General features: G+C 53.4%; 61 protein-coding genes, 1 pseudogene and 1 riboswitch (2 of these 63 cut by a window edge). Of the genes and pseudogenes, 31 read left to right on the top strand and 31 right to left on the bottom strand.

All coding sequences use genetic code 11. The features are described 5' to 3' along the window. Positions 1 to 496, bottom strand: partial view of an efflux RND transporter periplasmic adaptor subunit gene (locus tag V7028_RS02490; RefSeq protein ID WP_334118523.1) — the beginning only. The gene continues 1,163 nt to the left of window position 1, outside the view; the window shows 496 of its 1,659 coding nt (coding positions 1-496); the start codon lies at positions 494 to 496; its stop codon lies off the left edge, out of view. Further along, a complete protein-coding gene (locus tag V7028_RS02485; protein WP_334118522.1) occupies positions 493 to 1,818 on the bottom strand; it encodes a TolC family protein in 1,326 nt (441 codons plus the stop codon). The genes V7028_RS02490 and V7028_RS02485 overlap by 4 nt, the downstream gene beginning before the upstream one ends. 612 nt (positions 1,819 to 2,430) lie before the next feature. On the opposite strand from V7028_RS02485, the gene V7028_RS02480 reads away from it, so the two are divergent. Beyond that, positions 2,431 to 2,739 (top strand): hypothetical protein, encoded by a 309-nt coding sequence (locus V7028_RS02480; protein WP_334118521.1) that lies wholly within the window; start codon positions 2,431 to 2,433, stop codon positions 2,737 to 2,739. A 56-nt stretch (positions 2,740 to 2,795) separates the two neighbouring features. On the opposite strand, the gene V7028_RS02475 is transcribed toward V7028_RS02480, so the two are convergent. From V7028_RS02475 to V7028_RS02440, 8 genes are all read right to left on the bottom strand, one after another. Then, complete coding sequence (locus V7028_RS02475; protein ID WP_334118520.1) at positions 2,796 to 3,788, bottom strand: patatin-like phospholipase family protein; 993 nt, start codon at positions 3,786 to 3,788, stop codon at positions 2,796 to 2,798. 15 nt (positions 3,789 to 3,803) lie between these two features. After that, the gene (locus V7028_RS02470) at positions 3,804 to 4,172 is read right to left on the bottom strand and encodes a copper-binding protein (RefSeq protein WP_334118519.1); all 369 of its coding nucleotides are present in this window, start codon (positions 4,170 to 4,172) and stop codon (positions 3,804 to 3,806) included. Between the two features lie 35 nt (positions 4,173 to 4,207). Further along, a complete protein-coding gene (locus tag V7028_RS02465; protein WP_334118518.1) occupies positions 4,208 to 4,717 on the bottom strand; it encodes a cupredoxin domain-containing protein in 510 nt (169 codons plus the stop codon). A gap of 10 nt (positions 4,718 to 4,727) precedes the next feature. Then, positions 4,728 to 6,143 (bottom strand): multicopper oxidase family protein, encoded by a 1,416-nt coding sequence (locus V7028_RS02460; RefSeq protein ID WP_334118517.1) that lies wholly within the window; start codon positions 6,141 to 6,143, stop codon positions 4,728 to 4,730. Between the two features lie 19 nt (positions 6,144 to 6,162). Beyond that, positions 6,163 to 7,578 (bottom strand): TolC family protein, encoded by a 1,416-nt coding sequence (locus tag V7028_RS02455; RefSeq protein WP_334118516.1) that lies wholly within the window; start codon positions 7,576 to 7,578, stop codon positions 6,163 to 6,165. Beyond that, positions 7,575 to 7,904, bottom strand: a complete 330-nt coding sequence (locus V7028_RS02450; protein WP_334118515.1) for a hypothetical protein — start codon at positions 7,902 to 7,904, stop codon at positions 7,575 to 7,577. The genes V7028_RS02455 and V7028_RS02450 overlap by 4 nt, the downstream gene beginning before the upstream one ends. Before the next feature lie 53 nt (positions 7,905 to 7,957). After that, entirely contained in the window at positions 7,958 to 8,338 is a 381-nt protein-coding gene (locus V7028_RS02445; protein ID WP_334118514.1) for a hypothetical protein, read from the bottom strand. Between the two features lie 65 nt (positions 8,339 to 8,403). Further along, a complete protein-coding gene (locus V7028_RS02440) occupies positions 8,404 to 8,733 on the bottom strand; it encodes a hypothetical protein (protein WP_334118513.1) in 330 nt (109 codons plus the stop codon). Positions 8,734 to 8,900: 167 nt separating this feature from the next. Between V7028_RS02440 and V7028_RS02435 the strand changes: the two genes are divergently transcribed. The 10 genes from V7028_RS02435 to V7028_RS02390 all read left to right on the top strand — a co-directional run bounded on the left by V7028_RS02435 (position 8,901) and on the right by V7028_RS02390 (position 21,162). Then, positions 8,901 to 9,596, top strand: a complete 696-nt coding sequence (locus V7028_RS02435) for a heavy metal response regulator transcription factor (protein WP_334118512.1) — start codon at positions 8,901 to 8,903, stop codon at positions 9,594 to 9,596. Between the two features lie 2 nt (positions 9,597 to 9,598). Then, positions 9,599 to 10,942, top strand: a complete 1,344-nt coding sequence (locus tag V7028_RS02430) for an ATP-binding protein (protein WP_334118511.1) — start codon at positions 9,599 to 9,601, stop codon at positions 10,940 to 10,942. 105 nt (positions 10,943 to 11,047) lie between these two features. Next, positions 11,048 to 11,314, top strand: a complete 267-nt coding sequence (locus V7028_RS02425; RefSeq protein ID WP_334118510.1) for a hypothetical protein — start codon at positions 11,048 to 11,050, stop codon at positions 11,312 to 11,314. 91 nt (positions 11,315 to 11,405) lie between these two features. Beyond that, complete coding sequence (locus V7028_RS02420; RefSeq protein ID WP_334118509.1) at positions 11,406 to 12,695, top strand: TolC family protein; 1,290 nt, start codon at positions 11,406 to 11,408, stop codon at positions 12,693 to 12,695. 12 nt (positions 12,696 to 12,707) lie between these two features. Then, positions 12,708 to 14,201 carry an efflux RND transporter periplasmic adaptor subunit gene (locus V7028_RS02415; protein WP_334118508.1) on the top strand — a complete coding sequence of 498 codons (1,494 nt, stop codon included), beginning with the start codon at positions 12,708 to 12,710 and terminating at the stop codon, positions 14,199 to 14,201. Positions 14,202 to 14,266: 65 nt separating this feature from the next. After that, positions 14,267 to 17,440, top strand: a complete 3,174-nt coding sequence (locus V7028_RS02410) for an efflux RND transporter permease subunit (protein WP_291771663.1) — start codon at positions 14,267 to 14,269, stop codon at positions 17,438 to 17,440. Positions 17,441 to 17,449: 9 nt separating this feature from the next. Continuing rightward, entirely contained in the window at positions 17,450 to 17,806 is a 357-nt protein-coding gene (locus tag V7028_RS02405) for a DUF3147 family protein (protein ID WP_334118507.1), read from the top strand. 12 nt (positions 17,807 to 17,818) lie between these two features. Then, the gene (locus tag V7028_RS02400) at positions 17,819 to 18,751 is read left to right on the top strand and encodes a cation diffusion facilitator family transporter (RefSeq protein WP_334118506.1); all 933 of its coding nucleotides are present in this window, start codon (positions 17,819 to 17,821) and stop codon (positions 18,749 to 18,751) included. Between the two features lie 61 nt (positions 18,752 to 18,812). Then, positions 18,813 to 19,592 (top strand): COG4705 family protein, encoded by a 780-nt coding sequence (locus tag V7028_RS02395; protein WP_334118505.1) that lies wholly within the window; start codon positions 18,813 to 18,815, stop codon positions 19,590 to 19,592. Between the two features lie 103 nt (positions 19,593 to 19,695). Continuing rightward, positions 19,696 to 21,162, top strand: coding sequence for a Do family serine endopeptidase (locus tag V7028_RS02390; RefSeq protein WP_334118504.1), 1,467 nt, complete (start codon positions 19,696 to 19,698; stop codon positions 21,160 to 21,162). A gap of 11 nt (positions 21,163 to 21,173) precedes the next feature. Here the strand turns inward: V7028_RS02390 and V7028_RS02385 are convergent, their stop codons facing one another. The 4 genes from V7028_RS02385 to V7028_RS02370 form a co-directional block, all read right to left on the bottom strand. Then, positions 21,174 to 22,499 carry a sensor histidine kinase gene (locus tag V7028_RS02385; protein WP_334118503.1) on the bottom strand — a complete coding sequence of 442 codons (1,326 nt, stop codon included), beginning with the start codon at positions 22,497 to 22,499 and terminating at the stop codon, positions 21,174 to 21,176. After that, complete coding sequence (locus V7028_RS02380) at positions 22,475 to 23,140, bottom strand: response regulator transcription factor (RefSeq protein WP_334118502.1); 666 nt, start codon at positions 23,138 to 23,140, stop codon at positions 22,475 to 22,477. The genes V7028_RS02385 and V7028_RS02380 overlap by 25 nt, the downstream gene beginning before the upstream one ends. Beyond that, positions 23,121 to 24,323: an MFS transporter gene (locus V7028_RS02375; protein WP_334118501.1), complete on the bottom strand. Its 1,203-nt coding sequence runs from the start codon at positions 24,321 to 24,323 to the stop codon at positions 23,121 to 23,123. Before V7028_RS02375 ends, V7028_RS02380 begins: the two co-directional genes overlap by 20 nt. Positions 24,324 to 24,416: 93 nt before the next feature. Then, positions 24,417 to 24,758 carry a PepSY domain-containing protein gene (locus V7028_RS02370; RefSeq protein WP_040512442.1) on the bottom strand — a complete coding sequence of 114 codons (342 nt, stop codon included), beginning with the start codon at positions 24,756 to 24,758 and terminating at the stop codon, positions 24,417 to 24,419. A gap of 102 nt (positions 24,759 to 24,860) precedes the next feature. Here V7028_RS02370 and V7028_RS02365 point away from each other — a divergent pair, with 102 nt between their 5' ends. Further along, positions 24,861 to 25,904 carry an AI-2E family transporter gene (locus V7028_RS02365; protein WP_291745896.1) on the top strand — a complete coding sequence of 348 codons (1,044 nt, stop codon included), beginning with the start codon at positions 24,861 to 24,863 and terminating at the stop codon, positions 25,902 to 25,904. Positions 25,905 to 25,934: 30 nt separating this feature from the next. Here the strand turns inward: V7028_RS02365 and V7028_RS02360 are convergent, their stop codons facing one another. Continuing rightward, positions 25,935 to 26,693 carry a COG4705 family protein gene (locus V7028_RS02360; protein WP_040512544.1) on the bottom strand — a complete coding sequence of 253 codons (759 nt, stop codon included), beginning with the start codon at positions 26,691 to 26,693 and terminating at the stop codon, positions 25,935 to 25,937. A gap of 117 nt (positions 26,694 to 26,810) precedes the next feature. Next, a riboswitch (yybP-ykoY riboswitch) is annotated at positions 26,811 to 26,983 on the top strand. Positions 26,984 to 26,986: 3 nt separating this feature from the next. Here V7028_RS02360 and V7028_RS02355 point away from each other — a divergent pair. Next, positions 26,987 to 27,565, top strand: a complete 579-nt coding sequence (locus V7028_RS02355) for a TMEM165/GDT1 family protein (RefSeq protein WP_008249274.1) — start codon at positions 26,987 to 26,989, stop codon at positions 27,563 to 27,565. After that, on the top strand, positions 27,555 to 28,283 hold the full coding sequence (locus V7028_RS02350) for a phosphatase PAP2 family protein (protein ID WP_156799563.1): 729 nt from the start codon (positions 27,555 to 27,557) through the stop codon (positions 28,281 to 28,283). The genes V7028_RS02355 and V7028_RS02350 overlap by 11 nt, the downstream gene beginning before the upstream one ends. Here the strand turns inward: V7028_RS02350 and V7028_RS02345 are convergent. From V7028_RS02345 to merR (V7028_RS02335), 3 genes are all read right to left on the bottom strand, one after another. Continuing rightward, a complete protein-coding gene (locus V7028_RS02345; protein ID WP_291771677.1) occupies positions 28,192 to 29,817 on the bottom strand; it encodes a phosphoethanolamine transferase in 1,626 nt (541 codons plus the stop codon). The two genes, V7028_RS02350 and V7028_RS02345, sit on opposite strands and share 92 nt — an antisense overlap. 68 nt (positions 29,818 to 29,885) lie before the next feature. Beyond that, positions 29,886 to 30,215 carry a YnfA family protein gene (locus tag V7028_RS02340; protein WP_008249281.1) on the bottom strand — a complete coding sequence of 110 codons (330 nt, stop codon included), beginning with the start codon at positions 30,213 to 30,215 and terminating at the stop codon, positions 29,886 to 29,888. A gap of 354 nt (positions 30,216 to 30,569) precedes the next feature. Further along, on the bottom strand, positions 30,570 to 31,016 hold the full coding sequence (merR, locus tag V7028_RS02335; RefSeq protein ID WP_334118500.1) for an Hg(II)-responsive transcriptional regulator: 447 nt from the start codon (positions 31,014 to 31,016) through the stop codon (positions 30,570 to 30,572). A gap of 71 nt (positions 31,017 to 31,087) precedes the next feature. Here merR (V7028_RS02335) and merT point away from each other — a divergent pair, with 71 nt between their 5' ends. Genes merT through merA form a run of 4 tightly spaced genes read left to right on the top strand, consistent with a single transcriptional unit; the run spans position 31,088 to position 33,644 of the window. Then, positions 31,088 to 31,438: a mercuric ion transporter MerT gene (merT, locus tag V7028_RS02330; RefSeq protein WP_334118499.1), complete on the top strand. Its 351-nt coding sequence runs from the start codon at positions 31,088 to 31,090 to the stop codon at positions 31,436 to 31,438. A 15-nt stretch (positions 31,439 to 31,453) separates the two neighbouring features. Continuing rightward, the gene (merP, locus tag V7028_RS02325) at positions 31,454 to 31,753 is read left to right on the top strand and encodes a mercury resistance system periplasmic binding protein MerP (protein WP_334118498.1); all 300 of its coding nucleotides are present in this window, start codon (positions 31,454 to 31,456) and stop codon (positions 31,751 to 31,753) included. A 2-nt stretch (positions 31,754 to 31,755) separates the two neighbouring features. Next, positions 31,756 to 32,001, top strand: a complete 246-nt coding sequence (gene merF, locus V7028_RS02320) for a mercury resistance system transport protein MerF (protein ID WP_334118497.1) — start codon at positions 31,756 to 31,758, stop codon at positions 31,999 to 32,001. Next, positions 31,965 to 33,644, top strand: a complete 1,680-nt coding sequence (gene merA / locus V7028_RS02315; RefSeq protein ID WP_442918669.1) for a mercury(II) reductase — start codon at positions 31,965 to 31,967, stop codon at positions 33,642 to 33,644. Before merF ends, merA begins: the two co-directional genes overlap by 37 nt. Before the next feature lie 284 nt (positions 33,645 to 33,928). On the opposite strand, the gene V7028_RS02310 is transcribed toward merA, so the two are convergent. The 3 genes from V7028_RS02310 to V7028_RS02300 all read right to left on the bottom strand — a co-directional run bounded on the left by V7028_RS02310 (position 33,929) and on the right by V7028_RS02300 (position 36,821). Next, positions 33,929 to 34,603: a YoaK family protein gene (locus tag V7028_RS02310; protein WP_334118495.1), complete on the bottom strand. Its 675-nt coding sequence runs from the start codon at positions 34,601 to 34,603 to the stop codon at positions 33,929 to 33,931. Between the two features lie 167 nt (positions 34,604 to 34,770). After that, positions 34,771 to 36,123 (bottom strand): ATP-binding protein, encoded by a 1,353-nt coding sequence (locus tag V7028_RS02305; RefSeq protein WP_334118494.1) that lies wholly within the window; start codon positions 36,121 to 36,123, stop codon positions 34,771 to 34,773. Beyond that, positions 36,120 to 36,821, bottom strand: a complete 702-nt coding sequence (locus V7028_RS02300; protein WP_334118493.1) for a heavy metal response regulator transcription factor — start codon at positions 36,819 to 36,821, stop codon at positions 36,120 to 36,122. The genes V7028_RS02305 and V7028_RS02300 overlap by 4 nt, the downstream gene beginning before the upstream one ends. 185 nt (positions 36,822 to 37,006) lie before the next feature. On the opposite strand from V7028_RS02300, the gene V7028_RS02295 reads away from it, so the two are divergent. From V7028_RS02295 to V7028_RS02255, 9 genes are all read left to right on the top strand, one after another. Further along, positions 37,007 to 37,207, top strand: coding sequence for a hypothetical protein (locus V7028_RS02295; RefSeq protein ID WP_334118492.1), 201 nt, complete (start codon positions 37,007 to 37,009; stop codon positions 37,205 to 37,207). A gap of 119 nt (positions 37,208 to 37,326) precedes the next feature. Further along, positions 37,327 to 38,676, top strand: coding sequence for an ABC1 kinase family protein (locus tag V7028_RS02290; RefSeq protein ID WP_334118491.1), 1,350 nt, complete (start codon positions 37,327 to 37,329; stop codon positions 38,674 to 38,676). Between the two features lie 35 nt (positions 38,677 to 38,711). Further along, entirely contained in the window at positions 38,712 to 39,074 is a 363-nt protein-coding gene (locus V7028_RS02285; RefSeq protein WP_334118490.1) for a hypothetical protein, read from the top strand. Between the two features lie 69 nt (positions 39,075 to 39,143). Further along, the gene (locus V7028_RS02280; protein ID WP_334118489.1) at positions 39,144 to 40,403 is read left to right on the top strand and encodes a TolC family protein; all 1,260 of its coding nucleotides are present in this window, start codon (positions 39,144 to 39,146) and stop codon (positions 40,401 to 40,403) included. Beyond that, a complete protein-coding gene (locus V7028_RS02275; RefSeq protein ID WP_334118488.1) occupies positions 40,400 to 41,002 on the top strand; it encodes a hypothetical protein in 603 nt (200 codons plus the stop codon). Before V7028_RS02280 ends, V7028_RS02275 begins: the two co-directional genes overlap by 4 nt. Next, complete coding sequence (locus V7028_RS02270) at positions 40,999 to 42,132, top strand: efflux RND transporter periplasmic adaptor subunit (RefSeq protein ID WP_334118487.1); 1,134 nt, start codon at positions 40,999 to 41,001, stop codon at positions 42,130 to 42,132. The genes V7028_RS02275 and V7028_RS02270 overlap by 4 nt, the downstream gene beginning before the upstream one ends. An 11-nt stretch (positions 42,133 to 42,143) precedes the next feature. Next, positions 42,144 to 45,248, top strand: a complete 3,105-nt coding sequence (locus V7028_RS02265) for an efflux RND transporter permease subunit (RefSeq protein ID WP_334118486.1) — start codon at positions 42,144 to 42,146, stop codon at positions 45,246 to 45,248. Positions 45,249 to 45,316: 68 nt separating this feature from the next. Further along, positions 45,317 to 45,667 carry a DUF3147 family protein gene (locus tag V7028_RS02260; protein WP_334118485.1) on the top strand — a complete coding sequence of 117 codons (351 nt, stop codon included), beginning with the start codon at positions 45,317 to 45,319 and terminating at the stop codon, positions 45,665 to 45,667. Positions 45,668 to 45,725: 58 nt separating this feature from the next. Next, a complete protein-coding gene (locus V7028_RS02255; protein WP_334118484.1) occupies positions 45,726 to 46,505 on the top strand; it encodes a sterol desaturase family protein in 780 nt (259 codons plus the stop codon). A 10-nt stretch (positions 46,506 to 46,515) separates the two neighbouring features. On the opposite strand, the gene V7028_RS02250 is transcribed toward V7028_RS02255, so the two are convergent. From V7028_RS02250 to merR (V7028_RS02240), 3 genes are all read right to left on the bottom strand, one after another. Continuing rightward, complete coding sequence (locus tag V7028_RS02250) at positions 46,516 to 46,785, bottom strand: thioredoxin family protein (RefSeq protein ID WP_334118483.1); 270 nt, start codon at positions 46,783 to 46,785, stop codon at positions 46,516 to 46,518. A gap of 5 nt (positions 46,786 to 46,790) precedes the next feature. After that, entirely contained in the window at positions 46,791 to 47,411 is a 621-nt protein-coding gene (locus V7028_RS02245; protein WP_334118482.1) for a cation transporter, read from the bottom strand. Between the two features lie 80 nt (positions 47,412 to 47,491). After that, positions 47,492 to 47,899 (bottom strand): Hg(II)-responsive transcriptional regulator, encoded by a 408-nt coding sequence (merR, locus tag V7028_RS02240; RefSeq protein WP_334118481.1) that lies wholly within the window; start codon positions 47,897 to 47,899, stop codon positions 47,492 to 47,494. Between the two features lie 69 nt (positions 47,900 to 47,968). Between merR (V7028_RS02240) and V7028_RS02235 the strand changes: the two genes are divergently transcribed. Next, positions 47,969 to 48,283, top strand: a complete 315-nt coding sequence (locus V7028_RS02235; protein WP_334118480.1) for a mercuric transporter MerT family protein — start codon at positions 47,969 to 47,971, stop codon at positions 48,281 to 48,283. A gap of 18 nt (positions 48,284 to 48,301) precedes the next feature. Beyond that, entirely contained in the window at positions 48,302 to 48,511 is a 210-nt protein-coding gene (locus V7028_RS02230) for a GDCCVxC domain-containing (seleno)protein (RefSeq protein ID WP_334118479.1), read from the top strand. Positions 48,512 to 48,740: 229 nt separating this feature from the next. Here V7028_RS02230 and V7028_RS02225 read toward each other — a convergent pair whose 3' ends face one another. The 3 genes from V7028_RS02225 to V7028_RS02215 are packed head-to-tail and all read right to left on the bottom strand — an operon-like array spanning position 48,741 to position 52,482. After that, a complete protein-coding gene (locus tag V7028_RS02225) occupies positions 48,741 to 49,208 on the bottom strand; it encodes a MerR family transcriptional regulator (RefSeq protein WP_334118478.1) in 468 nt (155 codons plus the stop codon). A gap of 60 nt (positions 49,209 to 49,268) precedes the next feature. Then, positions 49,269 to 50,573 (bottom strand): DsbA family protein, encoded by a 1,305-nt coding sequence (locus V7028_RS02220; RefSeq protein WP_334118477.1) that lies wholly within the window; start codon positions 50,571 to 50,573, stop codon positions 49,269 to 49,271. Positions 50,574 to 50,607: 34 nt separating this feature from the next. Further along, positions 50,608 to 52,482 (bottom strand): B12-binding domain-containing radical SAM protein, encoded by a 1,875-nt coding sequence (locus V7028_RS02215; protein WP_334118600.1) that lies wholly within the window; start codon positions 52,480 to 52,482, stop codon positions 50,608 to 50,610. 143 nt (positions 52,483 to 52,625) lie between these two features. Between V7028_RS02215 and V7028_RS02210 the strand changes: the two genes are divergently transcribed. Then, positions 52,626 to 53,270, top strand: coding sequence for a trimeric intracellular cation channel family protein (locus V7028_RS02210; RefSeq protein ID WP_334118476.1), 645 nt, complete (start codon positions 52,626 to 52,628; stop codon positions 53,268 to 53,270). Between the two features lie 12 nt (positions 53,271 to 53,282). On the opposite strand, the pseudogene V7028_RS02205 reads toward V7028_RS02210, so the two are convergent. The 4 genes and pseudogenes from V7028_RS02205 to V7028_RS02190 all read right to left on the bottom strand — a co-directional run. Continuing rightward, positions 53,283 to 53,422, bottom strand: a pseudogene (locus V7028_RS02205) (flavodoxin family protein); the annotation flags it as partial. Further along, positions 53,410 to 54,753, bottom strand: a complete 1,344-nt coding sequence (locus V7028_RS02200) for a type II toxin-antitoxin system HipA family toxin (protein WP_334118475.1) — start codon at positions 54,751 to 54,753, stop codon at positions 53,410 to 53,412. The gene V7028_RS02200 and the pseudogene V7028_RS02205, both read right to left, overlap by 13 nt. Before the next feature lies 1 nt (position 54,754). After that, positions 54,755 to 55,012 carry an XRE family transcriptional regulator gene (locus V7028_RS02195; protein ID WP_334118474.1) on the bottom strand — a complete coding sequence of 86 codons (258 nt, stop codon included), beginning with the start codon at positions 55,010 to 55,012 and terminating at the stop codon, positions 54,755 to 54,757. Positions 55,013 to 55,085: 73 nt separating this feature from the next. Next, a complete protein-coding gene (locus tag V7028_RS02190) occupies positions 55,086 to 55,913 on the bottom strand; it encodes a type 1 glutamine amidotransferase domain-containing protein (RefSeq protein ID WP_334118473.1) in 828 nt (275 codons plus the stop codon). 117 nt (positions 55,914 to 56,030) lie between these two features. Between V7028_RS02190 and V7028_RS02185 the strand changes: the two genes are divergently transcribed. After that, a protein-coding gene (locus V7028_RS02185) for a DUF1302 domain-containing protein (protein WP_334118472.1) crosses the window boundary here: on the top strand, positions 56,031 to 56,426 show its 5' end (the start). The gene runs 1,554 nt beyond the window's last position; 396 of the gene's 1,950 nt are visible here — the first part of the coding sequence; its start codon is at positions 56,031 to 56,033; its stop codon lies off the right edge, out of view.

Below are 56,426 nucleotides of genomic sequence, written 5' to 3'. Positions count from 1 at the left end.
CATTCCACTGCACGGAACCGCTTGCACTGATCTCGGGGGCCAGCATGCCCTTGCTTACCGCCGCGGTGCGAATGCCCAGATTTTGCTGGATTCGCGGGCTGACCCTCACGCTGCTGCTGTCGGCAGAATCCGCGCCCGAATAGGCGGGCACCAGCATCATGTCCATGAAGGGGCTTTTGCCGGGTGAATCGAATTTGCGACCCGGCACCATGGGGTCGTGATAATACTGCACAGTCAACCCGGTTTCAGGATCGACGTCCCCGGCCTTGATGCCGCTTTCCATGTGCCTGCGCGTGGCAGCTTCGCCCTGCGGGATATTCCAGGTGGATGGGTCTTGCTGCCCACCACCTTCATTTGTACCGCCCTCATTTGCACCGCCAATGGGGGCCGACATCATTTCCATGCCCTGGTTCATGCCCAGCGCCCACAAACCGTAACCACCGCCGGAAATCGCGACCAGCGCAACACCAGCCAGTGCAATGTGTATTTTTTTCATGGTTGTACCTCGGAAGGAATCAGGTATTCCAGTTGTGCCCACAAGCGGGCGGTGTCCATTTGAATGCGCAGTTTTTCCAGGCGCATGTCAATTTCCATTCGGCGTGCGGCCAGCACATCGGTCAGGGCTCCTGTGGCGCCTTGGTAAGCCGCCAGCGCGGCCTGGGTGCGCTGTTGTGTCAACGGGATCAGGCTGCGATCAAAATCATTGATGCGCTTCAGGTTGCTTTGCCAGGTTTGTTGCCAACGCCGTGTTTGTGCCAGGTGTTCGCGGTGCAGTTCAACGCGTTCTGCCTTGGCTTTAGCGGCCAGGGCATTGGCAGCGGCCAGTGCCTGATCCTGTCGATTGTCTTGATCAACAAACAGGGGGCGCGATGCGCCGAACGACAGCATTTCTGAAAACTGTGGCCCCCGCCCCGCATACATCACCGACAAGGTCCAGTCTGCCGACCTTTCCTGCTGCTTGACTTCGGCTTCGGCCAGCGCCATGGATTCAGCCTTGTCCAAAGCAAGCACGTCCGGGTGCTGGTGAAGCTGCTCAAACAGGTCTGCTGTGTTCAAGCGGGATTGCGTCAAGTCCACGGCACCCGCCAGCGGTGCATCGGCTTGTTCGCCCACCCAACGCTGAAGTTCTGCTTGTGCATTGTCCAGCGAGGCCTGGGTGTCCTGAATTTTCAAGTCCATCAAACCCAGTTCAGTGCGTGCGGCAAACACATCGGTTTGTGGCGCCTTGCCTGCGCGGTACTGGGCATCGGCTGCTTCAATTTGCAACTCCAGCTCCGTGCGCTGCGATTGAAGCAATGCCAGAATTTCCTGCGAGTAAAAGCGGTCCAGATACGCCTGCGCGGTGGCAGTGCGAAGTTTGCTCAAGGCCTGGAGCTTCCCGGCTTGCGCAAACTCGGCGTTTTTGTTGAACACATTGGCCTGGGCTTCGCGTTTGTCTTTGCGGGCAAACGTTTGAGAAATGCCCACACTGCGCATGGTCATGAAGTCGGCGGCCAGGCTGAACTGGTCAGGGCCATTGGCAGGAATGTTGATCACTTCCAGATTCAACATGGGGTCAGGCAACTCGCCCGCCGCGGTGGCCTGGTTTTGCGCTGCCAGCCTTGCAGCGTCTTGCGCACGCAGCGCTTCCGATCGCTTTTCAGCCAAGGCAAGGGCTTGCGACAGGCTCAACGCGCCCTGCTTTTCCTGTGTCAATGCCTGTTCCAGGGTGTACTCGGTGGTGGTCACAGCTTGGGCCATGACATTGCCCATGCCAAATACGGCCATGAAGGCCAGTACCGCAAGGATCAACTTGATAAAAATAGTTTTGCCCAACATGGGGGCCTCCTGCATGGTGTTCAAACCATGAGAAAAACAACGGAAACCGAAAGCAGTCAAGCTTCGCGGCAGTTCGGGAATTTCAAAAGAAGTCAGGCCCGGGGCGGGCGATCAAGGGGAATTTGATGCTGGGAAAGTAATAGCGTTGTCACCGTAGGCACATGCACTGGCGAAACACTTTGCGAGTCTGGAACCACCGCTTCATAAGCCAGCGAAGGTACCACGCAACAGACTGGTGAACCCGCGAAACAACCATCTTCGGCGTGTTGCGCCATGTCATCCATCATGACGGATTGTGCAGAGTCAGATTGCAATGCATCCGTCTCTGCGCAGCATGGCACAGCTTGCGCCAAGCTTTGAAAAAGCAGCGCGAACAGCAATACACCGTGTAAGAACAATTGACGAATCATTTGGAATGTCGGGCTTGAATGCATTTAACGATAGCACATAGCCGATTGCATCAACAAGCAAACTCACAGCCTATTTTCATTACAAATTTGTAATTCAATTGAGAGGATCTGGTCATTCGTCCCTGCGTAAAGTGTAAGTCATGCCAACGCTTAATTGAAAGCAAAGGCAAAACCCAAACTGATACACTCAAGGAGAATTACTATGAAAACACGTCAATTGATCGCATCCACAGTGTTTGCCATTTCCGCAACGCTTCCAGCTTTTGCCTTGGCCAGCGGCCCTACAGATCACGGTGATGGCACCGACCATGCGGCGCTGATCAGCCAAGGTAAATTGGCCACCCAAGCAACAGTGCTAAAAGAGTATCAACAAGCGATAAGAGCAGATCAGTTCAACCCTCTGGCCGGAGACTCGACAGTGTTGGCGCAGCGATTTGAATCTTCAAAATCACGGGCTGAAGTGTTAAGTGCAATCAAAGGAATTGACCTCACCGAAGGCGATGCAAGCTAATGAAGGGGTTAAGGGTTGGTGTTAATTTGAAACCAACCCAGTATTTTTCTGGTCAATCACTTCAGTAATTTTTCAGCACCTCGAAGTTTTTCTTTGGCCTCTAAGTAACCCGTCTTAAATACCCAATGACGATCATTCAAACCCAGTTGACCTACATTGGTTAGTTGCGGCGCGATGATCATTGTTGCCTGTAACATCTCTAGCTCTTTGATTCTAAAACTTGATATCAAAAAGGTTTGAAACATCAAATCGCTTAACGTAGAGACTTCAGCAAGTTCGGGTGGATATACCACGTCTACGGCAAGAATCGGAAGATCGCTTAGGCGTTTTGCTGGGCCTATCGGCAGTGGTGAACTGGCTTGACCATCGATGTAAAGACGTCCATTGATTGAGGGTGGCGTGAAGATACCTGGAATTGTGGAAGATGCCCGCACTGCCTGAGCAACATCACCCGCATTAAAAACCGCGGGATGACCGGTTTCGAGGTCTGTGGCCACTATGGCAATTGGTTTCGAGAGGTCTTCAAATGTTTGAACGCCAAAATCCCGACGCAATTGCCGTTCGAGAAACTGGCCAGAGAAAACTCCGGCCTCGCCCTTTAAAACTGGCTGCCCCAGATTCGGTAAGACGGGTACAAACAGATCACCGTTGCTTAGTGATTCTGCACGTTGCATCATTTGATCGGCTGTATAGCCCAAGCCCCAATATGCGGCTATCACCGCGCCAGCGCTCGTGCCGATCACCATCTTGGGCTCAAGCCCCTGTTCTTCCAAGGCTTTAAGAACTCCGATGTGGGCAAAGCCCCGAATTCCCCCACCAGAGAGAACCAAAATAAAACCATCCTCTAGCCTCTGTGTGCTGGCAGCACGCTCGGCACTAAACCAGGGTTCCTTCTTTACTGTAACTGTTGGTTTGTGACTTTCCGGATGAACAAAATTTCCGATTGTTTGACAGGCGCAAAGCACCATTGCTGAACCCAGCAAACTCAACATCAATCCCAATTTACCCACAATGACCGATCCATTGGGAAATCCAGGTTTATTTTGCAATGGTGCTTCTCCTGATTACTGTTTCTTCTCGATGTGGGTGATATTCATATTTTGATCCACAGCAAAGAGAACATTGTCGCCCTTATTCAGGCCTTCCAGTTGCGCCGCCTCTTTGGCCGAGAAAACCATAGTCATAGGTGGCATTTGAAGGTTCTTGATTTCGCCATGCTTCAAGGTGACCTTACCAGTCTTCGGATCAATTTTTTTCACCTCGCCCTGCGTCATTTCCATGGTTTCGGACTGCTTCATCTGCATCTGCATACCTTCCATGGACTTTTGCTCACCGGCTTTACTTGAATGAGCACCGTGATCTCCTCCGGCAAAGACCGAAGTCGAAATTGACAGCGCAACGATTGAAGCAATTTTGATTAAATGAGTTTTCATGATTTTTCCTTTCAGTGTTAAAAATGATTGTTTACTTATCTTGCAACATGCAGCGGACCACGCATACCAGCGTCAAAGTGGCCTGCAATTAAGCAGGCAAACTCAAACTCGCCACTTCGGTTAAATTTCCATACCATCTCAGTGGTTTTGCCCGGAGCCACGTGTGCCATATAGGGTTCTTCATGCTCCATGTTTGGAAATTTCTTCATCAAGTCTGCATGCTCAAGATTCTTGTCTTTTGTCCCCAGAACAAACTCGTGCATTAGCTTTCCTTCGTTTTTGACGATGAACTTCACTGTTTCACCTTCCTTGAACTGCAACGAGGATGGCTCAAAGCGCATGCTGTCAGACATCACGACTTTGACCGTGCGGTCTATCTTGGTCGGAGTGCCGGCAATGCCCCAAGCGGTTTGCTCAAGAACTGGTTGCGCATTGGAATCAGTCTTTTTATGCTCCTGAGTACCGTGTGCCAATACAGCCACAGGCAATAAAAGCCCCGTGCCAAGCAGCAGCGATAGTGAATAATTTGCGAATGATTTTTTCATGGTTAACTCCTTAGTGGCCCGAATGGCCTTGAGGTTTTCTGACCTTCAACTCGATTGTTTCTTGAGGTCGATTGCTGGATTTCATGGCGGGCTTTCCTGCCTTGTCGGATGTAACGGGCTTGGGCATGTCCGGGCCTTCGTATTCAAAGGCCACGGTTTTGCCGGGATGTTTGTACCAACCGGGGTCGGAATAATCCCCAGGCTTTTGGTCTTTGCGCACTTTCAACATACTGAACATGCCGCCCATTTCCACTGAGCCAAACGGGCCATCGCCTGTCATCATGGGGATGGTGTTATCTGGAATCGGCATCGTCATCTCAGTCATATCGGCCATACCCCGTTCACCCATCACCATGTATTCGGGAACGAGCCCTCGGGCTTTTTTCGTTATTCCCCGGTGATCCACGCCGATCATGGTGGGAAGATCGTGTCCCATGGCGTTCATTGTGTGGTGGCTTTTGTGGCAATGAAAGGCCCAATCGCCTTCCTCATTGGCTAGAAAATCAATCTGCCGCATTTGCCCCACGGCGATGTCGGTAGTCACTTCGGGCCAACGACTTCCTTTGGGTGTTGGGCCGCCGTCGGTGCCGCTCACCTCGAATTCATGGCCGTGCAGATGAATGGGGTGATTGGTCATGGTCAAGTTACCAATTCGTATCCGAACCTTGTCGTTCTTTCGAACACACAAGGGCGAAATTCCGGGAAACACGCGGCTGTTCCACGTCCACAAATTAAAATCGAGCATGGTCATGATCTTCGGTGTGTACGCACCAGGATCAATGTCGTAGGCATTCAGAAGAAAACAGAAATCCCGGTCCACGTTGTCAATCAAGGGATGTTTGTTTTTGGGATGAGTCACCCAGAAGCCCATCATGCCCATGGCCATTTGTGTCATCTCATCTGCATGCGGATGGTACATAAAGGTGCCGGGGCGCTTGGCCTCAAATTCATACACAAAGGTTTTACCGGAAGGAATGACTGGCTGATTCAGGCCTGCAACGCCGTCCATGCCATTGGGTAAACGCTGGCCATGCCAGTGCACACTGGTGTGTTCAGGCAGTTTGTTCGTCACAAAAATACGCACCCTGTCGCCTTCCACTACTTCAATGGTGGGCCCTGGGCTTTGACCGTTGTAGCCCCACAGGTGAGCGACCATACCCGGTGCCATTTCACGCACCACGGGTTCTGCCACTAGATGGAATTCCTTCACGCCATTGTTCATTCGCCAAGGCAAGGTCCAACCATTCAAGGTGACCACTGGGTTATAGGGCCGCCCAGTGTTGGGGGTCAATGGGTCCATGGTGTCAGGCGAGGTTTGAATAACAGGCTCAGGCAGCGCGGCCATGGCCACTTTACTGACACTGGCTGCCGCCACTGCGCCACCGGCCATGCCGGCAAACTTAAAAAAATCTCTTCTGGAATTCATTGCTCTTACTCCAAATCTTTTAATGACCAGCAGCGGATTCAGCCGCGGGACTCTGGGCGCCCATGGAAAGCTTTACATTGCTTGGACTGCCCATCAATGCAGCATCCAAGGCCAGTTGAGCTCGCAGAAAGTTCGCTGATGCGTCAATGGATGACTCGATGGAACGCACCTGGTTACGACTGTCGGCAAGTAACTCGAAAGTACCAATCAACATGCCGTTGTAACGCAGTGTGTTTTGCTCGGCCAAGGTATCGAGCATTGGAACCACCTCAGTTTGATAGTGCTTGGCAATGTCATAAGCCGTGCGGTAATTGGTGTAACTTTCCCGCAGGTTTGAATCGACATTCCTCATGACAGCCTCAAGCGTGTTGGCCTTGGCCAGTAACTCCGCAGACAATGCATCTCGCCGCAAACCACCCCAATCGAACAGCGGCAATCGAATGTCCAGTTCAAATCCCTTTGGGTTGGTTTTGGAGCCAGAGTCTCTGTCGAATACAGAATTGCGGCGAATCCCTGCCTCAATATCCACAAAGGAGCTTACGGTTTCGGCACCAGACACTTTCAGTGCCGCGTCATAAGCTTGTTTAGCCATTTGAACGTCCAGCCGCGAGATAGCCTGTTTGGAGACTTCTTCAGGCTTTTTCACAGTAGCGGGCAAGTCTGGCAAGCGATCTGGAAGTTTTAGCTCCTCAAATTGCTGTGCGTCCAGCCCGAGCACCCGAACCAGTTTTTCCCGGGTGGACGTGGCTTCCTGACGTGCCATGGCCAGGCCAAGTGCGGCATCGGAATAAAACATTTGCTGACGAATGCGTTGAATAATGGTGAAGTTGCCTACCTCCTCCATGCGCTTGGCCAATTCAGCACTGGCTTGAGCATTCTCGAATACTTGCTCCGCATATTGCTGTTTTTGCAGGGCGACCACTGCGTCAACCCAAGCTGAGCGCGCTTGAGCCACTTGCCCAATCACATCGCCAGCCAACTGCAGTTGAGCTCGCTCAATTCGAAAAGTCGCAGCCTGTTGACGCCAAGGAAGCGTGATTAAATCCAACAGGCCAAAACTGAACAATCGCCCAATTTCAAGTTCATCTCCAACGGTAATTCGTTCAAAATTGAAAATTGGATTGGGGATTCGACCCGATTGGGCGGCCAATGCAGACTCGCTGTAACCCCGAGCCAACAGCGCCTGAAACTCAGGGCTGTTTACCAACATCAGCTCCACTGTGGAATTTAATCCGAGCGGGGTTTTCAACAACTCATCTGCTTGCGCGCGCAACTGATTGCGCTGCTCATCGTTCAGAGCAAGAACCACTTTCTTGTCGGTCATGGACGCAGTGGTTTCATTCAGGTTGGCCATGGACTGATCCATGTTCACTGTGGCGCAGCCGGTCAAGCCTGCAATCGCTAAAGCAATTGCTGTGTATTTCAAAGTTCTCATCGGTGCCCCCCTTGGTGAGCTTCGCCGGGGCTCATGGGCTTTTTCATTTTGCTCATGTCATGCCCCATGCCGCCATCCTGCATGGGTTGCTGGTCTTCACCATTTTTCAGGTAAGGCTCACGGGCGTAATATTGCCAGCCACCAATTTTCTCGACATTCTGATTGGCCCCTACCCAATCACGGTCGCCTTCTTTGGGCTTCCATGTTGAGTAGTTCTCAAAAGCTGATTGATATTCAATCTGCAAACCTTCCGACTGGGCGTTTGCAAACCCTGTGCTTGCTGCGAGAATTGAACCCGCTAGCAACAATTGCATAGCCGTACGCATACACGTACCTCCACCAAATGAATTAAAACCAGTAAACGAAATTCAGGATTGGCTTAGGCCAGGATGGGCGGTCGATAAGGCAGCGCCAGGTCGGCACTGGGCAGGATTGAAGAGAAAGGAACGGAGATGAGAAGGTTGGATTGGATCAAACCAACTTGAACAACTGGAACGTCGAGCTTGGCCTTGTAAATGGCATCACAGCTGCAACAGGGCCTTTCATTGGACTCTTGATCGTCCGAAACAGCATGGTGAGCAGCTTGGTCTGACATGTGCTCGATGCAATGCTCGGACGAAAGTGACGAAGGACCCGACTCATCCGAGGTTTGCTCGAAGGAACCGGTATGACATCCGACCATGACCGCAAGCGCCGTGCCCTGAAAAATAACAGAGGCGGCGATTACAAACATCAACAGTGATTTGATCACTTTGGTCATGGTTGTGCGGTCCGGTGATTGTTCAAAAGAATAACATCGCTTTTATAGATGTTCAAACTTTGGCTTTAGTTCGAATTAGCCAGACGGCGCTCCTCTGGGGTTTGGCTTTGCAATTCACGCAGCACCTCCTGACGGGATTTTCCAGAGCGTGAGTTGCCCCAATCGCCGTGTGTGGTCCCATCACCGCTGGCCTCGGAGCCAATTATTTTTGCGCTATAGCAGCAAAATCCCTTGTTGCCGTGTGAAGCAGATTTCGCTGGATCTTTGTATCCCAGATGGGGTTCATAAACCGCATCGCCTTTGCCGGGGTGGAAGGCAGCATCGGCAAGTGCCACTGCAGGTGCAGCAATGGCGAAGGTGGTAATCAGAACAGCGGCAATTTTAATATTTTTCATGATGATCTCCTGATTGACTCGAATTGGAGGGTTGTTTTCTAAACCCATGCCTTCAGTCTAGTCAGGGGCACCTGTCAGGCACCTTCCCGGTACATTACAAATATGTAATCTTCACCAAATTCGGGGTGGTTATACTGTGCTTCGATACACCAGATGAAGAAAATTTAATGAAACTGCTTTTGATCGAAGACGACCTGCGGCTGGCCGATTACCTGAAGAAGGGACTGACCGAAGAAGGTTTCGTTGTCGATTTGGCTCGCAACGGGATTGACGGTTTGCATTTGGCCACCCAAGGCCTTTACGATGTGATCATTCTTGATGGCATGTTGCCCGACATTGATGGTTTGGCCGTATTAAGTGCGTTACGCCAATCCAAAAGTATTCCGGTACTGATGCTTACCGCCCGCGCCATGGTTGAAGACAGGGTGAGCGGCCTGAAGGCCGGTGCAGATGACTACCTGGTGAAACCCTTTGCGTTTGCCGAACTGGTGGCCAGGCTTCACGCCCTGGGGCGCCGAACTTCAACAGTTGCAGCAGAAAGCCAAACAACCGTATTGACATTGCTGGATCTGGAATTGGACGCAGTACGCCGCACCGCCAAGCGCGGCGGCAAGGATTTACGGTTAACTGCGAAAGAATTTTCTCTACTTTGGCTACTACTGCGAAGAAAGGGCGAAGTCATCAGCCGCACAGAAATCGCTGAGCTGATTTGGGATATGCATTTTGACAGCGAGACCAATGTGATTGATGTGGCGATTCGCAGGTTAAGAATCAAGCTGGACGATCCGTACGAAATCCCTTTGCTTCATACCGTTCGCGGCATGGGGTACGTTCTCGAAATCAGGACGCAGGGCAAGGAGTAAGCGTGAAATCAATTTCCAGGGCCACCATCGGATTGACCAGTTCAGTCAGTGTACTGGGCGTGGTGTTACTCGCTGTACTTGTGTATTGCTGCATCCACTATTGGCAGGCCAAGCAACAGGAGGAAACTGCCAGCCGTGCGCTTCATGCTGTTGAACACCTTTTACTAAAACCCACTTCCGAATATTCACCAGAAGATGTGAAACATGGCTTGGAAGAGGTGTTGGGTGGGCAAGGCCGAACCCAGGCCCAAGTTTATGACAGCCGGGGCAATCGTATGTTCGGGCCAGAGGTATTCTTCAATGGAGAGGGATCTATTCGGGAATTCTCTCAAGTGTTTAAAACCGAACTTCCCCAACTGCAAGCCAAACGGGTTGAACTGGCAGTGAGCACCGTAGATGACGAACGTTTTCTGAACTTCATTTCAGGAATTTTTGCATCGTCCATCGTGTTGTGGATCCTGGTGTCGGTGTTGATCAGTATGCGATTGATTCGACTGGTTTTGCGCCCCATCAATCGACTGACAGAACGCATTCACAATTTGGGGCCACGCTCGCTTGATGTTGTGCTGGACGACCACAAGGCCCCGCTTGAATTGCGACCCTTCATCGACGGATTCAACCGCTTACTGGGGCAACTGCGCGAGAACCGGGAGCAATTGAAACTGTTCAACAGCAATGTTGCACATGAATTGAATACACCACTGTCGAGCTTGACCATCAGCCATGAGTTGCTTCAACGGCGCAAACTGATCGAAGGCGATGAACTTCAAAAAATTGTGGGGGACCACCTCGACGAACTTGACCGGATGGCACGAATTATTCGCAGCATGCTGTTTCTAGCCAATGCGAACCAAGGCAGAGAACTGCAACTTCAACCTGTGCCGAGTCTTCGTCAGTTGGTGGTATCGGTCACAGAATACCTTGAACAGTTGGCCGAAGACAGAGAGCTTTGCATTACGGTTCAAGGCGATGCCACTGTTGAGGTTGAAACTGAATTGATTAAAAGAGCGGTGAGCAACTTGCTGTCCAATGCAATTCGATATGCGCAGGCCAACACAGAAATTACCGTGCACATTACCCAAGAAGCAGAGAGGTTGTGGATCAAGGTTTCGAATGAAGGCCCGACAATTGACCCGGCCAAATCGAACCGTTTGTTTGAACCCTTTTTCCGTGCTGAAGAGGGGCGAAGTGACACAGGGAGCAATCACGGGCTAGGCCTGGCTATTGTGGCAGCCATTGCGAAACTACATGGTGGAGAGGTATTTGCGAGAAGCGAAGATCTAGTTACGGTGATTGGCTTTTCAATCAAGCAAGAACGACGATTGACATCAACACACAAAAAATGACATCCTAATATTATGCATCGCTCAGTAATCTTCATGATTCTTATGTTTCTGTTGCCGCTTCAAGCTTCTTGGGGTGCGGTAGCGGATTATTGCGCTCATGGAGAATTGCCCCAACAAACTGCGCACTTTGGTCACCACCAAGACGAACACCATTCCCACGCCTGGCAAATGGATGGCGACGAAAATCAAGACAGCCAATACCCGCAACACCACGATCATTCGCACTCATCAAGTTTCATCGGTTTTTCAGCTGACGATGCACACAGCGTGCTTATCGATTTCAGTTCACCTCAACAGGTGCTGAGCCCCTCGAAGTATTCTTTTTTCTGTCAAACCCGCCCCGAACGCCCCAAGTGGCCCGTGTCTGCCTAATCCCGGCGACACGATTCCTGTCTTTACCCACATTTAAACGACTGCGTTAATTCGTCTCGCCGATTCTTTCCTTTGTACACCGGAGAAATCGATGCGAAATCTATTGCTAACGCTGGCTGCGACCGCGTTGCTGCCAAGTGCCGCCATGGCACTGGGCGACACCCCCGAATACACCAGCACTGGGCTTAATTCCCCATCTGGGCAAGCCAGCTTGCCGCGAACAACAAACCTTACGTTGAACACCGCACTTGAAAAGGCCTATGCTGCAAACCCTGAACTGGCAGCGGCCCAAAATGCGCTGCTGGCATTGGATGGCACGGTGCTGCAGGCCGAAACTCGCCCTAATCCCGAGCTGCAGGCCACAGTCGAAGACACGCGCAGTGCAACCCGAACTAGTACACTGCAACTCAATCAGCGTATTGAACTAGGTGGAAAGCGCTCTGCACGAATTGACGCGGCAGAACGTGGCAGAGATCTTGCCAAAGCCGAACTTGAAATTGTTCAGGCTTCAATTCAAACCGAAGTCACCTCAGCTTTTTACGACACTTTGGTAGCACAGGAACGAGTGCGGCTGGCTCAATCCTCCATCGCTCTGGCCGAAAGTGCCCTGCGTACTGCGCAAAAGCGCGTCGAGGCTGGCAAGGTTTCGCCTGTCGAGGCCACCAAAGCGGGTATTGCACTGGCGGGTGCACGCGTAGACTACGCACGCGCAGAAAGCACGCTGAAATCATCCAAAAAACGCCTGGCCACCGCAATGGGCGAGCCTCAGGTGAACTTTGAAACTGTCGAAGGAAATCTGGAAACGCCGCCGGAGCTACCCACAATCGAGACGTTGGAAGTAAGGCTGACACAATCACCCACTTATCGAAAAGCCCAAATCGAAGTAGATCGTCGTAAGGCGATCAGCGAGGTCGAACGCAGCAAAGGCGTGCCAGATGTGACGGTGAGCCTTGGCGGGCGAAAAAATCAGGAGCTCGGGCTTAATCAGGCTGTTTTCGGGGTCTCTATCCCCATTCCTGTTTTTGATCGAAATCAAGGCAATTTGCTTGAATCGCTACGACGCGCCGACCAGGCCAAAGACGAACTGACTGCAACGCAGTACCGCTTATCTCGTGAGCTACAAGCGGCTTACGAGAATCTGAGCGCTTCCCGAGAAGAGTTTCTTGCGCTGCGCGAAAAAATCCTGCCAAGCGCACAAAACGCCTACGAGGCAGCAAGTAAGGGTTTCGAGATGGGCAAGTTCAGTTTTTTGGAGGTACTGGATGCCCAGCGCACTTTGTTTGATGCCATGGCGCAAAGCCAGCAATCGCTCGCTCAATCCCACCGGTATGCCGCCGAACTGCAAGGGATTCTTGGGCAAACACCAGCCAATACTCAGTAGGACCAATCAATCATGAATCGCAATTTCAGTAAGAAACAAATCATTTCCATCGCACTGCTTGTAGCAGTGGGTGCCCTGCTGCCCGCAGTTGTCTTGAACACCGGCAACTCCCAACCCGGGCAAACCGAAGACGCACAACTTGAACAAGCCAACCCCAATGAACCGGTTAAAGGCCCCAAGGGGGGTAAATATTTTGTTCAAGACGGCTATGGTGTTGAGGTAACCATATTTGAAGACGGCGTTGAGCCTGAATTCAGGATTTACACCTACAAAGACGACACTTTGCTGCCCCCCGAGGTCACCAAGGCCAGCATTGAACTTGAACGACTGGGTCGAAAAACTCAAACCATCAACTTTGCACCCGCCAACGATTTCCTGCGCGGCGATGCCGTGGTGTTTGAGCCCCATTCATTCCGTATTGCCGTGAACGCTCAGCACGAAGGCAAACAATACCGCTTCACTTATGACCAGATTGAATACCGCATTGACATGAGCGAGGAGCAAATGAAACAAAGCGGCATTGAACTGGCCACGGCGGGGCCTGCCCGGGTCAAAAGCAGTATTGAATTGATCGGCGAAATCCAGTTCAACAGAGACAACACTGTGAGAGTGGTACCACGCTTAAGCGGTATTGTCGAATCTGCCCCTGTGAACGCGGGCGATCAGGTTAAAAAGGGACAGGTGCTGGCGGTAATTTCCAGCCAAACCCTGGCAGATCAGCGAACCGAGTTACTGGCTGCACAAAAACGCTTGGCATTGGCCAACACCACATTCGAGCGAGAAAAGAAACTGTGGGAAGACAAAATTTCAGCCGAGCAAGATTATCTGCAAGCGCGCAATGTCAAACAAGAGGCTGAAATTGCGGTGCTGAACGCAAGACAAAAGCTGGCTTCTATTGATGGTGGCGCCGCCATTGGGAGCCAACTGACCCGCTATGAAATTCGATCTCCGATATCGGGCACTGTTGTTGAAAAAAACATTGCTTTGGGGCAGGCGTTGAAGGAAGACGCCAATATTTTCACGGTGGCCGATTTGTCCACCGTGTGGGCTGAAATGACGATTTACCCCAAAGACCTGAATACAGTGAAAGTGGGCCAGCAAGCCACCGTAAAGGCCACGGCATTTGAATCGGAAAGCGTCGGCAAAGTGGCTTATGTGGGTTCCCTGGTGGGTGAACAAACCCGCACCGCCACTGCACGCATTGTGTTGCCAAACCCCAATTCTGTGTGGCGCCCCGGCCTGCCAGTGAAAGTTGAACTGGTGGCCGAGGAAAGTGAAGTACCTGTGGCCATTTCAACCGAAGCCCTTCAAACCATTCTGGATGGGCCCGCCGTGTTTGGCCGCTATGGCCAACAGTTCGAGGCACGCCCGGTTGAACTGGGCCGCAGCGATGGCAAAACCGTTGAAGTGTTGAGCGGCCTGGACGCGGGTGAGCAATACGCCGCTACCAACAGCTTCCTGATCAAGGCGGATATCGGCAAATCAGGGGCAAGCCATGACCATTGATTCAATGTTTGCCAAAACCTGCTCAAACCTTTGCCACTGCATGCGAACAGAGGAAGTACCGAATCATGTTTGAAAAAATAATCCGTTTTGCCATCGAACAACGATGGTTTGTGATGCTTGGGACCGTGGGCCTGATTGCCCTGGGTATTTACAGTTATCAAAAATTGCCAATCGACGCTGTACCCGATATCACCAACGTTCAGGTTCAAATCAACACCTCCGCTCCTGGCTACTCGCCATTGGAGTCTGAACAGCGCATCACTTATCCCATAGAAACTGTCATGGCGGGTTTGCCTGGCTTGCAGGAAACCCGTTCCATTTCACGCTACGGCTTGTCACAGGTCACCGTGATTTTCAAGGAAGGAACCGACATTTATTTCGCGCGCCAACTGGTCAATGAACGCATTCAGCAAACCAAAGGGCAACTGCCCGCTGGAATCGACCCCGCGATGGGGCCAATTTCCACGGGTTTGGGTGAAATTTTCATGTGGACCGTGGAAACCAAAGAAGGGGCTGTGAAAAAAGACGGCACACCCTACACTCCAACGGATCTTCGGGAAATTCAGGACTGGATCATCAAACCCCAACTGCGAAATGTACCTGGTGTGACTGAAATAAACACCATCGGTGGCTACGCCAAGCAATTCCAGATTGCACCCTCGCCCGACAAACTGGTTGCCCAAGGTATTTCCCTAGACGATCTGCTGCGGGCTGTTGAACAAAATAACAGCAACGTGGGTGCTGGTTACATCGAGAAGCGTGGCGAACAATACTTGATACGGGCACCTGGTCAACTGACCGATATTGCCGACATCGAAAACGTCATTGTGTCGAATCGTTCGGGGGTACCGATTCGAATTAAAGATGTGGCGCAGGTCTATATTGGCAAAGAACTCCGAACCGGTGCCGCCACAGAGAACGGCAAAGAAGTGGTGTTGGGCACAGTGTTTATGCTGATCGGCGAAAACAGCCGTGTGGTGTCTCAGGCGGTGTCGAAAAAGCTGGAGGAAATCAACCGAAACCTGCCTGATGGCGTAGTAGCACAAACCGTTTACGACCGCACAGTGCTGGTGGACAAAGCCATCAACACAGTAAAAAAGAATCTGATTGAAGGCGCCATTCTAGTCATTGCGATCTTGTTTCTTTTTCTAGGCAATATTCGTGCAGCCATTATCACGGCCATGGTCATTCCTCTGTCCATGTTGTTCACGTTTTTCGGCATGGTCAACAACGGGGTAAGTGCCAACTTGATGAGTCTTGGCGCACTGGACTTCGGCATCATCATCGATGGCGCTGTGGTGATTGTAGAAAACTGTGTACGCAGGCTGGCCCATGCACAAAGCAAAGCGGGGCGAACACTCACGCGCAAGGAACGCTTTCATGAAGTGTTTCTGGCCTCCAAGGAAGCGCGACGATCCCTGCTGTTCGGCCAACTCATCATCATGGTGGTTTACCTGCCCATTTTCGCGCTCACCGGCGTGGAAGGAAAAATGTTCCACCCCATGGCTTTCACAGTAGTGGCCGCCTTGCTGGGTGCCATGATTCTGTCGATCACTTTCATTCCAGCCGCGGTGGCCTTGTTGATCACCAACAATGTCAGCGAGAAAGAAAACCGCATCATGACGTGGGCCAAGCGTGGATACGAGCCTGCACTGGTCAAGTCAATGGCCAACAAACCAGTGGTGCTTTCAATTGCCGCGGTGTTGGTAGTTTTGTCGGGTTTGCTGGCAACACGCATGGGCAGCGAATTTGTTCCCAGCTTGAATGAAGGGGACATTGCCCTGCACGCCTTGCGCATACCGGGCACCAGCTTGAGTCAGGCCATTGATATGCAAACTGAACTGGAAAAAACCATCAAGCAGTTTCCGGAAGTGGATCGTGTGTTTGCCAAAATTGGTACGGCTGAAATTGCAACAGATCCAATGCCACCGAACGTGGCGGACAATTTCGTGATGCTAAAACCTACCTCGGAATGGCCCGACCCCAACCGCAGCAAAACTGACTTGGTTAATGCCATGCAAACCGCTGTCATGAAAATACCAGGCAACAACTATGAATTCACCCAGCCCATTCAAATGCGGTTCAATGAATTGTTGTCGGGTGTGCGAAGCGATGTGGCTGTGAAGGTATTTGGTGACGACCTGGACACGCTGAATACCGTTGCTGGAGAAATTTCCGAAGTGCTGGAGAAAGTCGATGGCGCAGCAGACGTGAAAGTAGAACAAACCACGGGCCTACCCATGCTGACCGTTCAGATTGACCGTGAAAAAACCGCACGGTTTGGTATCAATGTGACCGATGTTCAAAACACTGTTGCCATGGCCGTTGGCGGGCAAGAAGCAGGCGTGCTGTTTCAGGGCGATCGCAGATTTGACATCACGGTGCGATTACCCGAGGAACTTCGAAATGACCTGCAAGCCATTGCCCGACTACCTATTCAGTTGCCCGGCAATGTTTCTGGAAGTGACATGCCGCTTTTCGTACAATTGGGCGATGTGGCCAGCTTGGACATTGCACCTGGCCCCAATCAAATTAGCCGCGAAAACGGCAAGCGCCGTGTAGTGGTGACTGCCAACGTACGTGGCCGTGATATTGGTTCATTTGTGGCTGACGCGCAAAACCAGATTCAGCAGAAGGTGAAAGTACCAGCAGGCAACTGGATCAGTTGGGGTGGAACGTTTGAACAGTTGCAATCGGCCTCCAAACGACTGCAAATTGTAGTTCCGCTGTCACTGTTTCTGGTGTTCCTGTTGTTGTTCATCATGTTCAACAACGTTCGGGATGGCTTGATTGTGTTCACGGGTGTACCGTTTGCATTGACTGGCGGTATTTTGGCCTTGTGGTTGCGCGACATCCCACTGTCAATTTCAGCAGGGGTGGGCTTCATTGCACTTTCTGGTGTTGCGGTGCTGAACGGGCTGGTGATGATTTCATTTATCCGCAGCCTGCGCGAGGAAGGCATGCCCCTGGACAGGGCCATTCATGACGGTGCCATGACACGGCTGCGCCCTGTATTGATGACCGCGCTGGTGGCTTCGCTTGGCTTTATTCCGATGGCGATTGCCACTGGCACAGGTGCGGAGGTCCAACGACCCCTTGCCACAGTGGTGATCGGGGGAATTCTGTCATCAACCGCCCTTACCTTGCTGGTCCTTCCAATTCTTTACCGGTTGACCCACCGCAAGGAAGAGGAAATGGAAATTACGGATCAACAAGCAAAACCTGCTTACACCACATAGGTTACCAACATGGGCTGGATTATTTTGAAGTACCTCACCACCGCAGGCCTGGTGGTTCTGATTTCCGAGGTGGCCAAGCGCAGCGACAAGCTGGGCGCGTTGATCGCAGCGTTGCCCATGGTCACTGTGCTGACGCTGATTTGGCTTGCTGTTGAAAAGGCACCACAGGAAAAAATTGCGAACCACGCCTACCTGACGTTTTGGTATGTACTACCTACCCTGCCCATGTTTTTGGCCTTCCCCTGGCTGTTACCCAGGGTGGGGTTTGTGCTCTCGCTGGCGGGCAGCGCATTGCTTACTCTGGCTTGCTTCGCCATAACAGTGAAAGTGGCAGCGGGTTTTGGTGTTCAACTTTGGTTTAAATGAGGGGTAGACAATATGGGCGCAGGACATTCCCATGATGTGAAAGTAGAAGGATACGAAAAACCGCTGTGGATCACCTTGATACTCACCACCAGCTTCATGGTGGCCGAAGTTGTGGGCGGCATATTCACCAACAGCCTGGCTTTGATTTCCGATGCGGCACACATGTTCACAGACTCGGCAGCGTTGGCCATTTCACTACTGGCCATCAAAATTGGCAAAAAACCCGCTGACAAAAAACGTACATTTGGATATTACCGCTTCGAAATTCTGGCGGCTGCTGTCAATGCCATTCTGCTGTTCGGAGTGGCCATTTACATTCTGATAGAAGCGTATCTGCGAATAGCGAATCCACCCGATATTCAGTCGAACGTGATGCTGATCGTTGCCTCACTTGGCCTGCTTGTGAATTTGATCTGCATGAAAATCCTGAGCGGCTCGAAAGACAACAATCTGAATATGAAGGGTGCTTACCTCGAGGTGTGGGGCGACATGCTGGGTTCAGTGGGCGTGATCGTTGGTGCTTTGTTGATTCGATGGACAGGCTGGGGCTGGATTGATTCTGTGATTGCCGTGGGCATCGGGCTTTGGGTACTGCCACGTGCCTGGGCCCTGTTAAAACAAAGCACACATATTTTGCTGGAGGGCACACCGGAACATTTGAATATTGACGAGATCAAGCAGGCACTGTCAAGTCACTGGGGCGTGGACAGCATTCATGATTTGCATGTGTGGTCCATTTCCAGCGGCAAGTCCAGCTTGTCAGTTCATGTGGTATGCCAGCACCGGGAAGTGGATTGGACTGATTTGCTTCAACAAATTCGCACCATGCTGGCAAACCGGTTTGATTTACACCACACCACCATTCAGCTTGAGGCTACACCGTGTAGCGATGCAAGCGGAGAACACAACTACACCGGAGAACCAACAAACACAAAACTTCACTAATGTTCGCCTAAGTGTCACTGCATAACATTCATGCACCGTGACACACAAAAGGGGAATCAACATGAACAACGGCAATCAACCCGGCATCGGGAAATTTTTACTGAACAAGGTGCCTGAAGTCACCTTGTTGTTCTGGCTCGTCAAAATGATGTCGACCACCGTGGGTGAAACTGCGGCAGATTTTCTCAATTTCAACCTGAACTTTGGATTAACGGCCACCTCTGCGGTGGTGGCCATTCTTACTGCCATTGCCTTGGGTATGCAACTTCGAACCAAACGGTATACCCCCTCGGTATACTGGTTAAGCATTGTGCTGATCAGCGTACTGGGCACCTTGATCACCGATCACCTAACCGACAATCTGGGTGTGCCCTTGATGGCATCAACCGCCGCTTTCTCGCTGGCTCTTGCCTGCGTGTTTGCCTGGTGGCATCGCCGTGAAGGTACGCTGTCCATTCACCACATTGATACACCTGCCAGAGAATGGTTTTACTGGCTCGCGATTCTGGTTACCTTTGCTTTGGGCACGGCTTCGGGCGACTGGTTCGCAGAGGGTTTGAACTTGGGTTACGCCATTTCTACGCTGGTGTTTGGTGCCTTGATTGCGATGATTGCAATTGCCCGTTTTCGCTTCAACATGAATTCTGTATGGGCATTCTGGCTGACCTACATTCTTACCCGCCCCTTAGGCGCATCCTTTGGCGATTGGTTATCGCAACCAGCCGACAATGGCGGGTTGGGCTTGGGCACCACACAAACAAGCCTTGTATTTTTAACCCTGATCGTGTGCAGTGTGACCTGTTTAGCGTATCAAAATAAAAAACTCATCCGTTCAAAGTAAGCTGCGTCGCCTAATTCAGAGCTAAGTTTTCCTGCGCATGATGAAGCCATTCCGGTTGGTATTCAACTGGTTCATTGTTGTCACTCTTGAAAGGAACGAGACCATGACTTCTTCATACTCAAACAGCAAACGCCCCTCACGCCTGATGTTGGCCTTGATTGCCGCAGGCATGTTGGGCGGGGCAAGTGCCAGCTACTTCAATGGCACCCCGGCAACGGCAGCTACACCCCTGCTAGATAAACAGGGACAAGCGCAAACTCAAAATACCACACTGCCCGACTTTGCCCAGATTGCACAGCGTTACGGAGACACGGTGGTGAACATTAGTGTTCGGGGAATCAAGCAAAATGTAGCGCAAGCCGGTGTATCGCCAAACGATCCCATGTTCGACTTCTTCAAGCAGTTTCCCAATCCCAACGGTCCGGATAGCGGCCCAGTACCCACCTACGGGCAAGGCTCCGGATTCATTGTGTCCCCAGATGGTCTGATCCTGACCAACGCGCATGTGGTTCGGGATGCTTCCGAAGTGGTGGTCAAGCTGAACAACCGCAAGGAGTATGAAGCCAAGGTGTTGGGCAGCGACTCAAGAACCGACATTGCGGTATTGAAAATCGACGCCAAGAACCTGCCTAGTGCCCCATTGGGCAACCCGGATGCACTTCAGGTCGGCGAATGGGTTCTGGCCATTGGATCCCCTTTCGGCTTCGAGAACAGCGTAACAGCCGGCGTGGTCAGTGCCAAACGCCGTTCACTTCCCGAAGACAGCTTTGTACCATTCATCCAGACTGATGTAGCAGTGAATCCGGGGAACTCAGGCGGCCCGCTTTTCAATTCCAAAGGTGAAGTGGTTGGCATCAACGCGCAGATCTTCAGCCAAACCGGTGGCTACCAAGGTTTGTCTTTTGCCATACCAATCGATCTTGCCAACAAAATCAAGGCCGAGATTGTGGCCACCGGACAAGCAAGCCACGCCCGCTTGGGTGTTGCAGTTCAAGAGGTCAACCAGAGCCTTGCAGATTCTTTCAAACTGGACAAGCCCGAAGGTGCGCTGATTTCCAGCGTCGACCCAACAAGCCCGGCGGAACAAGCCGGCTTGCAGTCTGGCGACATTATTTTGCGGGCCGATGGTAAACCTATTGTGGCCTCCGGTGATTTGCCCGCCTTAATTGGTGCTGCCAAGCCCGGTCAGAAAATGACGCTTGAAATTTGGCGGCAAGGTGAAGTCCTGAAACGAACCGCTCAACTTGGTAATATCGAGAAAGATGTGGTGGTAAGTGCCCAGAAAACAGATGCTGTTGGCGAAGGCCGCCTTGGCCTCGCACTGCGGCCCTTGCAGCCCGATGAACAGCAGCAGGCTCAGGTGCAAAACGGCATGCTGATTGAGCAGGTGCGCGGTGCAGCAGCCATGGCAGGCGTACAGCGGGGCGACGTGCTGATCGGGATCAACGGGGTTCGTGTAAACAACATTGAGCAGGTTCAAGACACGATGAAACAGGCCAAAAAATCAGTGGCTCTGCTGGTTCAGCGCAATGGACGAAAAATTTTCCTGCCCGTGAGGATTATTGGTTGATTAAAACAGGATCAGGACTTGGGGTGTTTGCTGAAATACACCTTCACCACAAGTCCTGTTGAAAATCTGCTTGAGTCCAGCAATTCAATTTTTCCCCCCAACCCGTCCACTAAGCCTTTCACAATCGCAAGGCCCAAGCCCGAACCGGTTTGCTCAAGACCGGATACTCGGAAGAATGGGTCGAACACCCGCTGGCGATCCACCTGCGCAATGCCGGACCCATTGTCTTCTACGGTGAAAACCACCCAGTCCGGTTCGTGATGAATTCCCAGATCAACCATGCCGCCTGTTCTGCCATACCGAATGGCGTTGTCCACAAGGTTACGAACAATCAGCAGCACTTCCGTTTCTTCCGCATGCACAAGGGCATCTTGTGTGTCCTCGTCCATGCCCAAATCGACACCCTTGGCCTGGGCCAAAGGCATAGCGTCCTCTAGCACATGGGTGCACACGCCGAGCAAGGAAATAGGGCCACGCTCCACAACCGGGTTGCTCTGTGCCCGGGCCATGCTGAGCAACTGGCCCAACAGGCGCCTGCTTCGCTCAATGCCCTTTTGCAAACGGACGGCTCGCTCACGCGCTTCGGGATTCAAATCGCAGGCACTCAAACGCTCGGCCTGCAATGACAGCGCCGCGATGGGCGAACGCAATTCATGCGCTGCATCGGCCAGGAACCGCTGCTGGTTTTGTACTGACTGTGCAACCCGCACAAACAGCCGATTGATGGCATGAACAAAAGGCTGAATTTCCCGTGGCAAGTTTTCTTCCGGCACCGCGTGCAACTCCAGATCCCCACGAGAATCGATCTCTTGGGCCAACACACCAATTGGCAGGAATATTTTTCGCACCAGCCAGGTCACCACCAAAAGAAGAATGGGTACCAAAATCAGCAATGGCAACAGCGTGCGAATCGCGCTGTCATTTGCAATTTCATCGCGTAACTCCGTTTTCTGGAGAATGGCGATTCGCGCAGTGTCTGGCAAGGTTCTAATGAACGCGCGATATTTTTTTCCCGATTGATCAAGCGTGTGCAAACCATCCACTAAGCCAAACAAAACCGGATCTGAAAACGGATTCAGGTTGAGGATGAGCAGGTCAGAATCTGTATCACTTCCGCGGTTGCCATTCACCAGAATAATTTCATCTGCTGAGGGAACGTGATCAATCAGCGAAGCAGTCTGCCTAAGACTTTCGTCTTGCAGTTCATGGGCTTCATCAAATGCAAACAAGAATGATAACGCCCCGGTAACCACTGCCACCAGCAGAATGGCCGCCGACAGGTACACCGACAACCAGAATTGAATTGACCTGTTTAATTGCTTTTTTGAACCATCCAACCCACACCCCTCACATTCTTGATTGAATCGGCACCCAGTTTTTTGCGCAAGGCATGAATCAAAAACTCGATGGCATTGCTTTCCACTTCTTCACCCCAACCATACACGCGGTCTTCAAGATCAGCTCGGGACAGTATGGCACCCGGGCGAATCAGCAATGCGTGCAACAAGGCATATTCCCGATTACTCAGTTGCACCGGCTCGAGGTCAACCCGCCAGGCCTGTCGGGTTGAGGGATCCAGATTCAATATCCCATTGCCCAACACTGGCGCAGCGCCGCCCGACTTGCGGCGCACAACTGCACGGATTCTGGCAAACAGTTCGGCCATTTCAAAGGGCTTTAAAAGGTAATCGTCTGCGCCATGATCCAGGCCCTGAATGCGGTCAGACAACTGGTCGCGGGCAGATACAATCAGCGCAGGAATTGGATTATTGCTGGCTCGAATGGCTTTCAGCACATCCATACCATCGCGCTGCGGCAAGCCAAGATCCAACAACAACAAGTCATAGTGCTGGGTTTTCAGGGCACTGAGCGCTGTTTCGCCATTCTTGACCCAATCAACGGCGTAGGAAGCATCTTTTAATGCATCCTGCACTTCTTCTCCAATCATGAGATCGTCTTCAACCAGTAGCACACGCATTGGAGTTTTCCTTGTTCATAACAATCAACACCATGGCAGCAGCGGCAAAAAAAGCCCCTGCATAAAACGGGAACGCTGCACCCCAGCTGTCCCAAAGCCAGCCCGCCAGTACGCTGGCGATCAATGTAGTTACTCCACCGACAAGGCTGAAGATTCCGAAAGCCGTACCCCTTAAGCCAGCTGGTGCTGTTGCCGCAATCATGGTGGAAAGCAGCCCCTGGGTAATGCCCATGTGCAGGCCCCACAACAGAATACCGGGCAACAAGGCCTGCCAGGATTCACCCAAGGCCAGAAACAAGTCGGCTGCAACCAATGCTGCCAAGCCCAGAAACAGCAACCTGGTATGTGACATTCGATCTGAAAGTTTTCCAAATGGATACGCTGACAAAGCAAAAACCAAATTCATGACAATCAACACAAGCGGAGCCCATGCCACAGACAAGCCAGCTTGTTGAACACGCAACACGAGAAATGCCTCGCTGAACCTGGCCAGCGCAAAAGCGCCGCCAATGCCGACAACCCACCAATAGTCCCGCCCCAGACTTCGAAACGTGCGCCAATTGATGGGGGCTCTCGCACCTCTTTCACTTGCTTTCTCGGGCTCTGCCACACCAAAGTACAGCAAGGCCACAGCAAGCACAGCCGGAATAACCGCCACCCAGAACACGGCCCGGAAATCATTGGCCCACAACAGCATCAACCCAACGGCCAGCAAGGGTCCAGAAAATGCGCCCGCAGTATCCAGTGATTGCCTTAAGCCATATGCGGCCCCGCGTGCTTCGGGGCGGACCAAGTCAGCGACCAGTGCATCTCGAGGCGCACCGCGAATGCCTTTGCCTACCCGGTCAACAAAGCGAGCCCCAAACACCATTCCGGTGCTGCCCGCCATTGCAAAAAAAGGTTTGCTGATGGCACCAAGGCCATATCCAAATACAGCCAAAGCCTTGCGTTTCCCCAAATAATCGCTCAATGCACCTGAAAACACTTTGACCACCATGGTGGTCGATTCGGCCACACCTTCAATCACGCCGACCAACAAGGCGCTGGCCCCCATCACGGTTACCAAATAGACCGGTAACAGGCTATGAATCATTTCCGAAGAAATATCCATCAACAAGCTGACAAAACCCAATACCCAAACGCCGCGAGGAATGACTGAAGTGGTGGCCGAATTGAATTGCATAGATCACGTTTGTTTGTGTTCCGGAAGGTGCCAATATGCCATGGCTTGCAAAGCGCCGGGCATGGTTTTGTTGCCATACCCGACTATTGCACATCAATCGTCGTCATCCTCGCCATCGGCCTGATCCAGTTTCGATGACAAAACCTTGGCGCTGGCAGCATCCACTTTAACGTCGTACACCTTGTGGTCTGCGGTAACCACTTCGACATCATAAACCGGACCGCCCGAGGTCTGTTGCTCAAGCTCCACCTGAACAGCTTTACCCCCTGCATGCTGTTCCGCTGCCGCAATGGCCTGAATCAATGTAACCTTTGCTTTTGAAAACAAAGCCACTGCATCGTTCGGTGGTGGTTCCTTGCTGGCGTATGCAAGGCTTCCCCCGGCAATCGCGCTTGCGGTTACAATCAGGGCGGTAAATAATTTTCTCTGTTTCATGATTTCACTCCGTGGTTGAAAGTCAATCAAGCGGGTTTGCTTGCGACAGTTCCCACTTTGCCCATGCAAACTTAGCGCAACATTAGTTCATTCATCCAAAACATGACACCCTCGAACTTTTCACAATCCGCCCACGAGTTTTCATTAAGCAGGGTACTGATCGTTGTTGTATGGATTTGTGCCGCATGGTTCTCGGTGCTTGCGTTGCACCTTACACCGGCCGTTTTCGCGATCTTGATCACTTATGGGGCCACTACACGTTTGGCACATCGCCTGAAAGCTTGGCTGCCAGCGCTTCGTCACGTTGAGGCAATCGCTTTGTTGCTGGTTTTGTCAGCCATTGCTCTGGGTTTGGGTGCCTCACTGGAATATCTGCTGGAATCGGGTTCAGCCAACGTGGGCGTGCCTGCGGTGCTTGAACGTTTGTCTAAGGTACTTGATCAGTTGCGCCTTGCCCTGCCTGCCGCCTTGTCGGCTCATGTGCCCGCTTCAATTGACGGGGTTCGTGCCGCAGCGGCTGCCTGGCTTCAAAATCATGCGAGTCAGCTTCAAACCTGGGGAGGGCACACTCTTCGCGGTGTGGGCTATGTACTCGCAGGCACCGTGATTGGGGCCTTGTTAAGCATTCAACTGAACCGATCAACCGGTAAGGTGAGCAGCAAACACCTGCCACGCTTGCTTCGCCTGCGCTTTGACGAACTGATTGAAAGTTTCACTCACATTGTGTTTGCACAATTCAAAATATCCGCAATCAACACTTTGGCCACTGCCATTTTCCTGCTGGGTGTGCTGCCCGCTTTGGGTACACCCATCCCCTTGGCAGGTACTTTGGTCAGCATCACATTTGTGGCGGGCATGATTCCGATTGTGGGTAATCTGGTGTCAAACACAATCATTGTTGCAATCGCCTTGAGCCAATCATTGACCATGGCAATTTTGGCGTTCATATGGCTGGTGGCGATTCACAAGGTTGAGTATTTTTTGAATGCGCACATCATTGGTTCAAGTATCCGTTCCAAAGCTTGGGAACTGTTGCTGGCCATGCTAGTAATGGAAGCACTGTTCGGGTTGGCTGGCCTAGTTACTGCACCCGTGCTGTATGCACAAATCAAGCACGGTTTGTACAGCCAGGGCTGGCTGGATTAAGCCTCAATGCCAGCCCGGCACAGTTTAAGGTTAATGCGCTTTTGAGCTCGCTTTCTGCTTGAAAGCCAACAGGCACACCACAATAAAACCCAGCAACACGGCCGATGCGGTGTACCGGCTTAGCGCAAGACCACCCATGTCAACCGGCTTGTCAAGGTAATCGCCCACCACAGCGCCAAGGGGTCGGGTTAGCACGAAGGCAAGCCAGAACAGGGTTGTTCTGGAAACACTAGTGAAGAAATACGCACCGACGACAAGCAGCAAAAGTCCACTGAACACCATTGCACCCCCGGTATACCCCAGGCCGGCAGTATCGGCGGTCCAATCGCCCAGCGCTGTGCCCAGTGTTTGCGAGAACATTATGGTGATCCAGTAAAACATTTCTGCTTTTGGGGTGTTCACCGAACTAACAGACACCGTACCCATGGTTCGATACCAGGCAAACAGGGACACGATCAGTAAGGTGGACAAAATTGCGGTTCCACCCGCATAACCTACCCCCAAGGACCTGTCCGCAAAATCCGCAAGTGTGGTGCCCACCGTGGTGGTGGCAATAATGGTGGTCCAATACAGAAATGGGTGAAATCGATCCGCCTTGATTTGTGCAGCGACCGCGATGAAGAAAACTACCGCGAAAATTACTGTGCCCATCAAGTAGCCCAAATTCATGGACATCGACACAGCATCGCCCCCTGTTTCACCCAGTGTGGTGGCTGCAATCTTGATTACCCAGAACAGCAAAGTCACTTCAGGTACTTTGCTCAAAGCCGCTCTGGCGGTTTCCTTCAAGTCGTGGTTTTGCATGCCGGTGTTCTCCAATCGATTAAATGATGGTGGACTGTTCGCTTATTTCGATTCGCCTGAAATTCACAGAATTTGGAAGTTTTTACGATTCCGGTTAACATACCATCACTCATTGGGGAGTAGCCTCCTTTTCTCGAAAAGGGCTTGCATCAACATACTTGGCCCAAAAGCCATGGTGCAAGCGGTTTCCACACTTGGCAAGACCTTTGACTGCATTTCCACCGCTTCGGCCTGGGTGGAATGTGGTCATTTGGTTCTCAAGGCCGTGGAATTTTGTAATGGAAGCTTTTCTCGTGTCCACCGGTGTTGTTGCACTGGCTGAAATCGGTGACAAAACCCAATTGCTGGCCTTGCTTCTGGCTGCGCGTTTCAAAAAACCCATTCCCATCATTCTTGGCATTTTGTTGGCCACCCTGCTGAACCACGGCTTGGCTGGAGTAGTGGGAGGCTGGGTCACGGCGAATGTTGGTGCGCAAACTTTGAAATGGATTTTGGGTGCGTCGTTCCTGGCGATGGCTGTGTGGGTGTTGATTCCTGACGAGATTGACGATTCTGGTTTGTCTTTCACCCGTCGGCTTGGCGTTTTTGGCACCACATTCATTGCGTTTTTTCTGGCTGAAATGGGCGACAAAACACAGGTTGCGACTGTGGCCATGGCTGCTCACTATGCCAGTGTGTTTTGGGTAGTGGTTGGCACCACGCTGGGCATGCTGATCGCCAATGTACCGGCTGTGTTGCTTGGCGACAAGCTAACCCAAAAAATTCCAGTGCGATGGGTACACATCAGCGCCGCTATCTTGTTCGCCTTGCTGGGTGTGGCAACCCTCACAGGGCTTGGAGATCAATTTGTTTTCTGAAAACTCACGTCCCATGCACCACTGGGCAGCTTGGACGCTGCTCGGTGTGTTCATCGTTTTTTTGAACCGCTACACCGGCTGGGATCAAGCCATTTCCAATGTATTTTTTGACCCGCAGGCAGCCAGTTTTCCACTGAAGCAAAACCAGTGGCTTAGTTTGCTGTTGCACGACGGGTTGCGCTGGCTTGCCGCGGGCATCTGGCTGGTTTTTGTTTTGCTACTTTGCTTAAAGTCTGTCAGGCAGGTCTATTGGAAAGAAATTCTTTTTATCCTGTTGGTTAGCTTGCTGGCCGCGCTGGTGGTGAGTGTGCTCAAAGCCCTGTCTTCACACAGTTGTCCCTGGGATTTAAACCTGTATGGTGGAGCAGCCGATTATTTTCGGCTGTTTCAAAACACCCATGCTGTTGCAAACCCGGGGCCTGGAAAATGTTTTCCCAGCGGGCATGCATCCACCGCATTCATGTGGATTGTATTGCTGTACAGCCCAATGCCGTGGCTAAAGCGGCATCAAACGACAGTAGCCATCGTGGTGCTGTTCATGGGCGGGCTGGCCAGCGGCGTGCAAATTGCCAAAGGAGCCCACTTTACAAGTCATGTGCTTGCCACCGCGTGGCTTTGCTGGGGGGTTAGCTTGCTCGCCGTTGACGTTCGAAATACGCTTTCAAGGCATCGGTGCGCTGCGCGCACACGCCACTTTCCACCTCGAAAGTCAACATGAGCGAACAAAACAAATCGTCGTGCGTGAAAGGATAATCTTTGACCAGCCTCAAGTCTTCCGTGCGGTAGTCAAAGTTTTTTCCGAACCATAATAGTGACGCCACATGGGTTTGTTCCTTGGGTGAAAACACATAAGGTGCACCGTGCAAATACATGCCCTTTTCACCCAAGGACTCACCGTGGTCGCTCACATACAGCATGGCGGTCTCATGGCTTGCATCAAACTTTTTCAGCAATGCAATGGTTTGCGCCAAAAAATAATCGGTGTACAAGATTGCGTTGTCATAGGCGTTGTTGATTTCCTCGTCGGTACATTTTGACAATTCATTGGTTTTGCACACCGGGGTGAACCGCTCGAATTCTGGCGGGTAGCGCTTGTAGTAGGCGGGGCCATGGTTGCCCATTTGATGCAACACAATCAACAGGTCTTTGCCGGGGTGTTTGCGTATGTGTTCCTCCAGCCCAACCAGCATACCGGTGTCCCGACATTCGGAATCGCACACCGGATTGATGGCCGGGTCGCGAAAATTCTCGTAGGGCAAACGAACAGCAACACCCTTGGAATCGGAATTGTTGTCGCGCCATAAAATTTCAACACCCTGGCGTTTCAGCACATCGAGTACATTTTCAAATTCATGCACGGTTTCGCCATCAAAGCCTTCGCGCCCAGCCAGAGAAAACATGCAGGGCACCGACACGGCGGTCGACGTGCCACATGAATTAACATTGCTCAGAGAAACCACGTCTTCTTTGCCCAGCGCTGGGTTGGTGGGCTTGGTGTAGCCATTCAGTGCAAACCGGTCAGCACGCGCCGTTTCGCCCACCACCAAAACAATCAGTTCTTTGGGGTGCTGCGGGGGTTCATCATTCAATGCAGCGTCTGGCGCAACTGCTTGCACCACCACGGGGCCAGCACTGCCTTTGATTTTGCTGCTTGCCAGGCGAATGGCCGAGTAAGTGAAGTAAGTTGGGTTGGCGTAAAAGCGCAGGCTTTTGTGTTCACGAAAAAACGAAGCGTATTGAGAAGTAAATGGTACGATCAGCAGTACCATGCCAACCAGCAAACACAAACTGAATAGTGTTTTTGCACGTAGTTCTGTTACGAAGCCTGCAGTCTTGGGCATGCGGCGCAACACATACCAGGCAGGCAGCACACCCAGGCCCAACAGGTAAAGCAGCATGGAAGTTGAGAAAAGATCTCCTGCTTCGGAAGCATTGGTTTGCAGGGTATTTTCCAGCATGGTCTGGTCAATCACCGTGCCATAGGCCGACATGAAATACGCTGCCATGCTTGAAGCGAGCAAATAAAAGGCCAACACCCATCTAGCCGCACGTCCATGGCAAAGCCAAAGCAGCATGAAAGTGGTGGCCAGGGTAAACAACAAAAGTACCGAACTGACGAACAACAAGTTACCGTCGCTAAGCGGGTAGGCCAACAGCAACTGGCTTGCAAAGCTGCCATTGGCTACCAGCATGAGAAAAACTGAAACACCGGTGATCCAGCGGTTTTGTGCATTAAGAATGTTGTGCCACATGTTTATCCAAAAAATAATCAAAAATTGGGTCAGGGATGCACTCGAGTTGATTGCGATAGTTGTTCGCGCTACGGGCTTGGTTGCAACATGATAACCGCCATGCCCGCCAAAGCCAGGCCTGCGCCAGCAATGTCCCAGCGGGTCAAACTGATGCCTTCAATCCAATAAAGCCAAAGCAGCGCTACTGTAATGTACATTCCGCCATAGGCGGCGTAGGTACGCCCCGCAGCCGAAGGGTGCAAAGTAAGCAACCAGGCAAACAAAACAAGAAACCCGATGGCCGGAAGCCATAACCACGGGGACCTGTCTTGTTTCAGCACCAGCCAGGGTAGATAACAACCTAGGATTTCAGAGAGGGCTGTAAGTGCAAACAGAGTGGTGAATTTAATTAGCTCCATGGCAGTACAGCCCTTATCGGTGACAATATTCGGATTATTTTGATTTGAATCGAACAGTTAGTAACTTCTTGTTGGTCAAACCCACAGCGGTCATTGACATATAACTACCCGTCTCCATTTCATGGTAATTCCTTTGAGCATGGTGGCACCGCCGATCAAAAAGATATCAGCAAAGTGGAATTAATCACTCCGCTAAAAATGACTAAGGGCTCCGGGTGCAAAAGTGGTGACCAGTGCTGCCATTAACACGGGGCTTAGTCTTTCAAGCGAACCTTGAAGAAGAATGGACTGAGTAGACTGCTCATGTTCCAACCGCATTAAATACCGGCACACCGCATCATAAACGGGACGCACTCAAGCCAGGAGGCTTCCGCGTGCCGACCTCATAAGTCTCGTTCCGTCTTGTAGTGATGCAATCAGCGGACAGGAAACTGCCCCTTGCCGCGAATGACAGGCGCAAACCAGTTCAGACAGCACGCTTTCCAAGCGCGCCAGGTCAGCCATCTTCTTGCGCACGTCCTGCAGCTTGTGCTCGGCCAGGCTGCTGGCTTCCTCGCAGTGGATGCCGTCATCCAGTCGCAGCAACTCGGCAATCTCGTCCAGGCTGAAACCCAGCCGCTGGGCCGATTTCACGAAGCGCACCCGCGTTACATCCGCCTCGCCATAGCGGCGAATGCTGCCGTAAGGCTTATCCGGTTCCGGCAACAAGCCCTTGCGCTGATAGAACCGGATGGTCTCCACATTGACCCCGGCCGCCCTGGCAAAAACGCCGATGGTCAGATTCTCAAAAATAGTTTGCATATCGCTTGACTCCGTACATGACTACGGAAGTAAGCTTAAGCGATCCAAACCAAAATTGAAAGGACAAACGTATGTCTGAACCACAAAACGGGCGCGGCGCACTCTTCGCCGGCGGGCTAGCCGCCATTCTTGCGTCAGCCTGCTGTCTAGGGCCGCTGATCCTGATCGCCCTGGGCTTTAGCGGTGCATGGATCGGCAACCTGACGGTGCTCGAACCCTATCGCCCTATCTTTATCGGTGCAGCTCTGGTCGCGCTGTTCTTTGCGTGGCGGAGCATCTACCGGCAAGCAGCCGCCTGCAAACCGGGGGACGTGTGCGTGATTCCCCAGGTACGAGCGACTTACAAGCTCATTTTCTGGGTCGTGACTGCGCTGGTTCTGGTCGCGCTCGGATTTCCCTACGTCGTGCCATTTTTCTATTAACCACAGGAGTTCACCATGAAAACGCAAATTTCGGCGCAAGCCAAAAAGCTGTTTACCTCCCTCGCCCTTGCCGCCGTTGTTGCACCCGTGTGGGCCGCTACCCAGACCATCACGTTGTCTGTGCCGGGTATGACCTGCGCCGCATGCCCGATCACCGTCAAGAAAGCGATTTCCAAGGTCGAAGGCGTCAGCAAGGTTGACGTGACCTTTGAGAAACGAGAGGCCATCGTCACCTTCGATGACGTTAAGACCAGCGTGCAGAAATTGACCAAGACTACCGAGGATGCGGGCTACCCATCTTCGGTGAAGAATTGATCATGAAAGATCCCAAGACACTTCTGTATGTCGGCGTCATTGGCACAGCTTTCGTGGCACTGTGTTGTTTCACACCGGTGCTTTTCATTCTCCTCGGAGTGGTCGGCTTGTCCGCGCTAACCGGCTATCTGGACTATGTACTGCTGCCTGCGCTGGTGATTTTCATCGGTTTGACAATCTACGCCATCCGGCGAAAACGCCAAGCTTATGCATGCTGCACCCCGAAATTCAATGGAGTAAAAAAATGACAGAAATCACCGTAAAAGGCATGACCTGCACTACCTGCGCCACAAATGTCAAAGACGCTTTAGAAATGATTCCCGGCGTGAAAGCCGCCGTGGTGTCCTATGCCGAAAGCCGCGCAAAAGTAACGGCGGACACCGCCGTGTCTCAAGGCCAAATGCTGGCCGCCATCGCCGCATTGGGTTATCAAGGCTCGATCCGGGTGGATGATTTCAAAGATGAAACAAGAATCCGTGATGCACTTGAGCGTGCCGGTTTGCATATCGCCATCATTGGCAGCGGTGGAGCCGCGATGGCGGCGGCGCTGAAGACCGTCGAGCAAGGCGCGACAGTCACCCTGATCGAACGCGGAATCATCGGCGGTACCTGCGTCAATATCGGATGTGTGCCGTCCAAGATCATGATCCGCGCGGCGCACATCGCCCATCTGCGTCGTGAAAGTTCGTTCGATGACGGCATACCGCCTGAGGCGCCGACAATCTTGCGCGATCGGCTGCTGTCACAGCAGCAAGCTAGGGTCGATGAATTGCGTCACGCAAAGTACGAAGGCATCCTGGAGGGCAATTCAGCCATTACTGTGCTGCATGGAACTGCCCGCTTCAAGGACGATCGCAACCTGATCGTGCAGCTAAACGATGGCGGCGAGCGCGTCGTGGCGTTCGACCGTTGCCTGGTTGCCACGGGCGCCAGTCCGGCCATACCGCCGATTCCAGGCTTGAAAGAGTCACCCTACTGGACTTCCACCGAGGCACTGGTCAGCGACACCATTCCCGAACGGCTGGCTGTGATTGGATCTTCGGTGGTCGCGCTGGAGCTCGCGCAAGCCTTCGCCCGGCTGGGCAGCCAGGTCACGATTCTGGCGCGCAGCACACTGTTCTTCCGCGAAAACCCAGCTATCGGCGAGGCCATCACGGCCGCTTTCCGTGCCGAAGGCATCAAGGTGCTGGAACACACTCAAGCCAGTCAGGTCGCCCATGTGGACGGCGAATTCGTGCTGACCACCGGGCACGGCGAAATACGCGCCGACAAGCTGCTGGTCGCTACCGGCCGCGCGCCGAACACGCGCAGCCTAGCGCTGGAAGCGGCAGGGGTAGCCCTCAATGCGCAAGGGGCCATTGTGATTGACCAAGGTATGCACACGAGTAGTCCGCACATCTTCGCTGCCGGTGATTGCACTGACCAGCCGCAATTTGTCTATGTCGCTGCAGCAGCCGGTACGCGCGCGGCCATCAATATGACTGGCGGTGAAGCGACGCTTGACCTTACCGCCATGCCTGCCGTGGTGTTCACCGACCCGCAGGTCGCCACCGTAGGCTACTCAGAGGCGGAGGCACACTTGAAGGGCATCGAAACCGACAGCCGCACGCTCACGCTCGACAACGTGCCGCGTGCGCTCGCCAACTTCGATACGCGCGGCTTTATCAAACTGGTCATTGAGGTAGGTAGTCGGCGGCTCATTGGTGTACAGGCGGTAGCCCCGGAAGCGGGTGAACTGATCCAGACGGCGGTGCTCGCCATTCGCAACCGGATGACCGTGCAGGAGCTGGCCGAACAGTTGTTCCCCTACCTGACGATGGTCGAAGGGTTGAAGCTCGCGGCTCAGACATTCTCGAAAGATGTGACTCAGCTATCCTGCTGTGCCGGATAAACAGCAATAAAAGGAGTGTTATTGCAGATCTATCGCATGAAGGCGTTCTTCTTAAGAATAGATGGACTGCCTCCCAACGTTGTCCAAGATTTTGCTACATCCCCTTGGTCAAAGATAAGTGGGAATCAATACGATTACCAGCATTGCTGGCTGTTTAGAAAACGCATCGGGCAGAGAGTTTTAGCAGCCGGAGACAAAGGAACAGAAACGCTTGTCACCGGGTTTTTGATTCCTAGAAACGCGTGAGACATTTTCAACTGAAGAGGATGAAAACCTACTGCTTATCAAGCGGACAACCCTACAAAATCGTCAAGTACAGGTGCTAAGCTGATGGAAAACAAAATGCACGATAGGATTAAAGAGATCTCCACACCAATTAAACTAAAACCGAGGGCACCTGCTACTCCACCCAAGAAAAATAGACCCGTCAAAGATAAAAGAGCCCGCAATTTAGCCCTGTCGGCCTGTACTCGTCTACCGCGCTGCTCACCACTTCGATTCCAGTACATGAGTTTTCCAAGTTCAATGCCAAGGTCTGTAATCATTCCTGTTACATGGGTCGTTCTTACAACCGACCCCGAAACCTTTGTGATTAAAGCGTTTTGAAGTCCCATTACAAAACAAAGTAAAAACAATAAAAGGTTATCTGAACTTGAATATGATCCAAGAATCACAAAAACCAGCAAAAGCAGCGCCTCTAAAAAAACAGGAAATGCATAACAGGATTCTTTAGAGCGGCGTCTCAGAAAAGAAACAACAATTGAACAAACCAACGCCCCAGCAAAGAATGTCAACACTGCAAATAGTGCGGTCAGAACAACAGAAACATTACCCAACACTAAATTGTCCGCAGCGGAAGACACCAAACCAGTCATGTGACTGGTGTAAGCGCTAACAATAAAAAAACCACCTGCATTGATTGCTCCGGCAACAAATGCCAGCCACATACCCAATTGCAAATTGTTCGCTCCATAGCGCTGGGATCCAGTAAGCCATTTTGAATATCGATATAGCGGCACGACGGCACTCTATTTGTTTTTAATCAATAGAGTTTAAACTGATTCACAATTTGTCGAAGTTGCGCGGCTAACAGTGACGCGCTCACCGAATTCCAGAACAAATCTGTTCAAGGCCATTTAATGTCCTGTTGCCAGGGTTTGGCTTGTTTCACCGAAAAACCGATCCGCACCCATTCTCCATCGCAGCGTGCAAATGGTTCGCCGCCATGCAACCTTGCAATGGCGGCCACAATGGCCAGGCCCAAACCATGGTTGTGACCACTTTCGTTGCGGGATTGATCAACCCGGTAAAACGGTTCAAACAGCCGCGGCACACTGTTCTCGGGAATACACACGCCCCGGTTGCTGACGGTTAGCCGGACAGCACCAGGCGTTTCGTTTTCATCGATGTGAATTTGAATGGTGCTGCCCGCTTCGGCGTACCGAATGGCGTTGGACACCAGGTTGGACAAAGCCCGCTTGATCAGTTCTGAATCAACCCGTGCGCTAGCCTCACCGTGCAATTCAAAGTGCAGGTGCTTTTCCTCCAGCATGGCTTCCATGTAATCCATCACGGTCATCACGGGTTCGCTCAGTTTTTCAATCAAGCGAAAATCCTTGTATTGGCCCTGGCTGGCATGCGACAAAAACAGCATGCTTTGAATAATACGGTTCATGCGCTGCAGTTCTTCAAGATGGCAGTGCAATGCCTCCCTTAATTGTTCGGGGTTCAGGTTCTTTTCGCGCAACAGCAATTCGTGGCTGACAGTAAGGCTGGACAAGGGCGTGTTCAATTCATGCGCCACATTGGAATTGAATGAACGCAACTGTTCGTGGTACTGCCCCACTTTACCCATCAATTTGTTGAACTGTTCAATGACCGGGTACAGCTCCTCCGGCTCATTCTCGCTTTTAATGCGCGCAGTTAAATCAGACGGATTAAAGTCTGCAATTTTGCGACCAAACTTGTTCAGGGGCTTCAGTTCAAACCGGGCGAGGGAGCCGCTCAGCAACATCACCAGAACGCCCCACACCACGGCGGCCACTGCAAACATCACACCAATGAAATTCAGGAATTTCTTGTCCTCAGACACATCGATTGCCAGTTCAAGGTCCCGCATGGGCATGGTGCCGCCCAAGCCACTCAAGGGGTACATGTAGGTGTCCTTGTGTTTCACCTGGCTTAGCAACACCTGTGGGCCATACAACACCTCACCGTTTTCACCGTGCACTTTGGCGCGTACATTGCCCAGGCTGACCAACAATTCATCCACGCGCCCCCACATCTCGGTGGGGCGCAGTTCGGCGTTGCGGGCCAGCACCTGCTCTACTGCAGTGGCTGCACGTTCAAGCGTTTCCTGGTGGCGAATGTCCTGCCACATCCACACACAGTGGTAACCAAAAAGTGCAATCAGCGCGACACCCAGAATACTGAGTAGCGACATTTGCAGCGATGAACGCGTGGCAATTGAACGCCTCACGATGGTTGCTCCACGGCACGGTGTTCCAGCACGTAACCCATGCCGCGCACTGTGTGCAGCAAGGGTTGAGCAAACGGCTCATCCATCTTGCTGCGAAGGCGGCGCACCGCCACATCCACCACATTGGTTTCGCTGTCAAAGTGCATGTCCCACACCAGTTCAGCCAGTTCAGTACGCGAGAGCACTTCGCCCTTTCTGCGCAGCAACAACCACAGCAAGCTGAATTCCTTGGCAGTCAGACGCAAGTCCTGGCCAGCCCGCCGGGCCTGCCGCTTCACGGCATCCAGTTCAAGATCGGCCAAACTCAAGTGGCTGCTGTCTGTGGTCGCTGCGGGCGTACCTTGCGCCCGCCGTGCCAATGCGTGCACACGGGCCACCAGTTCGGAAAATGCAAAAGGTTTGGTGAGGTAATCATCGGCCCCCGCCTGCAAACCCTTCACGCGGTCTTCAACCATGGAACGAGCTGTCAGCATTAACACGGGAATATTCATTGTTTGGCGCAGGGCGGCCAACACGCCCAAGCCATCGAGGTCGGGCAACATGCCGTCCAGAATGATCAGCTCGTAGTGACCTTCCGTGGCCAGGTGCAGGCCGTCAATGCCATTGTGCGCAACATCCACCACAAACCCTTCCGAGTTCAAACCTTTTTGCAGGTAACTGGCCAACTTTTTTTCGTCTTCAATTACCAGAATTTTCATGGGGACAACTTCGCTTTGCGCAGACAAACATGTCCGCAAGTATAGAAGGGCAAGGCGCTTTTTAGAATTACAAATTTGTAATGTGCGTGTCGCTGCCTGGTCATTCGGCCCTGCGTAAAGTACGACTTATGCCAACGCAACAACGCAGCGGCAACAGTTTTCAAAGTACCTAAAGGAGATTTACCATGAATACACGTCATTTGATCGCCACCTCCGTATTGGCCATTTCCGCAACAGTGCCTGCCTTGGCTTTGGCAGACAACCCAACTTCCCACGGCGACGGCACCGACCACGTTGCCCAGCAATCCGAGCGCGCGCAGGTTTCCCGCCAGGATGTACTGAGCATGGTCAACAGCCCAAAATTGACTGAAAGTGATGCCAGTTAATGGTTGAGTAATTGAACAGCCAGTGCGCAACCGCTGGCTTTTCACCAGGCGCCTGTGTTTCCCCGCACAGGCGCTTTTTTGTTTTAACATGGGGCTTGATCCCGCTTCAAGCAGTACCCATGTCGTCCAGCCCCAAAAACCCCGGTAATAAAAACAGCAATGAATCGGCAGTACCCGCAGGGCGAATTGCCCGCTTGAGCCGTTTCGGCGCGCTGGCGACCACTGTTGCGGGCTCGGTGGTTAAAAACGGTGCAAAACAATTCGCTCAAGGCAAAAGGCCGACACTGGGCAGCCTGCTGATGACGCCAAAAAACGCCCTGCGCGTGGCCGACCAACTGGCCCAATTGCGCGGCGCGGCCATGAAACTTGGGCAACTGGTGTCGATGGATGCAGGCGACATGCTGCCACCGCAACTGGCCGAGATCATGGCCAAACTTCGGCAAGACGCCAAACACATGCCCCGCAAACAATTGCTGGCTGTGCTTGAAAAAGAATGGGGCGAAAACTGGCGTGAGCAGGTTCGAGAATTCAACCTGACACCGATTGCAGCCGCATCCATTGGTCAGGTGCATGAAGCCATTTCGCTTGATGGTGAAAAGCTGGCGATCAAAATTCAATACCCGGGTGTGCGCGACAGCATCGACAGCGACATAGACAACGTGGCCACCATTCTTCGCTTCACAGGCCTGGTACCCAAAACATTTGATTTGGCTGCGCTGCTTGCAGAGGCCAAAAAGCAACTGCACGAAGAAGCCGATTACCTGCGTGAAGCGCAATGCATCGTGAAATACACACAGGCCCTGGGCAAGGACGAACGGTTCGAAATTCCAACTGTGGACACCGGTTTAACCACTCGCGGCATTTTGGCAATGCGCTACGTAGATGGCGTGCCCATTGAACAAATGGCCCATGCCACACAACCGGTTCGCGACAAAATTGCCACCACCCTGTTCGAACTGCTGTTCAAGGAATTGCTGGGCATGCGCCTGATGCAAACCGACCCCAACTTTGCAAACTACCGGTACAACCCGAAAACCGGCAAAGTGGTGTTGCTGGATTTCGGTGCCACGCGCAGTTTTGACAAAGAACTGGTAGACGGTTATGTGGATGTAATGAAAGCGGCGCAAGCCAACAGCCGCGAGATGATGGAAAAGGCAGCCACCCGCATTGGCTATTTTGACCACACCACAATGGCCCACCACCGCGATTTGGTGCTGGACTTGATGGAACAAGCCTGCGAGCCCCTGTGCACCGAGGGGCACTTCGATTTTGGCAACACCGATTTGGCGGCTCGCATTCGCGACAAAGGGTTTGAGCTGGGTGAGGACCGAAAATTCTGGCACGCGCCACCCATTGATTGCCTGTTCATTCACCGAAAACTGGGTGGTTTGTTTTTGCTGGTTACCCGGTTGAAAGCAAGGGTGGTCGTTCAACACTGCGCGCAGCCGGGTGCCTGCAAACCGGCGTGAATTGCGAAAATCAGGTGTTGTGCTACACTCAGCCCATGAAAAAAATCGGGTTCATCCTTTTGATTATGCTGTTGCCGCTTCAGTCCGCTTGGGCTGCGGTGCAGCTTTATCATGCGCATGGGCCTTCTGAATCGCTGGTGGATGTGGTGTTTCACAACCACGCCGAACTTGATCATGACCACGCACATCCACACGATGCGCCTGCAGACCATGATTCCTCTTCTCAAGATGAATCCAGTGCATCAGATCACCACAAGTTTCATGTTCACTCGCTGTCGGTGCTCACCACGACTGCGATCCCCGACTTTCCCCAACCTGCGGCTGTTCAACACAGCCGGACACCCGCCATTCAGGCTGGTATCGTTTTTCAGCGCATCGAACGCCCGAACTGGCGTTAATCCATCGTCATCCATTTTTTCTTTCCCCCTGCCGGGAAAGCGCTTGACCATTGATTAACGGAGTACCTTATGAATTCACCACATCGCGTGGTGCTGTTTGGTCTGGTGTTGGGTGTAGCGCTTGCACAGCTGTTACTTCCCCCACCATCCCAAGCCGCCGAACGGGGCGTTGATGTTGCGTCGGCCTTTGAATCGGCCCTGGCCATTGACCCTGAACTGCAAGCCGCAGAAAAACGCATTGAAGCCGCCAATTTTGCAGTCTCGGCTGCGCGGGCCATCACGCCCGAACCACTGAGCATTGAGGGTTCTTACCGGTCGGACAGAAGTTTCGACAACCGGGGCCTTCGTGAAATTGAACTAGGGCTGGTGGCCCCGGTGTGGCTGTGGGGTGAACGAAAAGCCTCACGCAACCTTCGCAACGCAGAACTTCAAACCCTTGAACTGAAACTTCAAACGCAGAAACTTGCCTTGGCTGAGCAGGTTCGCCAAGCCTATTGGGGCACGATTGCCGCACAACTGGATGTGGAAATTGCACAATCGCGATTGGTCGGCTCCAAGCGCCTGCTGGACGATGTGGAAAAGCGTGTTGCGGCAGGTGATCTGGCCAAGGCTGACTTGTTGCAGGCCACCGCCTTGTATGCGCAGGCCAAAGCTGAATTTGGCACGGCCGCAAGCAATGTGTCGCAGTTGGCGGCCCACTTCACAGGCCTTACCGGTCTGCCAGCCAGTGTGCTTGGCGAACCCAAGCCAGAATCCATGGCCACCGTTCACACCGAATTTGATGCCGCCACACACCCTGAGCTGGCGCATGCAAAAGAAGCATTCAGCACCGCACAACGCGGCCGGGAATTGGCGGGGATACAGTCCCGCCCCAACCCCGAAGTGGGGCTTTCGATTGTGAGCGACCGGGGCGCATTTGCCGCCCCTGAAGAAAAATCGCTCATCCTGGGCACCCGCATTCCGCTGGGTTCCAGTGCCAAACATCAAAACCGCGTGTTGACTGCCCAAGCCGACGAACTGGCAGCGCAGGCGCGGGTAAGCCAACTGGAACGCAGCCTGAAAGCCAGGGCACAGGCCGCGGCATCCAGCTTGAAACTGTTTGAAGACCTGCAGGCCAGCGCCGAAAAACGCGCTGCTGCTGCACAGGAAGCCTATGCGCTTTACCAGCGATCGTTTGAACTGGGCGAAACCGATTTGCCCACACTGCTTCGGTTTGAACAACAAGCCCATGAAGCACAGCGACTTGCACGCAAAGCCAAATCAGAACACGCCGCCAAGGTGTCTGACTACAGACAGGCACTTGGACTATTGCCGGAGAAAGCACAATGAAAAAAATCACACTGTTTTTGGCCACCACATGGCTGGCCACCAGCCTTGCACTGGCTGCACCCGGTGCCCATGGCCCGGATGGCGAACACATTGACGCGCCCGGTGCAAGCAGCACTGCAGCAGCACAGGCAACGCCACGCACCGAGACATTCACCGAGAATTTCGAACTGGTGGCCACGCTGTACAGCAGCGAACTTTCCGTGCTGGTGGACGATTACAAAACCAACGCCCCCATCCTGAATGCGCAGCTACAAGTAGAAGTGGGCGATTTGACGGCCAAAGCCACGTTTCATGAAGACGCGGGCGATTACGCATTCGACGACCCAACCCTGCTGCAGGTGCTGCAGCAACCCGGCAAGCATGCGCTGATTTTCACCCTGCTTAAAGACCAGCAAACTGATTTGCTGCTGGCCACCCTGAACACCCAAAGTGAGGGCGATGACCACGACGGGCACGATGACCATGGGCATGAACACGGGCTGTTTGATTCCCCACTGGGGTGGATCGGTGCCGCGCTGGCCTTGGTCCTGCTGATTGCATTGGTGCTTCGCGTTCGTCGCAAGACTTCACACACTGTTTCAAAGAAGATTTCATCATGAGCAACACCTGCATTCCACTGGTACTGGCCGCTGCACTGGCAGGGCTTTTTTCTACCCCCCTGCTGGCCTCACCCGGTGCCCATGGTCCGGATGGCCAGCACCTGGAGACGCCTGCAAACACCCAGCGCAATGGTTTGGCCCGCTTGCCCGACGGCAGCGTGAACGTGCCAAAAATGGCACAACGCCGCATGGAAATACGCACGCAAATGGCGGTGCAAAGCGAACACGCACAAATCGTTCAGATGAACGGAAAAGTCGACATTGATCCCAATGCAGGCGGGCGGGTTCAAGCCCCCTTTCAAGGCCGCGTAGCGGCCCCGGGCAAAGGCTTTCCAGTTTTGGGGCAAGCGGTTCGCAAAGGCGATGTGCTGGCTTACCTGCTGCCTGTTTCAGACGCCATTTCTCTGGGTTCACAACGCGCCGAACTGGCCGAGGTGAAAGCCCAACTGACGCTGGCCCAACAACGTGTGGCTCGCCTGCAAGCCTTGCAGGGCACCGTGCCCCAAAAGGAAATTGATGCAGCACAGGCTGAACTTCAATCCTTGCGCGGCCGTGAAAAAGCATTGGCGGGCAGCTTGACCGGGAAGCATGCGTTAACAGCGCCCGCCAGTGGCGTGATTGCCAAAGCCAGTGCATTGAACGGCCAGGTGGTAGACACCCGCGAGGTGTTGTTTGAAGTGGTCAGCCCCAACCGCATGCTGATTGAAGCCAACACCACCGATGCAAGCCTGGCAGGCCGTGTGCAAGGTGGCACGCTGGCCAACACGGCAGGTGTTGAGCTGACCTTGCTGGGGCTGGGCAAAAGTTTGGTCAACGGTGCCATTCCGCTTACCTTCCGCGCCAGTACAAGCAACCCGCAAGCCAACATGCCGCTGGCAATTGGCCAACCCGTCACCGTGCTGGTGCAACTGAGCGACAAGGTGAAGGGCATCCGCCTGCCTTCCGAGGCGGTGGTACGCAACCCCAACAACGAGCCCATTGTGTGGATCAAATCGGGGACCGAGCGCTTCATTGCGCAGGTCGTCCAATACCAGGCCGTGAGTGCCCAACATGTGGTGGTGACCAAGGGGCTGGCCGATGAAAACCGGGTAGTCGTCAGTGGCACTGCACTCATCAACCAGATTCGATAAGGGGCGACAGCATGTTTAACTGGATCGTCCGGTTTGGCCTGAATAACCGGCTTTTTGTACTGGCTGCGGCCTTGATGGCCATGGCCTACGGGGCCTATGTGTCCACCCAAACCCCGGTGGATGTGTTCCCCGACCTGAACAAACCCCTGATTACCGTGTTGACCGAAGCCGGCGGCATGGCACCCGAGGAAGTGGAACAACTGGTGTCTTTTCCCATCGAAACCGCGCTGAACGGCATGCCGGGTGTTACCCGTGTGCGTTCAGTTTCGGGCGTTGGTTTGTCAATTGTGTACGCTGAATTTGACTGGGGCACCGACATTTACCGCAACCGCCAACTGGTGGCCGAGCGCTTAACGCTGGTGAAGGAACAGTTGCCCGGTTCCATCACCCCGGTGATGGGCCCAGTCAGTTCCATCATGGGTGAAATCATGTTGATCGCCCTGCCCATTGACACCGGCAAAACCGATCCCATGCAGGCCCGGGAATACGCCGACTTTGTGTTGCGGCCACGGCTGTTGTCCATTCCCGGTGTGTCGCAGGTGATTCCGATTGGCGGGGAGGTCCGCCAGTTGCGGGTTGAACCAGACACCGCCCGCATGGCGCAGTTCGGCATCACGCTGGAACAGCTTAAAAATGCACTGGAAGCCTTTTCAGCCAACACCAGTGGCGGCTTCATCGACCTGAACAACCGCGAGTACCTGATCCGCAACCTGGGGCGCACCAATCAATTGGACGACCTGAAAGGGCTGGCCATTGATTACCGCAACGGTGCGCCCGTGCTGCTGGAACAGGTGGCCGATGTGCGCTACGCCGCCGCATTCAAACGCGGCGATGCGGGTTTGAATGGCGGCCCCGCTGTCATTCTGAGCGTGCAAAAACAACCGTCTGCCGACACGGTGGATTTGACCCAGGAAGTTGAACGCGCACTGGCTGAACTGGCGCAGGGCTTGCCCAGTGGTTTGCTTGCACCCGAGGTGCTTTTCAGGCAAGCCGACTTCATTGAAGCATCGATTGGCAATGTGGTGGAGGCCCTTCGTGACGGTGCCATCATGGTCACCATCATCCTGTTTGCCTTCCTTCTCAGCGCGCGCACCACGGCCATTTCACTGATTGCCATTCCGCTTTCGCTGGCCGTGGCGGTGATTGTGTTCAAGCTGCTGGGGCAATCCATCAATGTGATGACCTTGGGTGGCCTGGCCATTGCGATCGGTGAACTGGTAGACGACGCGGTGGTGGACGTGGAAAACATTCTTCGCCGCCTGAAAATTCGCGGGCAACAAAGCGACCCTGAATCGATACTGAACACCATTTTAAATGCCTCCGTGGAAGTGCGCTCGGGCATTGTGTACGCCACCCTGATCGTGGTTCTGGTGTTTGTGCCCCTGTTTGCGCTGCCCGGCATTGAGGGGCGGCTGTTCGCGCCACTCGGTATTGCTTACATTGTGTCCATTCTGGCGTCGATGCTGGTGTCGATGACCGTGATCCCCGTGCTGTCGTATTACCTGCTGCCACGCATCAGTAGGCTAGATCATGGTGACAGCCCATTGGTGAAACGCCTGAAAACCTGGGACACCCGTGCCCTGCAATGGTCCTTTCCGCGCGCCAAACCCATGTTGGCCGTGGCCGTGCTGGTTGTGGCGGGTGCTGCAGCCACGGTGCCTTTCTTTCCAAAGGCATTTTTACCCGCATTCAACGAAGGTTCGCTGGTGATGGGCCTGGTGTTTAACCCGGGCATTTCGCTGGAAGAATCGAACCGCATGGGTGCACTGGCCGAAAAGCTGATTGCGCAGGTTCCCGAAGTTGAAAAAGTGGGGCGGCGTACTGGCCGCGCTGAACTGGATGAACACGCAGAAGGCGTGCACGCAGCGGAAATTGATGTGGACCTGAAGCCATCGGCGCGCGACCGCGAGGAAATCATGGCCGATATTCGCGGACAGCTGGCGGTGCTACCGGGTTCGGTGGCCATTGGTCAACCCATTTCACACCGGCTGGACCACCTGCTTTCAGGCGTACGTGCACAGGTTGCCATCAAGATTTTTGGTGACGACATTGACACCTTGCGCGGCCTGGCCGAAGACCTGCGTGGCCGCCTGGGTTCGGTGGACGGCCTGGTGGATTTGTCGGTCGAAAAACAGGTGCTGATTCCACAAATCAAGGTGCGGGTTGATTACCGCCGGGCTGCGCAATACGGGCTTGCGCCAGGGGAAATACTCACGGCGCTTGAAACCCTTTCGGAAGGGGAACGCATCACGCAGGTGGTGGACGGTGCAAAACGTTTTGACCTGGTGGTCAAGCTGCCGGATACCGCCCGCACACCGCAAGACCTTTCCCGCGTGATGCTGGACAGCCCCACGGGCCAAATTCCGCTGAGCAACATTGCCACGGTGGAAGAAGGCGACGGGCCCAACCAGATTGGCCGGGAAAACAGCCGCAGGCGCATTGTGGTGTATGCCAACACGGACGGGTCGGACATGTCGGCAATCATTGCGAACGTGCGCAACGCCGTGGACAACACCAACTTGCCCGGCGGCTACTTTGTCAGTATTGAAGGCCAGTTTCAGGCGCAGGAACAGGCCACGCAATTAATCGCCAGTTTGTCGCTGATGTCCCTGGCGCTTATTTTTCTGGTGCTGTACACGCGTTACCGATCCACCACGTTGGCCTTGGTCATCATGGGCAACATTCCGTTCGCGCTGGTGGGCAGCGTGGCCGCCATGTGGATTGCCGGTGTGTCGCTGTCGGTAGCCTCCATGGTGGGCTTCATCACACTGGCGGGTATTGCCACCCGCAACGGTATTCTGAAAGTGAGCCACTACATCAACCTGTGCAAATTCGAGGGCGAGGAATTCGGCCTGCCCATGATTGTACGGGGCTCGCTGGAACGGCTTACCCCGGTGCTGATGACTGCGCTGACGGCGGCACTGGCCCTTACCCCTTTGCTGCTTTCAGCAGATGCACCGGGCAAGGAAATTCTGCACCCGGTGGCTGTGGTTATTTTTGGTGGCCTGGTCAGCTCCACCATTCTGGATACTTTGTTGACCCCTCTCATGTTCTGGCTTGTGGGTAAAAAGCCGCTTGAACGCATTCTGGCCCAGACAAGCCAGGAATCGTATTGAACGGCACAGAACGCACCTTGGCCGGGAACAACAATGTTGACGTGCGGTTTTTGATGAAGTGATACTTTATGAGCTGGATCATTGTGAAATACCTGACCACTGCGGGCCTGGTTGTTCTCATTTCCGAGGTGGCCAAACGCAGCGACAAACTGGGGGCGCTGATAGCAGCCTTGCCCCTGGTCACTGTGTTGACCTTGATCTGGCTTGCCGTTGAGCATGCTTCGCAGGAAAAAATTGCGAACCACGCGTATTTGACGTTCTGGTATGTGTTGCCCACCTTGCCAATGTTCCTGGCATTCCCGTGGCTGTTGCCCAGGGTGGGGTTTGTGTCGGCCCTCGCAGGCAGTGCATTGCTGACAGGCGTGTGCTTTGTATTGCTGGCCAAGTTGACCGCCCTGTTCGGCATTCATTTGTGGTGAACAGTGCATGCCAGTTTCTTTTGTATGTATGATTACACAATCATATATTGGATTAGACATGTCTGAATTCATCGTTCGATTGATTTCCTTTGCAGGCATCTTTGTGCTGGTGGGCTTTCTGGAGTGGAAGTATCCGTTTCGGCAACTGGCTTGCCGCAAGGGATTTCGCTGGCTCAACAACATGGGGCTGGTGGTGGTCGATTCACTGGCGCTGCGCATTGTGCTGCCGGTGCTGGCCGTGGGTGTGGCAGAACATGTGTATTCCCAGCAAGGTGGTTTGCTTGGCTGGCTGAACATGCCCTTGTGGCTGGCCGCACCCCTTGGTTTTCTGCTTCTGGATTTGGCAATTTATGCACAGCACTGGGCTTCGCACAATGTTCCGCTGCTGTGGCGGCTTCACCGCATGCACCATGCCGATCTGGATTTCGACGTGTCCACGGCACTGCGCTTTCATCCCATTGAAATTGTGGGCTCCATGGTCTACAAAATTGCGCTGGTATGGGCCTTGGGCATTCACCCGGTCGTGGTGCTGGTGTTTGAAATCGTGCTCAATGGCACGGCCTTGTTCAACCATGCGAATTTTTCAATTCCAGCGCGGCTGGAACGGGTGATGCGCTGGTTCGTGGTTACACCCGACATGCATCGGGTTCACCACTCCATTCGCCCTGAGGAAACAAATTCCAATTACGGCTTTAACTTTCCCTGGTGGGATCGCCTGTTTGGCACCTACGTGGCACAACCCAAATCCAACCCGCAAACCATGCCCATTGGCATTGAACTGTTTCGAACCGAATCTGATTCGGCCTTGCACAAGCTGCTGATTCAGCCATTCAAGTAACAACGCCTTTTTAAAGGCGAACCAGCAAGCGCAGCAACTGGTCTGCATCGGGTTCGATACTGCCGGAGAACACCACCCGCCCGTCGGTGGTTTCTACATGCAGCGTTGGAAACGATTCAATGTCAACCTTGTCTTCCCATTCCGGAAAGTCTTCGATGTCGACCCAATGCGCCTGGACCGATCCCAGCGTTTGCACGGCTTCATTGAATGGAATTTCAAAGGCACGGCACACACCGCACCATTCTGCGCACAACAAATACACATGGTGGCTTGTCGACATAAATTCTATGGCCTGATTTCCGAACGCGCCTGCCTGATCACGCTGACCGAGGACGACAAACCCAGTGAAGCCATCAGGGCCGCCACCAGCAGGTCGGGCCAGGCAGCCTGCGTAAAGCCCACCATCACAGCAGCGCACAACACGGCAATGTTGCCAATGGCGTCGTTTCGGCTGCACAACCACACTGAACGCATATTGGAATCGCCATTGCGGTAGCGGTATTGAATTGCAGCCACCCCCACATTCACGGCCAGCGCCAGCACGGCAACCACACCCATGGTGGTGTACGCCGGCACATCACCCTGAAACGCCGCATACAGCGCAAAACCCAGCACACCCACACCGTACAGGCCCATGCACACGCCCTTGAGAAGGGCCGCTTTGGCGCGGGTTTGAATGGCCATGCCCAGCACAAACAGCGACAAGGCGTAGTTAGCCGCATCGCCACCGAAATCGAGTGAATCGGCCAACAGGGACACAGAACCTGCGGTCCAGCTTGCACCAATTTCCAGAAAAAACATGGCTGCATTCGCGATCAACGCGATCCACAACACTTTGCGAAAACCGGGATCAACTGCGGTGGATTTGGCGGCCTCGTCAGCGGGGCAGTGGTTACAACCGGGCATGGAACTTCCTTGATCAGTACATAAAAATTGATGGGGTGCAAACACTGTATTAGAAACCCTGACAGTGTGGCAAGGTCAAGCTATTCATCGCTTACCAATGCATCAATAATGGGGCAACTGGTCGATTCGTCCGTTGTATCGCATCGCGCCACCAGTTGCAGCAAGGTATTCTGCATTTTTACCAAGTCGTTGATTCGTGCACCAATGGATTCCAGCTTGCTTTCAGCCAGAACCTGCGTTTCACGGCAGGAACTTGCGTTGCCCAGCGCCAGCAGTTCAGCCACCTCCGCCAAGGTAAAACCCAAGGCTTGGGCGCGTTTGATAAACCGGATCTGCTTGATGTCCCCGGCACCATATTTGCGAACCCCCTGCAGGGGTTTGGCAGGCTGTGCCAACATGCCCACGCGTTGGTAGTAGCGAATGGTTTCCACGTTCACGCCCGCTGCCTGGGCCAACCCGCCAATGCTCAATGTGTGTTTCTGGATCATGCCTGTTGACTCCGTACTTGGGTACGGCTTTCACAATACCATCTTCACACTGCATTCAGAGAAATCAACATGAAACCACTTCAAAATACCGGCACCCTGATCGCCAGCGCACTGGCGGCATTCGGGGCTTCCATTTGTTGCCTTGGCCCGCTTTTGCTACTGGCCGCAGGCGTAGGGGGCAGTTCGTCGCTGGGCATGGTCGCTGCCCTGGAACCCTATCGACCCGTTTTCATCGCCATCACGCTCGGCTTGCTGGCGCTGGCCTATTACAAAATGTTCTGGCGCAAAGCGGATTGCGAAAGTTGCAGTCGTGGCCAAAAACTGGTGTTCTGGGTCATTGCCGTGCTTTCACTGCTCATGCTGGCCGTGCCATGGTTCATGTAAAAACAGGGGGAAAGTGCCATGACTGATGTTGTACTTGAATCGATTCTGACCTGCCCAAGCTGCGGCGCAAGCAGCCCGTGCATCATGCCCACCGACGCATGCCAGTTTTTTTTCCAGTGTGGGCACTGCAGTGCGTTGTTGAAGCCCAAGCCGGGCGATTGCTGTGTTTTTTGCTCGTACGGATCGGTGAAATGCCCGCCCATTCAGCAAAACAAATCGTGTTGTTAGGGCAACAAGCCCTGCACAATAACTGCATCAAAAACCGGGCCCGAAAGGGCCCGGTGCTTTTACCGCATTATGCGCAAAGCGGGCATGCCGCCAGGGCCACAGTCACCAGGCCAAACACACCAACGGCAGCAGCGAACAATTTAACTTTCATCAAAAAATCTCCTTGAAAAGCATGTGGGAACATTCCCGAATTTCATAATGCGTGTTCCAGCCACTGGAAGGTCAAGCGCTATTTTTCAGCCTTGTTGCTTGCAGGCAAAATGTAGTCTGCAATCAAAAACTCGCCTTCCGGTTCATCGGGGTTTTGGGCCAGTCTGGATGCAATCGTCGCATTGTTCGCCCGAATGTCGATCAACTTCTTTTCCAGCTCGTGAAGGCTTTGCTTCAGTTGCCGAACTTCGACAAGTTTGCGTTCAAGCAACTCGTCCACTTTGGTTCTGGAACCACAACCGCAGGCGGGGCCCTGGTCGTAATAATCAAGCACAGACTGGATTTCCTTGATCGAAAAATCCAGTTCGCGAGCCTTTTTGACGAAATCAAGCCTGGACAGGTCTTCCTGCCCGAACACACGGTTCTTGCCGGTGGAGAACCACGATTCGGAATCGGCCCGCTTCGGGGCAATCAAGCCTTGATCTTCATAGAATCGAATGGTCTTGGGGTTCAAGCCAAGTCGCTTGGCAACATCACTGATTTTCATGGCATTCAAGCTTGGGGCGTGTAAAGGTTATTGATACCCCAAAAACGCACATTGGGCAAATCAGGCGGATTGTGCGCACAGGGCATTGTGTACTGCCCAAAGGCGGTCTTGCCCCCACAGCACGGCCTTGCCCACCTTGAACGAGGGCACGCCCCACAGCCCGTGGGCAAACAGTTCTTCGCGGTTGGTTTGTGCGGTGTCCCACCAGGTGTCATCTTGCAGTGCAGCTTGCGCGCCATTCCAGGGCAAGCCAGCCCGTTCCACAATTTTTCTCAAACCTTTGTCGCTGCCGGCATCAATGCCTTCGGCCCACACGCCCTGCATGAAGGCCAGCACAAATTCTTGCCCCTTGCCGTGTTGTTCGGCAAACGGAACCAAGGCCAAGCCGCGCTCGGTGGGCTTGCCCACGGGGTCGTTCAAACGCCCGAACGGAACGCCCCGCACATGGGCTTCACGAGCGGTGTCATGAACAATGTATTCGCGTTTTACCTTGGGAACGGGCAAGCCCCGCATCACCATGGGCAACACGAAACGCAAGTTTATTGTTGCACCCGTCAGGCGGCCCAGTTCGAAAATGCGCGGGGCCACAATGGCGGAATAGGGGCTTCGGAATGAGAAGAAAAAATCAATGGCAGGCGGCTTGTCAATTGGCTTGATTTGTTTCAAGCCATCGTCAGCCGGGAACAGCAAACCAATGGCACCGCTGCGTTGTGCACCCAGTTCCTGAAGGCGTTGCTCCAGGTGGTACAGGCGATCAATGCCCCAATACCACTCGCCTTCGTAGTACAGCATGCCGCCCAAATAGTGCCCCAGTTTTTCACGCAGGGCGTCGGCTTGCGCAATGTGCGCCTGCACGGCGTGGCTGGAAACCGGCTTCAAGGCGTTGCACTGCTCTGGCCAGGGCTGGCTGTCATCAGTGGCCCACAACCACTGCCCAACCGCGCTTGCAAGTTCTGCAAATTGCCCGGCTTCAACAGCCGCCACCATGGCATGGGTGGCCTCTAGGCAGTGTTCCGTGTCCGGCTGTTTTTTCTGGTCGATGAAATTCAAACCATGGCGTTGCGCAAGCAAGGCGGCATCCACGCGGCTGAACGCCACCAGCTTGTCGCGTTCAGGTGCGGCTGAATTGGGGGGCGGGCTGACCACATGCGGCGTCAGTTCAATGTTGTATCGGGACAGCAAACGCGGTAGCGCCTGTGCCACCAGGTGGCTGTAGGGGTCGTCGATTTGGTGAAAGTAGTGAACCTGGTGCGGGCGGCCAGACGCCAGCCTGTTTCGTTCCGCTTCTGCCCGCTTGGCCAGCAAGGTGCTGCGCGCAAATCGGTGCTGGGTGATCATGGGCATCAGCAGGGTTTTCAAGCTCATTGTGGGCGCCTTTGAATTTTACATGCTGTCAATATTAATCTGTTTTGACTGCTTTTCCATACAAGGCTTGTTCAATAAAGTTTTTTTGCACCGTGGGGCGGGGCACCTTTTGATCAAACCAGCTGCGCACGTTTTGATCAAGCCCAATGCCGTGCATGTAGTTGTACAGTGCGCGGTTTAGCCCTTCACCCAATGCGGCGTGGTCTACACCCGTGGGGTCGACAAAGCCAATGTCGTTTTTCGCAAAAGTGCCGGGCGGCATGGGCAACAGCTCAATGCCGTATTCTTCGGGGTTCTTGCCCACGGGCGAATGCACGGTGCAGGCAAAGCGGTGAAAGTAACCCGATTGAATGCAACCGGCCGCGAACAACTGGCGCACGTATTCCAGGGCATCGACCGTGTCTTGCACGGTTTGGGTAGGGAAACCGTACATTAAATACGCGTGCACCAGCACACCCGCATCGGTAAAGCCCTTCGTAACCCGCGCCACTTGTTCTACTGAAACGCCCTTCTTCATCAAATTCAACAGGCGATCAGATGCCACTTCAAGCCCGCCGCTGATGGCAATGCAGCCACTGTCGGCCAGCAACTGGCACAGCTCGGGCGTGAAGGATTTTTCAAACCGTATGTTGCCCCACCAGGAAATGGACACATTGCGTTCAATCAACTCCAGCGCCAATGCTTTTAAGGCTTTGGGCGGTGCGGCTTCGTCCACAAAATGAAAGCCGGTTTGGCCGGTCTCATTCACGATGGTTTCAATGCGGTTCACAAGCTCCGTGGCTGTGGCGTTTTCGTAGCGGGAAATGTAGTCGAGCGACACATCGCAAAAGCTGCATTTTTTCCAATAACAACCATGCGCAACGGTCAGCTTGTTCCACCGCCCATCACTCCACAGGCGGTGCATGGGGTTCAGCATGTCGAGCAGGCTGAGGTAGCTGTGCAGGGGCAGGCCGTCCCAGGTGGGGGTGCCCACATCGCCAAACGGCACATCCGGTTCAGCCCAGTTGGTGTATTGAACCGTTCCTTGCGCATTGCGTGTGAAGGTGCGCACCAAACGTTGGGGCCCGCGCTTGCCTTGCAGGTGTTCAACCATGCACAACAGGGGGCGTTCGCCGGAATCGAGGGTGACAAAGTCGACGAAGTCGAACAAACGGGGCTCGGCCAGTTCACGCAATTCGGTGTTCACGTAACCACCACCCAGTGCAATTTTTACATCAGGGTTTTCGGCCTTGATGGCCTGCGCCATGCGCAAGGCCGCGTACACCGCGCCGGGAAAGGGCACGGACAGCAACACCAGTTGCGGCTGCTGGCGTTTGAATTCTTCCAGTGTTAATTCCACCAGAATGTCATCGATCACGGTGAAAGGCTGTTGCAGGGCATTGGCCAGCGGATCAAAACTGGGCTGGCTGCCAGCCAGCGATTCAGCGTAGCGCACAAACTCGAAGCGTTCATCCACCGCATCGGCAATGACATCGGCCAAGTCGTTCAAATACAGCGTGGCCAAATGGCGGGCTTTGTCTTGCGCGCCCAGTGCGCCAAATGCCCAGGCCAGTGGGTCGCCACCTTCATCGTCCACATACACATCGAGCGTTTCGAACCGCGGGCCTTCGGGCAGAAAACTGCGGCCGTTGATGCGGTGGGCCAGCGTTGAATCGCCACCCTGCAAAAAGCGGATGGTGGGCGCAATGGTGGCGCGGTAACGGCTGAACTGGTCCATGAACAGGGCCACGCGTTCGGTCACTTCCTCGTGCTGCTCTATTTCCGCCGCAATTCTATCCAGCCCATCGGGTGAAAACAATTTCAGCACCAAGCCCAGCGCAATGTCGGCCTGCACGGCATCAATGCCCTGCTTGCGCAGAAAGCCGGTGATGTAGGCGGTCGATGGATAGGGCGTGTTGAGCTGCGTCATCGGCGGGATGAAGGACAACACACGGAAAGCAGTGGACACAATGAACTCTCTAGCGAAACGTGGCTAGATTCTACACCGGGTGGAAAAATCAAACCCGAAAAAGCGGCTGGTAATACAATGGAGCGCACCCCCATGGAGCCAACATGCCAAACCTGAACCCCGGCGAACTGAGCCAGAACATACAACTGGGCATTGAAGTGGTGGCCACGCTGGCCTTCGCGCTCAGCGGCATTCTGGTGGGCGCGCGCAAACGGCTGGATGCGGTGGGCGTGTGCGTGGTGGCCTTTCTGGCTGCGTTTGGCGGCGGCACGCTGCGCGATTTGCTGCTCGATGTGCGGCCCTTTTTCTGGGTGAAATACATTGAATTGCTGTGGGCCGTGTTTGTGCTGTGCATTGCGGCCATGCTGTTTATGCGGCAGCGGCATTTTCATTTCACTGAAAAAGCCATTTTGTGGCCCGATACCTTGGGGCTGGGCCTGTTCACCGCTGCAGGCGTGTTTGCAGCCATTCAGGCGGGCATGCCCAGTTTGGTGGCCGTGTTCATGGGCGTAATTACCGGTGTGTTTGGCGGTGTGCTGCGCGACATTGTGTGCAATGAAATTCCGCAGGCCTTTCAAGACCACCGCCCCTATGCCATTTGCGCCTTCTTCGGTGGTTGGGCCTACATTGGCCTGCGTGAACTGGGCAACCCCGCGTATGTGAACCTGCTGGGTTGCGTGATCATCACGGTAGGCCTGCGCGCATTTGCGGTTTGGAAAGATGTGCGGCTTCCGGAATGGAGAAGCTAAATTGTTCGCGGGCTAAAATAAGCCCATGGCCAAACCACTGGCAAATGCAGCGCCCAATTCATGGCAACGCTGCAAATCGGCCTTGCTGATTGTTTTCGGGGCCAAAAATTTTCAGGCGTTTGTGCGTGAGTGCACACAATCATCGGCTTGGCATGGCCTTCAGTTTTTTCGCGGCTTTTTCCAAGCCACCCAACACGGTTTGGGCAACGTGGCTGGAAAATCCCTCTGGCAGTTGCTTGATAACACTTTCGATGACCACCGGTGTACGCGCCAGCAAATCTTCAATCAATGGTTCCACATGGTCTGCGTAACCCAGTTGTTGAGCTGTGCTGTTGAAATGACGCCGAACAATTGCATGCATGCTGTAATGCCTGTTCTTTCCGAGCAAGGCCATGGACAATTTTAGCTGCTGAGGGGCCCACTGATTGGGACCATTGCCCAATACCGGGTAGGCAGACATGACATCGTACAAAGGTGCCAAACGGAATCGCCCACGCGGCAGCAGTTGAATACTGAAATTCTTTGCATGCCCATCAGGTGCGCGGAGCATCCAAAAAAGAATCTGCGTCGCCATCAGGGTACGAAGATCGGCCGCCGAGTTCTCGGATTGCCGAAGGGTATTGAACAATACTTTTAATCCAGGGCCACCATCGCTTTCGTATTTAAGAATTGAGGGGACACCAGTCACCTGGCAAAAGTCTTCTTGGGGCAAACGCATGATCCATTCACCGCTCGGTGTAATCTTCCTGTCAAATCGCTCGACCGACAGAACACGCTGGGTTCCAAATGTTTCAATCGCCACATTCGCAACAGGCAAACCATAGGCTTTCAGCAAATTCATGCACAACCATTCGTTGTCCACCGAGGTTGTGAAGTCGGCCTGCTGCCCACCCATTAGGCCCAATGGCAATTTCAGTATGTGCGTGGTGGGGGTTGAACCTTGCGGCACATGCCATTTGCCATTCCATCGCAACAACGCCGTTTTCTCTTGAGCTCCTGCAATCGAAATCCGCAAGTCAGTATGGGTATTGATGTTTTTACCAAAACCGGCAGGCGATACCGTGTCAATCAAAAGACGTTCAATGTCTTTTTTGGTCACGGGTTTACCTTGCACGCCCTCGATGTTCTCGGGTTCCTCGTGCTCACCCAACAGTTGAACAGCCCCTACGCAATCGCGACCAATCGCTTTAAGCAGATCGAACACATCCAGTGAACCTGTCTTGAATCGTTCAGCAACCCTTTTGCGAATTGCTTCACTGTCGGGCAGTAAATTGTCAAAGTAATTTAAAACCTTGTCGCCCTTGATTGGCAAGTTCTGAATGTTGAACGGCAAAGACAAGGACAAGGGTCTTCCAAGCTCAGAAGCTTGCCAACCAGGGTCGTACTGAAGCTGCATGTCGCCACGAGTGGGGATTGTCCACAACCCCACGCGCTGGCCATTGGACCAGATCGACAAACTTTGACTATGTGATTTGCGGCCCATGTCACCAATCCGTCGAAGTTTGTTCGGTACCGGATCCTCGCAGCCCGACAGAAAGCTCCAAACCCAACACAGCACACCAGTTCATTAACTGGGCAAAGCTAAGTTCTTCGGGATGCATCTCAAGATGGGATACACGAGATTGACTTAGCCCCAACTTACTCGACAGCCGGGCTTGTGACCATTTTTTTGCTTTGCGGGAAGCTTGCAAAATTTGCCCGAGCTGAGAACTTGTGGTGAGAATATGATTTTGCTTGTGCATTCCACAATACCTGAATTACGAATAAATTAAATTTATTTGATTTTCAAGTAAATTGCAATTATTTGTTATTCAACTAACCAGTTTTCACAATACTCATCATGCGGTGCGCAACCTCGGCACCGTCGTTTTGATTCTGACCGGTGACAAACTGACCGTCTTGCACCACCTTGCTGGCAAAAATATCTCGCAAGCGAGTCATCGATTCATACACCACGCCACGCTTGCGCAATTCGGTCTCTGGGTGCAGGGGGGTTAAAGTCACCTTCAGCTCCTGGAGTTGCTTGTTGGTCACTGCGGTCAGGCGTTTGCCCACAATGGCTAACTCACCTTGCGTGTTTTTCACCTGAATCAAACCCAAAGGACCGTGACAGACCCCGCCCAACACCTTGCCCGCCTGGTAAGCCACAGACAACTTTTCGCCCAACACGGCGGATTGCCCCAAGTCATAGGCTGCACCCCAACCACCCGCCAGAAAAAACAGGTCGTAATCTTGCGGGTTAAAGTCGCGCACCGGCATGCTGTGCTGCAACTTGGCCTGAAAGTCCGGGTCTTTCAAGAAGCGCTGGTCCTCGGGTGTGGCCAAGGGCCATTTCACCGAAATAGGCTCAATGGGCACCACACCGCCCTGGATGCTGGCCACATCCACCTGCATGCCTGAATCCAGAAACGCATAATACGGCACAGTCATTTCCGAGGCGAACACCCCTGTTTTTTTGCCCGTGTCGCCCAACACACCGTGGCTGGTCGTGATCACCAAGGCTCGACACCCCGCCATGGCCTTGGGCGGAAAATGGCGTTGGGGGTGCAAGCCCAAGGCGCCCAACAAGTTCGGCAAAAAGCGGTACACCAGCGCCGCGAGCGAAAAAACCAACACCAGCGAAACAATCAGTTTGAGCAACATGGGGACCTCGATTCAAGGGGGTGAAAGTGCACGATCAGTAGGACTTTAATTAAAAGTTTACACTATGTCAATTTTATGATTATCATGCTAAAAAACCGCCCCATCAGGAGACACAGCATGAAAGCGAACCTTGCAGTACTGGCAGCATGTTTGTTGTGCAGCGCTCAAACCCATTCGGCAGGCGACTTTGTAGGCCCCGCTGGCACACGAGGGCGCTGGGCCATGGAAATGACTGTGGGTTCGTCCATACGGCTTGAAAACGCGCATGCATCGCTGGTCGGCATTGGCAACGGCGGCACCGCCGCCAGCAACACCGTTGACGATGGCAACCTGAACTACGCCAAAGGCGACGTGTTCAGCAGCGTGGCCAAAGCAGTGGGTGAACTGGAACTAACCAAGGACCACGTGGGTGCGTTCGTGCGCGCCAAGGTCTATTCAGACTTTCAAGCACCCAACAAAGGCGTGGCCCACGGTTCGTCCAAAAACGCCTATGTTCGCGGCCAGGAGCCCATC

Origin of the sequence: Limnobacter sp., from assembly GCF_036846585.1 — a bacterium.
GTDB lineage: Bacteria > Pseudomonadota > Gammaproteobacteria > Burkholderiales > Burkholderiaceae_B > Limnobacter.
Note: the sequence above shows the minus strand (reverse complement) of the source record. Positions and strands in the feature narration are given on the sequence as shown.

Coding starts and splice junctions, on each gene's coding strand:
- V7028_RS02485 (WP_334118522.1), bottom strand. CDS start 1,818: ATGTTGGGCAAAACTATTTTTATCAAGTTGATCCTTGCGGTACTGGCC.
- V7028_RS02480 (WP_334118521.1), top strand. CDS start 2,431: ATGAAAACACGTCAATTGATCGCATCCACAGTGTTTGCCATTTCCGCA.
- V7028_RS02470 (WP_334118519.1), bottom strand. CDS start 4,172: ATGAAAACTCATTTAATCAAAATTGCTTCAATCGTTGCGCTGTCAATT.
- V7028_RS02465 (WP_334118518.1), bottom strand. CDS start 4,717: ATGAAAAAATCATTCGCAAATTATTCACTATCGCTGCTGCTTGGCACG.
- V7028_RS02460 (WP_334118517.1), bottom strand. CDS start 6,143: ATGAATTCCAGAAGAGATTTTTTTAAGTTTGCCGGCATGGCCGGTGGC.
- V7028_RS02455 (WP_334118516.1), bottom strand. CDS start 7,578: ATGAGAACTTTGAAATACACAGCAATTGCTTTAGCGATTGCAGGCTTG.
- V7028_RS02450 (WP_334118515.1), bottom strand. CDS start 7,904: ATGCGTACGGCTATGCAATTGTTGCTAGCGGGTTCAATTCTCGCAGCA.
- V7028_RS02445 (WP_334118514.1), bottom strand. CDS start 8,338: ATGACCAAAGTGATCAAATCACTGTTGATGTTTGTAATCGCCGCCTCT.
- V7028_RS02440 (WP_334118513.1), bottom strand. CDS start 8,733: ATGAAAAATATTAAAATTGCCGCTGTTCTGATTACCACCTTCGCCATT.
- V7028_RS02435 (WP_334118512.1), top strand. CDS start 8,901: ATGAAACTGCTTTTGATCGAAGACGACCTGCGGCTGGCCGATTACCTG.
- V7028_RS02420 (WP_334118509.1), top strand. CDS start 11,406: ATGCGAAATCTATTGCTAACGCTGGCTGCGACCGCGTTGCTGCCAAGT.
- V7028_RS02415 (WP_334118508.1), top strand. CDS start 12,708: ATGAATCGCAATTTCAGTAAGAAACAAATCATTTCCATCGCACTGCTT.
- V7028_RS02410 (WP_291771663.1), top strand. CDS start 14,267: ATGTTTGAAAAAATAATCCGTTTTGCCATCGAACAACGATGGTTTGTG.
- V7028_RS02405 (WP_334118507.1), top strand. CDS start 17,450: ATGGGCTGGATTATTTTGAAGTACCTCACCACCGCAGGCCTGGTGGTT.
- V7028_RS02400 (WP_334118506.1), top strand. CDS start 17,819: ATGGGCGCAGGACATTCCCATGATGTGAAAGTAGAAGGATACGAAAAA.
- V7028_RS02395 (WP_334118505.1), top strand. CDS start 18,813: ATGAACAACGGCAATCAACCCGGCATCGGGAAATTTTTACTGAACAAG.
- V7028_RS02390 (WP_334118504.1), top strand. CDS start 19,696: ATGACTTCTTCATACTCAAACAGCAAACGCCCCTCACGCCTGATGTTG.
- V7028_RS02380 (WP_334118502.1), bottom strand. CDS start 23,140: ATGCGTGTGCTACTGGTTGAAGACGATCTCATGATTGGAGAAGAAGTG.
- V7028_RS02375 (WP_334118501.1), bottom strand. CDS start 24,323: ATGCAATTCAATTCGGCCACCACTTCAGTCATTCCTCGCGGCGTTTGG.
- V7028_RS02370 (WP_040512442.1), bottom strand. CDS start 24,758: ATGAAACAGAGAAAATTATTTACCGCCCTGATTGTAACCGCAAGCGCG.
- V7028_RS02365 (WP_291745896.1), top strand. CDS start 24,861: ATGACACCCTCGAACTTTTCACAATCCGCCCACGAGTTTTCATTAAGC.
- V7028_RS02355 (WP_008249274.1), top strand. CDS start 26,987: ATGGAAGCTTTTCTCGTGTCCACCGGTGTTGTTGCACTGGCTGAAATC.
- V7028_RS02345 (WP_291771677.1), bottom strand. CDS start 29,817: ATGTGGCACAACATTCTTAATGCACAAAACCGCTGGATCACCGGTGTT.
- V7028_RS02340 (WP_008249281.1), bottom strand. CDS start 30,215: ATGGAGCTAATTAAATTCACCACTCTGTTTGCACTTACAGCCCTCTCT.
- merR (WP_334118500.1), bottom strand. CDS start 31,016: ATGCAAACTATTTTTGAGAATCTGACCATCGGCGTTTTTGCCAGGGCG.
- merT (WP_334118499.1), top strand. CDS start 31,088: ATGTCTGAACCACAAAACGGGCGCGGCGCACTCTTCGCCGGCGGGCTA.
- merP (WP_334118498.1), top strand. CDS start 31,454: ATGAAAACGCAAATTTCGGCGCAAGCCAAAAAGCTGTTTACCTCCCTC.
- merF (WP_334118497.1), top strand. CDS start 31,756: ATGAAAGATCCCAAGACACTTCTGTATGTCGGCGTCATTGGCACAGCT.
- merA (WP_442918669.1), top strand. CDS start 31,965: ATGCTGCACCCCGAAATTCAATGGAGTAAAAAAATGACAGAAATCACC.
- V7028_RS02300 (WP_334118493.1), bottom strand. CDS start 36,821: ATGAAAATTCTGGTAATTGAAGACGAAAAAAAGTTGGCCAGTTACCTG.
- V7028_RS02295 (WP_334118492.1), top strand. CDS start 37,007: ATGAATACACGTCATTTGATCGCCACCTCCGTATTGGCCATTTCCGCA.
- V7028_RS02290 (WP_334118491.1), top strand. CDS start 37,327: ATGTCGTCCAGCCCCAAAAACCCCGGTAATAAAAACAGCAATGAATCG.
- V7028_RS02285 (WP_334118490.1), top strand. CDS start 38,712: ATGAAAAAAATCGGGTTCATCCTTTTGATTATGCTGTTGCCGCTTCAG.
- V7028_RS02280 (WP_334118489.1), top strand. CDS start 39,144: ATGAATTCACCACATCGCGTGGTGCTGTTTGGTCTGGTGTTGGGTGTA.
- V7028_RS02275 (WP_334118488.1), top strand. CDS start 40,400: ATGAAAAAAATCACACTGTTTTTGGCCACCACATGGCTGGCCACCAGC.
- V7028_RS02270 (WP_334118487.1), top strand. CDS start 40,999: ATGAGCAACACCTGCATTCCACTGGTACTGGCCGCTGCACTGGCAGGG.
- V7028_RS02265 (WP_334118486.1), top strand. CDS start 42,144: ATGTTTAACTGGATCGTCCGGTTTGGCCTGAATAACCGGCTTTTTGTA.
- V7028_RS02260 (WP_334118485.1), top strand. CDS start 45,317: ATGAGCTGGATCATTGTGAAATACCTGACCACTGCGGGCCTGGTTGTT.
- V7028_RS02255 (WP_334118484.1), top strand. CDS start 45,726: ATGTCTGAATTCATCGTTCGATTGATTTCCTTTGCAGGCATCTTTGTG.
- V7028_RS02250 (WP_334118483.1), bottom strand. CDS start 46,785: ATGTCGACAAGCCACCATGTGTATTTGTTGTGCGCAGAATGGTGCGGT.
- V7028_RS02245 (WP_334118482.1), bottom strand. CDS start 47,411: ATGCCCGGTTGTAACCACTGCCCCGCTGACGAGGCCGCCAAATCCACC.
- merR (WP_334118481.1), bottom strand. CDS start 47,899: ATGATCCAGAAACACACATTGAGCATTGGCGGGTTGGCCCAGGCAGCG.
- V7028_RS02235 (WP_334118480.1), top strand. CDS start 47,969: ATGAAACCACTTCAAAATACCGGCACCCTGATCGCCAGCGCACTGGCG.
- V7028_RS02230 (WP_334118479.1), top strand. CDS start 48,302: ATGACTGATGTTGTACTTGAATCGATTCTGACCTGCCCAAGCTGCGGC.
- V7028_RS02225 (WP_334118478.1), bottom strand. CDS start 49,208: ATGAAAATCAGTGATGTTGCCAAGCGACTTGGCTTGAACCCCAAGACC.
- V7028_RS02220 (WP_334118477.1), bottom strand. CDS start 50,573: ATGAGCTTGAAAACCCTGCTGATGCCCATGATCACCCAGCACCGATTT.
- V7028_RS02215 (WP_334118600.1), bottom strand. CDS start 52,482: ATGACGCAGCTCAACACGCCCTATCCATCGACCGCCTACATCACCGGC.
- V7028_RS02210 (WP_334118476.1), top strand. CDS start 52,626: ATGCCAAACCTGAACCCCGGCGAACTGAGCCAGAACATACAACTGGGC.
- V7028_RS02200 (WP_334118475.1), bottom strand. CDS start 54,753: ATGGGCCGCAAATCACATAGTCAAAGTTTGTCGATCTGGTCCAATGGC.
- V7028_RS02195 (WP_334118474.1), bottom strand. CDS start 55,012: ATGCACAAGCAAAATCATATTCTCACCACAAGTTCTCAGCTCGGGCAA.
- V7028_RS02190 (WP_334118473.1), bottom strand. CDS start 55,913: ATGTTGCTCAAACTGATTGTTTCGCTGGTGTTGGTTTTTTCGCTCGCG.